This window comes from Lachnospira eligens, assembly GCF_009680455.1.
GTDB lineage: Bacteria > Bacillota > Clostridia > Lachnospirales > Lachnospiraceae > Lachnospira > Lachnospira eligens_A.
Map to the genome: position 1 here is coordinate 230687 of NZ_WKRD01000005.1, position 48181 is coordinate 278867.

At 37.1% G+C, this 48181-nt stretch carries 51 protein-coding genes and 3 pseudogenes (1 of these 54 only partly in view); 5 read left to right on the plus strand and 49 right to left on the minus strand.

All coding sequences use genetic code 11. The features are described 5' to 3' along the window. The 17 genes in view from GKE48_RS08275 to GKE48_RS08355 are tightly spaced (at most 57 nt apart) and all read right to left on the minus strand, a layout consistent with a single transcriptional unit that may run on beyond the window. Positions 1–687: the 5' portion of a TlyA family RNA methyltransferase gene (locus GKE48_RS08275; protein ID WP_022098643.1), read on the minus strand. Its footprint begins 117 nt before the window's first position; only the first 687 of its 804 coding nucleotides appear in the window; it begins with the start codon at positions 685–687; the stop codon falls past the left edge of the window. Beyond that, positions 680–2569 carry a 1-deoxy-D-xylulose-5-phosphate synthase gene (gene dxs, locus GKE48_RS08280; RefSeq protein ID WP_055285647.1) on the minus strand — a complete coding sequence of 630 codons (1890 nt, stop codon included), beginning with the start codon at positions 2567–2569 and terminating at the stop codon, positions 680–682. The genes GKE48_RS08275 and dxs overlap by 8 nt, the downstream gene beginning before the upstream one ends. Positions 2570–2581: 12 nt before the next feature. After that, entirely contained in the window at positions 2582–3475 is an 894-nt protein-coding gene (locus tag GKE48_RS08285; protein WP_154300839.1) for a polyprenyl synthetase family protein, read from the minus strand. Further along, positions 3468–3668: an exodeoxyribonuclease VII small subunit gene (xseB, locus tag GKE48_RS08290; protein ID WP_022098646.1), complete on the minus strand. Its 201-nt coding sequence runs from the start codon at positions 3666–3668 to the stop codon at positions 3468–3470. Before xseB ends, GKE48_RS08285 begins: the two co-directional genes overlap by 8 nt. Next, the gene (gene xseA / locus GKE48_RS08295) at positions 3653–4864 is read right to left on the minus strand and encodes an exodeoxyribonuclease VII large subunit (RefSeq protein WP_154300840.1); all 1212 of its coding nucleotides are present in this window, start codon (positions 4862–4864) and stop codon (positions 3653–3655) included. The genes xseB and xseA overlap by 16 nt, the downstream gene beginning before the upstream one ends. A gap of 30 nt (positions 4865–4894) precedes the next feature. Next, the gene (nusB, locus tag GKE48_RS08300) at positions 4895–5317 is read right to left on the minus strand and encodes a transcription antitermination factor NusB (protein ID WP_022098648.1); all 423 of its coding nucleotides are present in this window, start codon (positions 5315–5317) and stop codon (positions 4895–4897) included. A gap of 16 nt (positions 5318–5333) precedes the next feature. Beyond that, positions 5334–5720, minus strand: a complete 387-nt coding sequence (locus GKE48_RS08305; RefSeq protein WP_041688098.1) for an Asp23/Gls24 family envelope stress response protein — start codon at positions 5718–5720, stop codon at positions 5334–5336. A gap of 57 nt (positions 5721–5777) precedes the next feature. Next, entirely contained in the window at positions 5778–6365 is a 588-nt protein-coding gene (locus GKE48_RS08310) for a SpoIIIAH-like family protein (RefSeq protein WP_022098650.1), read from the minus strand. Positions 6366–6382: 17 nt separating this feature from the next. Beyond that, positions 6383–6790 carry a hypothetical protein gene (locus GKE48_RS08315; protein WP_022098651.1) on the minus strand — a complete coding sequence of 136 codons (408 nt, stop codon included), beginning with the start codon at positions 6788–6790 and terminating at the stop codon, positions 6383–6385. Continuing rightward, on the minus strand, positions 6783–7292 hold the full coding sequence (locus tag GKE48_RS08320) for a stage III sporulation protein AF (RefSeq protein ID WP_055215012.1): 510 nt from the start codon (positions 7290–7292) through the stop codon (positions 6783–6785). The genes GKE48_RS08315 and GKE48_RS08320 overlap by 8 nt, the downstream gene beginning before the upstream one ends. A gap of 15 nt (positions 7293–7307) precedes the next feature. Continuing rightward, the gene (locus GKE48_RS08325) at positions 7308–8405 is read right to left on the minus strand and encodes a stage III sporulation protein AE (RefSeq protein ID WP_022098653.1); all 1098 of its coding nucleotides are present in this window, start codon (positions 8403–8405) and stop codon (positions 7308–7310) included. 20 nt (positions 8406–8425) lie between these two features. Then, complete coding sequence (locus GKE48_RS15015) at positions 8426–8815, minus strand: SpoIIIAC/SpoIIIAD family protein (RefSeq protein ID WP_147345962.1); 390 nt, start codon at positions 8813–8815, stop codon at positions 8426–8428. A 6-nt stretch (positions 8816–8821) separates the two neighbouring features. Continuing rightward, a complete protein-coding gene (spoIIIAC, locus tag GKE48_RS08335) occupies positions 8822–9016 on the minus strand; it encodes a stage III sporulation protein AC (RefSeq protein WP_012739330.1) in 195 nt (64 codons plus the stop codon). A 14-nt stretch (positions 9017–9030) separates the two neighbouring features. Then, positions 9031–9549 (minus strand): stage III sporulation protein AB, encoded by a 519-nt coding sequence (locus GKE48_RS08340; protein WP_012739331.1) that lies wholly within the window; start codon positions 9547–9549, stop codon positions 9031–9033. Next, positions 9534–10388 (minus strand): stage III sporulation protein AA, encoded by an 855-nt coding sequence (locus tag GKE48_RS08345; protein WP_154300841.1) that lies wholly within the window; start codon positions 10386–10388, stop codon positions 9534–9536. The genes GKE48_RS08340 and GKE48_RS08345 overlap by 16 nt, the downstream gene beginning before the upstream one ends. Before the next feature lie 51 nt (positions 10389–10439). After that, positions 10440–13145, minus strand: a complete 2706-nt coding sequence (locus GKE48_RS08350) for an ABC transporter permease (protein WP_154300842.1) — start codon at positions 13143–13145, stop codon at positions 10440–10442. A 21-nt stretch (positions 13146–13166) separates the two neighbouring features. Then, positions 13167–13868: an ABC transporter ATP-binding protein gene (locus GKE48_RS08355; protein ID WP_154300843.1), complete on the minus strand. Its 702-nt coding sequence runs from the start codon at positions 13866–13868 to the stop codon at positions 13167–13169. A gap of 126 nt (positions 13869–13994) precedes the next feature. On the opposite strand from GKE48_RS08355, the gene GKE48_RS08360 reads away from it, so the two are divergent. Further along, positions 13995–15239, plus strand: coding sequence for a D-alanyl-D-alanine carboxypeptidase family protein (locus tag GKE48_RS08360; protein ID WP_154300844.1), 1245 nt, complete (start codon positions 13995–13997; stop codon positions 15237–15239). A gap of 123 nt (positions 15240–15362) precedes the next feature. Then, positions 15363–16232, plus strand: a complete 870-nt coding sequence (locus GKE48_RS08365; protein ID WP_022098659.1) for a polysaccharide deacetylase family protein — start codon at positions 15363–15365, stop codon at positions 16230–16232. A gap of 49 nt (positions 16233–16281) precedes the next feature. Here the strand turns inward: GKE48_RS08365 and GKE48_RS08370 are convergent, their stop codons facing one another. Continuing rightward, positions 16282–17529 carry an ABC transporter permease gene (locus tag GKE48_RS08370; protein ID WP_022098660.1) on the minus strand — a complete coding sequence of 416 codons (1248 nt, stop codon included), beginning with the start codon at positions 17527–17529 and terminating at the stop codon, positions 16282–16284. Beyond that, positions 17529–18446 (minus strand): ABC transporter ATP-binding protein, encoded by a 918-nt coding sequence (locus tag GKE48_RS08375; RefSeq protein WP_154300846.1) that lies wholly within the window; start codon positions 18444–18446, stop codon positions 17529–17531. Before GKE48_RS08375 ends, GKE48_RS08370 begins: the two co-directional genes overlap by 1 nt. Positions 18447–18620: 174 nt before the next feature. Here GKE48_RS08375 and GKE48_RS08380 point away from each other — a divergent pair, with 174 nt between their 5' ends. Then, positions 18621–19235, plus strand: a complete 615-nt coding sequence (locus GKE48_RS08380; RefSeq protein ID WP_055285662.1) for a peptidylprolyl isomerase — start codon at positions 18621–18623, stop codon at positions 19233–19235. A 50-nt stretch (positions 19236–19285) separates the two neighbouring features. On the opposite strand, the gene GKE48_RS08385 is transcribed toward GKE48_RS08380, so the two are convergent. The 6 genes from GKE48_RS08385 to GKE48_RS08410 all read right to left on the minus strand — a co-directional run bounded on the left by GKE48_RS08385 (position 19286) and on the right by GKE48_RS08410 (position 25144). Then, positions 19286–19714, minus strand: a complete 429-nt coding sequence (locus GKE48_RS08385) for a hypothetical protein (RefSeq protein WP_055285664.1) — start codon at positions 19712–19714, stop codon at positions 19286–19288. 103 nt (positions 19715–19817) lie between these two features. Continuing rightward, positions 19818–20066: a hypothetical protein gene (locus GKE48_RS08390; RefSeq protein ID WP_041688101.1), complete on the minus strand. Its 249-nt coding sequence runs from the start codon at positions 20064–20066 to the stop codon at positions 19818–19820. A gap of 777 nt (positions 20067–20843) precedes the next feature. Continuing rightward, positions 20844–21641 (minus strand): gluconate 5-dehydrogenase, encoded by a 798-nt coding sequence (locus GKE48_RS08395; protein WP_012739345.1) that lies wholly within the window; start codon positions 21639–21641, stop codon positions 20844–20846. An 82-nt stretch (positions 21642–21723) separates the two neighbouring features. After that, positions 21724–22566: a 5-dehydro-4-deoxy-D-glucuronate isomerase gene (gene kduI / locus GKE48_RS08400; protein WP_012739346.1), complete on the minus strand. Its 843-nt coding sequence runs from the start codon at positions 22564–22566 to the stop codon at positions 21724–21726. Between the two features lie 85 nt (positions 22567–22651). Continuing rightward, complete coding sequence (locus GKE48_RS08405) at positions 22652–23956, minus strand: pyrimidine-nucleoside phosphorylase (protein ID WP_154300847.1); 1305 nt, start codon at positions 23954–23956, stop codon at positions 22652–22654. A gap of 12 nt (positions 23957–23968) precedes the next feature. Then, positions 23969–25144: a phosphopentomutase gene (locus GKE48_RS08410; RefSeq protein WP_022098667.1), complete on the minus strand. Its 1176-nt coding sequence runs from the start codon at positions 25142–25144 to the stop codon at positions 23969–23971. A gap of 158 nt (positions 25145–25302) precedes the next feature. Here GKE48_RS08410 and GKE48_RS08415 point away from each other — a divergent pair, with 158 nt between their 5' ends. Continuing rightward, positions 25303–26331, plus strand: coding sequence for a 3-deoxy-7-phosphoheptulonate synthase (locus tag GKE48_RS08415; protein ID WP_022098668.1), 1029 nt, complete (start codon positions 25303–25305; stop codon positions 26329–26331). Here GKE48_RS08415 and GKE48_RS08420 read toward each other — a convergent pair. From GKE48_RS08420 to rimO, 10 genes are all read right to left on the minus strand, one after another. Further along, entirely contained in the window at positions 26305–26856 is a 552-nt protein-coding gene (locus GKE48_RS08420; RefSeq protein WP_022098669.1) for a stage II sporulation protein M, read from the minus strand. The genes GKE48_RS08415 and GKE48_RS08420 overlap by 27 nt on opposite strands. Before the next feature lie 47 nt (positions 26857–26903). Beyond that, a complete protein-coding gene (locus GKE48_RS08425) occupies positions 26904–27455 on the minus strand; it encodes an NUDIX hydrolase (protein WP_022098670.1) in 552 nt (183 codons plus the stop codon). Between the two features lie 24 nt (positions 27456–27479). Next, complete coding sequence (gene proC / locus GKE48_RS08430; RefSeq protein WP_022098671.1) at positions 27480–28277, minus strand: pyrroline-5-carboxylate reductase; 798 nt, start codon at positions 28275–28277, stop codon at positions 27480–27482. Between the two features lie 111 nt (positions 28278–28388). Next, the gene (locus tag GKE48_RS08435) at positions 28389–29675 is read right to left on the minus strand and encodes an aspartate aminotransferase type Ic (protein ID WP_334296467.1); all 1287 of its coding nucleotides are present in this window, start codon (positions 29673–29675) and stop codon (positions 28389–28391) included. A 193-nt stretch (positions 29676–29868) separates the two neighbouring features. After that, complete coding sequence (gene rny, locus GKE48_RS08440; RefSeq protein ID WP_416388735.1) at positions 29869–31377, minus strand: ribonuclease Y; 1509 nt, start codon at positions 31375–31377, stop codon at positions 29869–29871. A gap of 101 nt (positions 31378–31478) precedes the next feature. Further along, positions 31479–32132, minus strand: a complete 654-nt coding sequence (locus GKE48_RS08445; protein WP_022098674.1) for a regulatory protein RecX — start codon at positions 32130–32132, stop codon at positions 31479–31481. A 14-nt stretch (positions 32133–32146) separates the two neighbouring features. Next, positions 32147–33217 carry a recombinase RecA gene (recA, locus tag GKE48_RS08450; protein ID WP_012739356.1) on the minus strand — a complete coding sequence of 357 codons (1071 nt, stop codon included), beginning with the start codon at positions 33215–33217 and terminating at the stop codon, positions 32147–32149. 622 nt (positions 33218–33839) lie between these two features. Further along, positions 33840–34328, minus strand: a complete 489-nt coding sequence (locus GKE48_RS08455) for a CinA family protein (RefSeq protein WP_055285676.1) — start codon at positions 34326–34328, stop codon at positions 33840–33842. A gap of 2 nt (positions 34329–34330) precedes the next feature. After that, positions 34331–34873, minus strand: coding sequence for a CDP-diacylglycerol--glycerol-3-phosphate 3-phosphatidyltransferase (gene pgsA / locus GKE48_RS08460; protein WP_022098676.1), 543 nt, complete (start codon positions 34871–34873; stop codon positions 34331–34333). Continuing rightward, the gene (rimO, locus tag GKE48_RS08465) at positions 34874–36205 is read right to left on the minus strand and encodes a 30S ribosomal protein S12 methylthiotransferase RimO (RefSeq protein WP_055215364.1); all 1332 of its coding nucleotides are present in this window, start codon (positions 36203–36205) and stop codon (positions 34874–34876) included. It lies immediately after the preceding gene. A gap of 173 nt (positions 36206–36378) precedes the next feature. Between rimO and GKE48_RS08470 the strand changes: the two genes are divergently transcribed. Then, on the plus strand, positions 36379–37146 hold the full coding sequence (locus tag GKE48_RS08470; protein WP_154300849.1) for an ECF transporter S component: 768 nt from the start codon (positions 36379–36381) through the stop codon (positions 37144–37146). Between the two features lie 42 nt (positions 37147–37188). Here GKE48_RS08470 and GKE48_RS08475 read toward each other — a convergent pair whose 3' ends face one another. The 14 genes and pseudogenes from GKE48_RS08475 to GKE48_RS08535 form a co-directional block, all read right to left on the minus strand. Beyond that, positions 37189–38571: a sensor histidine kinase gene (locus GKE48_RS08475; protein WP_154300850.1), complete on the minus strand. Its 1383-nt coding sequence runs from the start codon at positions 38569–38571 to the stop codon at positions 37189–37191. Positions 38572–38574: 3 nt separating this feature from the next. Beyond that, positions 38575–39282 (minus strand): LytR/AlgR family response regulator transcription factor, encoded by a 708-nt coding sequence (locus GKE48_RS08480; protein WP_119212329.1) that lies wholly within the window; start codon positions 39280–39282, stop codon positions 38575–38577. A gap of 51 nt (positions 39283–39333) precedes the next feature. Beyond that, on the minus strand, positions 39334–39933 hold the full coding sequence (locus tag GKE48_RS08485) for a hypothetical protein (protein ID WP_187356173.1): 600 nt from the start codon (positions 39931–39933) through the stop codon (positions 39334–39336). A gap of 35 nt (positions 39934–39968) precedes the next feature. Further along, a complete protein-coding gene (locus tag GKE48_RS08490; protein WP_119212328.1) occupies positions 39969–40667 on the minus strand; it encodes a hypothetical protein in 699 nt (232 codons plus the stop codon). Between the two features lie 12 nt (positions 40668–40679). Beyond that, on the minus strand, positions 40680–41426 hold the full coding sequence (locus GKE48_RS08495; protein WP_119212327.1) for a FlxA-like family protein: 747 nt from the start codon (positions 41424–41426) through the stop codon (positions 40680–40682). Positions 41427–41727: 301 nt separating this feature from the next. Next, a complete protein-coding gene (locus tag GKE48_RS08500; protein ID WP_243138470.1) occupies positions 41728–42123 on the minus strand; it encodes a hypothetical protein in 396 nt (131 codons plus the stop codon). Beyond that, positions 42080–42718 carry a hypothetical protein gene (locus tag GKE48_RS08505; RefSeq protein ID WP_243138479.1) on the minus strand — a complete coding sequence of 213 codons (639 nt, stop codon included), beginning with the start codon at positions 42716–42718 and terminating at the stop codon, positions 42080–42082. Before GKE48_RS08505 ends, GKE48_RS08500 begins: the two co-directional genes overlap by 44 nt. 99 nt (positions 42719–42817) lie before the next feature. Beyond that, positions 42818–42907, minus strand: a pseudogene (locus tag GKE48_RS15100) (hypothetical protein); the annotation flags it as partial. Next, complete coding sequence (locus GKE48_RS15105; RefSeq protein WP_330583108.1) at positions 42891–43412, minus strand: DUF3991 domain-containing protein; 522 nt, start codon at positions 43410–43412, stop codon at positions 42891–42893. The gene GKE48_RS15105 and the pseudogene GKE48_RS15100, both read right to left, overlap by 17 nt. 341 nt (positions 43413–43753) lie before the next feature. Next, positions 43754–45061 (minus strand): hypothetical protein, encoded by a 1308-nt coding sequence (locus GKE48_RS08515; protein ID WP_154300851.1) that lies wholly within the window; start codon positions 45059–45061, stop codon positions 43754–43756. A 61-nt stretch (positions 45062–45122) separates the two neighbouring features. After that, positions 45123–46061: a HEPN domain-containing protein gene (locus GKE48_RS08520; RefSeq protein WP_154300852.1), complete on the minus strand. Its 939-nt coding sequence runs from the start codon at positions 46059–46061 to the stop codon at positions 45123–45125. Between the two features lie 151 nt (positions 46062–46212). After that, complete coding sequence (locus tag GKE48_RS08525) at positions 46213–46560, minus strand: DUF6664 family protein (RefSeq protein ID WP_154300853.1); 348 nt, start codon at positions 46558–46560, stop codon at positions 46213–46215. 59 nt (positions 46561–46619) lie between these two features. Next, positions 46620–47744 (minus strand): annotated as a pseudogene (locus GKE48_RS08530) (hypothetical protein); the annotation flags it as partial. After that, a pseudogene (locus tag GKE48_RS08535) lies at positions 47734–48075 on the minus strand (ParA family protein); the annotation flags it as partial. The pseudogenes GKE48_RS08530 and GKE48_RS08535, both read right to left, overlap by 11 nt. Between the last annotated feature and the right edge of the window lie 106 nt (positions 48076–48181).

Genomic DNA, 48181 nt, shown 5'->3' on the forward strand with positions numbered 1-48181 from the left:
CTTAACAGGACTGAACTCAAGATTAAGGATTTCAAATCCTATTGACATTGCATAATCAATAACCTTATTGATTACTTCTATATGCACATCTTTATCTCTTACAACGCCATGCTTTCCTACCTTCTCACGTCCTGCCTCAAACTGTGGCTTGATAAGACACACTATCTGGCCATCATCTGTAAGAAGATTTCTTACTGGAGTAAGTACCTTAGTAAGTGAGATAAATGATACATCTATACTTGAAAACTGTATTCTGTCCGCAACATCATCAGGGGTTACATAACGGATATTAGTTTTCTCCATGCATACAACTCTCTCATCATTTCGTAACTTCCAGTCAAGCTGTCCATGTCCTACATCGACAGCATAAACTTTAATTGCGCCGTTCTGAAGCATGCAATCAGTGAATCCACCCGTTGATGAACCTACATCCATACATATCTTGCCTTCAAGCGTCACATCAAAATTCTGCATAGCTTTCTCAAGCTTAAGACCACCACGGCTAACATACTTAAGAGTTGTTCCGCGAACCTCTATCACTGCAGTGTCAGGAAATGACTGACCTGCCTTGTCTTCCTTCTGCCCGTCAACATATACATTGCCAGACATAATAATAGCTTTTGCCTTCTCTCTTGAAGTCGCAAGCCCTTTATTAACTAATAAAACATCTAATCTTTCTTTACTCATTTCTCTTATCCTTATTCAATACATTTGCCCATCTGTTAAGCACCTTCGCAATAATACTGTCTCTGTCAACACCTGATTCCCGTCGCAGAATATCAACATTGCCATGTTCAACATAATCATCTGGCAGAGCAATATTAAGTACATCTATATCATTACATGTATCATCATAATATTGACAGACCGCTTCACCAAAGCCACCTGACAAAACATTTTCTTCCATAGTAACTATAAGTCTGTGAGACTCTGATAATCTGTCCAACATATCGGTATCAACCGGCTTAATAAAACGCTCATTGACAATTGTTATATTATAACCCTTTTCTTTAAGCTTTTCTCTGACTGCCTGTGCCGTAATAAGCATATTGCCTGCTGCAACAAGTGCAATGTCAGACTCTTCAATAATCATCTCGGCTTTTCCGTACCGGATTGGTGCATTATACTCTTCAAGACCATCATACGCCTGACCTCTTGGATATCTTATTGCAACCGGAGAATTAAAGTTAAGCAGAGCGAATTCAAGCATTGCTGAAAGTTCACTGCCATTCTTAGGTGCCATAACAGTCATGTTTGGAATTGAAGTCAGAAATGAAAGGTCGAATATACCCTGATGTGTCTCACCATCACTTCCAACAAGCCCTGCCCTGTCAATTGCAAATACCACATGAAGATGCTGGATACATACATCGTGAAGTATCTGGTCATATGCTCTCTGTAAAAATGAAGAATACACAGCAAATACAGGTTTAAGACCACCTGCTGCCATTCCAGCCGAAAACGTAACAGCATGCTCTTCTGCGATTCCGACATCAAAAAATCTGTCAGGAAACCACTTGGAGAATTTATTAAGTCCTGTTCCATCAGGCATTGCTGCAGTAACTGCAACAATTGACTTATCCTTTTTGGCAAGCTGGCATATTTTTTCCGAAAATACATCAGAATAAGTCGGCTTATCAGATGATTTCAATTCTTTTCCTGTTACAATATCAAATGGTCCTATTCCATGAAACTTAGCCGGATTACGCTCTGCAGGCTTATATCCATGTCCTTTATGTGTTACAACATGGATGATAACTGCACCGTTAATTCGTTTAGCAACATGAAACACCTTAATAAGCTTCTCAATATCATGTCCATTAACCGGGCCAAGATAAGATATTCCCATACATTCAAACATTTGTCCTGGAAGTATTATCTGCTTAAGATTACTCTTGGTTTTCTTGATTCTTTCTACAATATGGTCTCCACCCGGAAGCTTATACAGAGTATTAGTCACATTTTCCTTAAGGTCATAATATGAATCTGATGACCTTATATTACTAAGCATATGTGGTACACCGCCAACATTCTTGGCTATTGACATAGTATTATCATTTAACACAATAATAAAATTAGTCTTAAGTGAAGAAGCATTATTAAGTGCCTCATAGGCCATTCCACCTGTAAGTGCACCATCACCTATAACAGATACGACACTGTAATGTTCATTCTTTAAATCCCTTGCTTTAACAAGTCCTAATCCCGCGGATATTGATGTTGAGCTGTGTCCTGTATCAAATGCATCAAAATGGCTTTCATTTCTTTTAGGGAAACCACTCATTCCGCCAAACTTTCTTAACTGGTCAAACTGATTCTTTCTTCCGGTAAGAATCTTATGCGTATAAGACTGATGTCCTACATCCCATATCAGCTTATCCTGTGGAAGATTAAAAGCCAGATGGAGTGCCATCGTAAGCTCTACAACGCCAAGATTAGATGCAAGATGTCCACCTGTCTTACTAATCTTTTCTATAAGAAATCTCCGGATTTCATCTGCAAGCTGATTATATTCAATTGGAGATAATTGTTTTATATCATTTGGTTTATTTATCTTTTCAAGAATCATAACACACCTGCTTTATTTGTTTCTGTGTATAAGGTTAAGAACAATTTCCTCTAAAAATTCATTCTTTCCCACGCTCTTAATTATATCTAAAGCTTCATCAGACATAGATTGTACATCTGCCTCAGCTTTTTCCATTCCGTATAAAGTAACATATGTTGTTTTATTATTCTTTTCATCAGAAAATACAGGTTTACCAAGTTCCTGAAGCGAACTTGTCACATCAAGTATATCATCCCTTATCTGGAATGCAAATCCTATAAGTGATGCTGCCCTGCATAACCTGTCAACCGATTTCTCATCACAGCCTGCAAGGTATGCTCCTGCAAGAAATGCAGCTTCAATCAATGCTCCCGTCTTTAATCTGAATATAAAATCAAGCTGTTCATCAGATAATGCCTTTCCAGTAAGTTCAACATCAACAGCCTGTCCACCGACCATTCCTTTTATTCCGGCTTTTCTTGCAATAACTTCCATTGCTTTAGCTTTCGCCGTCATATCTCCTTCACCTGATATAAGTGCTTCAGCCATAATCTCATATGCCAGATTAAGAAGTCCGTCTCCTGCAAGTATTCCGAAATCTTCACCAAATACTTTATGTGTTGTAAGTCTTCCTCTTCTGTAATCATCGTTATCCATTGCCGGAAGATCATCATGTACAAGAGAATATGAATGAATACATTCCAAAGCAGCCATAAATGGATAGACAACCTGACAGTCATCACCTCCACACAGCTTATACACCTCAAGCATAAGCATTGGTCTTACTCTTTTGCCACCTGCATTGACGCTGTAATTCATAGCTTCTCTTATTTTTTTATCAAGTCCTGTCTCATCAGGAAGATATCTTGATATTAAATCATTAATAAATTCTACTTCCTGTTCCAATTCATTCTTAAAATCACTCATCGTCCTGTTCTCCATCATCATTCAAAACTATGATTTGTTTCTCAACCTTGTCAAGCTGGTTATTACAGCTTTCGACAAGCTTCATCCCCTCCTGATACATTTTAAATGATGCATCAAGTGTTGTGTCTGATTTTTCCATCTGTGCAATTATTTCTTCAAGTCTTTCAAATGACTGTTCTAATGTTTTTGCCATGCTTCCCCTACCTCAATAACCTTAGATCTGATGCTTCCATCTTTAAGATAAACTGTAATCTCGTCATCTGACGACACCTGACCTGCTGATACAATTCTGTTACCTTCAGAATTCTCAATATAGCCATAGCCCATATCAAGCTTTTTCAAAGGACTTAACCCCTCAAGTTTCGAAGCATACAGACGAAGTCTGTTTCTATTTTCAGCCGCACATCTTTTTATTAACATGTTCAGCTTATCTTCTATATTCATAAGCCGCTGTCTTTTATCATATATCTGATTGACAGGGTTAAGATATTCCATCTGTAGCTTTAATCTTTCCAGATAGTCTCTTTTTGCAGACAACGAATACATCATCTGCTGCTTTAACCGTCTTTCATATTCATATATCTTGTTTTCAACAGCCGCTACCTCTGTAACAGCAAGCTCTGCCGCAGCAGAAGGTGTAGGTGCTCTCATATCAGCTACAAAATCAGTGAGTGTAAAATCTGTCTCATGTCCTACTGCTGATATTACTGGTGTTGAAGCGTTAAACACAGTCTCTACAACCTCAGGTTCATTAAAAGCCCATAAATCTTCTATTGAACCGCCGCCTCGTCCTACTATAATACAATCAAGCCCCATCTTATCAAGTCTGGTAATTCCGCTTACAATTGACTGTTTTGCATGTTCTCCCTGAACATATGCAGGATAAAGTACAATCTGGATATAAGGGTTACGCCTTTTGGAAATGTTCATAATATCCTGAACTGCTGCACCTGTCTTAGATGTAACAACACCTAATTTTTTCGTAAATGCAGGAAGTGGTCTTTTATATTCTTTAGCAAAATATCCCATATCTTCATAATATTGTTTTAGCTGTTCAAACTTCTGGTACAGTTCTCCAATACCTTCCTGCTGCACAGTATTAGCATATAACTGGTATTTACCCGCTGCATCAAACACATCAACTCTTCCTGATACAACAACTGACATTCCATCCTTTAACTTAAATGCAAGCTTTGCTGCCTGACTTGCAAACATAATGACAGAAAGTGCCGCATCAGCGTCCTTTAAAGTAAAATAAATATGACCGGAGGTATGATACTTGCAATTAGATATCTCCCCCTTAACAGAAACCGAGTTAAGCAGAAAATCCTGCTTAAACATATTCTTAATATAGGAATTCACCTGCTTTACAGTATATACTCCAGCCATATATCCTCACTTTACATGCAAAAAAATGCATTACTCTTTAATTAACTTGCCTAATACACCATTAACAAAAGCTGCTGTGCTGTCAGCCGAGCCATACTTCTTGGCAAGCTCAACAGCTTCATTGAGTGCTACATTAGTAGGAATATCCTCATCATAAAGCATCTCATACACAGCAAGTCTCATAATAGAAAGCTCTGTCTTTCCTAGACGGCTTGTTGGCCATCCCTCAGATACAGAATCGATTTTCTCATCAAGCTCAGGTATAAGCTCTGCTATTGCTAATGTCTTATCCTTGATATAATTATATTCTTCTTCCTTAAGATGTGAAGCATCTACCATATCTGCATCTGCAAAATACAGATTAATCTGCTCTTCATACTCATCTTTGTTATCGATAAAAGGAGCTCTGAATAATAACTTAAAAATATGCTCCCTCATTGTAGATCTTGTCATCTTTTAACTCCTGAATTTAATTTTCTACATTAACACTGGCAACCTTAATGTTGACCTCTGTAACTGAAAGTCCTGTCATTGTCTCTATTGCAGACTTAACCTTATCCTGAACCTTAGCTGAAACAGCTGGTATCTGTGTTCCATACTTAAGATTAAGTGTTATATCTACAAGGACACTTGACTCTTCAACTGTTACCTTAACACCCTTAGAAAGATTCTTCATTCCAAGCTTGCTTACGATTTCATTAGTGATATTACCGCCAAGGCTGTCAACACCTTCAACCTCTGTAGCAGCAAGACCAGCAATAATAGCTACAACTTCATCAGCCACCTTAACTTCGCCAATATTAACATTCTCATGTATAGAATAAGTTGTACCTCTATCTTCAAACTCTTTTGTCATAACCGTCCTCCATATATTCATATTTAACTCAAAGTTAAAAAGATTATAACATAAACACTAATTATTGCAAATATTTATTGTTATCTTATCCGCAGCAAAGCCAGTTTTTCTTTTAATTATATCTTCAATCTGTGCTTTATCTGTATCTGAAAGCTCTGATACATTAATAACAGCATCCACATTGGTATCAGATACTGTAACTACCGATGAATCAAAGCCTTTAGCTGATAACAAAAGTTCTATTGCCGTTTCTTTATCAGCATTGTTCTCAAGCTTTGCAAGCTGTTCAACTGCTGCTTTCTTAGCATCCTCAGCAATACCTGCATCATCAGCTATGCTTTTCAGATTCTCTATGCTTGAAGCTCTGACCTGTTCCCTGTTTAACTTAGCAGCTGCAACAGCCTCTGACTTAACTCCTGCTGATGTAAGTATAACAGTTCCCGGCTCATCTGTAAAATCTGTGTCAGCAGCCTCAGCCTCATTACTATCTGTTGACACATTGTCAGCTACAACCGCAGCTGCCTTTTCTTTATCTTTAACTTTAATTATATTATCAAGGTCACCCGCATAATTAATATACCCGGCAGCAGCTATCATTATAGCAAGTGCCGTAATTATAATATGATTCTTTTTTACTCTTTTCAAAACTGCCTCCAAAAAAATTATTCCGACATTTTCATCACTTTAATTTTATGTACAGGAACACCTAAAAGGCCATTTATCGCATCTGTGATATAAGCAACCAGATTTTTATCATCACCTCCCTCACACACTACTAATACACCTGTAACCTCTTTTGTATCATTTGTTTTTACCAAGACCTTTACTTTGCCTACTCCATCTGTATTTTCAAGCATCTGCTGTAGTTCTTCGCCAAGATTTTTCTCATAATCTTCTGACCCTGTGGATATAACCGGACCTGTTGTATAACTTTTTGCAGATGAACTTTTAGTTGGCATTGCAATCACCATCATAAGTATCCCTGCCAGTATTACTATAAATATTTTGTCTTTCCTTGTTTTATTCAGTAATCCTGTAAAAAATGCTTCATTTTTACCACCATTATCCACTTTCGCCTGCCTCCCTGATATCTATCTGTTCTACAGATATTTCATATCTGCCAGCTATATCTGTTCTTAATCTGTCAATATTATCATTGCCTGCAATATTGTTTTCTTTAACATATACATTTATCATACTGACCGCCGTCATGTCTGATGTGAAGCTGCATTTTACAGAAACAGTTTCCAGACCGTAAGAAGCTGCAGTGCTATTGATATCTTCACTTATAATTTTTTCAGCCATTTTCTTGTCTGAAGTATTATATAAAGCCTGTGAGACATTATCGTTCTCCTTAGAATATGTTTTAAATCCATTACTTATACCATCCGTAATCTCACTTATATCTGCATTCTTAATATTAAGCAGCGGAATTATTATCGCCATTACAAGTATCAGTTTCATTACAAATGCTATGAATTCCTTATACTTTGGTGGCACAAGCTTTAATGCAATCTCTCCTGTAATTTCAAGAATAAATATTGTTTTAAACCAGTTAATAATACCTGTCATTGCACATTACCACATTTAAACATATAGATTAATATTAGTTGCAAAGCATATAATTGCCATTGTTAGGCACATAAGAACAACTGTGACAGCAATCATATATATCATATTTTCAAGACTTCCTGACAGAACAAGAACAGCTTTGACTATACGGCTGTCTGCCACAGGTTCTAATACTGCTCCAAGAATCTGATATAACAATGCCATGACAACAAGCTTAAGAAGAGGAATTCCTATTATTACAGCCATAACAATAACCGCAGCCACACCAATAGAATTCTTGACAAGCACAGCAGACCCTGCAATTGTCTTAGATACAGTCTGTGCACTGTTTCCAATGCCAGGAATCATAGAAACAGCTTTGAATAAAACGGACATTTTAAGTGAATCGCTTAATGGAAGTATCAGACTTTTTATTCCGTTAAGTCCCAGAAAAAACATAAGCATTCCTTTTACTGACAATTTTATAATCTTTGTTATAAGCTGGCACATTTTGTTAAACTTATCTTTTTCACTGAATGTATCAAACATGCCTAATATCATATATACATAATTGCATCTCATAAGAACATTTTTCACAAGGACATTAACTATGTACATAAGAAAAAGAATTATCTCATAATATGCTGCAGCACTTGATGCCCCACACGAATATGCAACTGCCGGAAAAAACACCGGGCAGAGTGCCTTATATATATCAACCGACATCTGAACACATTCATAGCCTGTCCTTGCTGCATTAATAAACACCGCAACTATCAGCGTCATAAGAATGAATGATATAAAAAGCATCGCTGAATCAGATGCATTTTTATCAAGCACAGTAAGAAACATTGCGCATATAGATAAAAGTAATATCTGTATCAGAACTGTTCTGTTAGAAATAATTGCCTCGGTAACTGTTTCGGTAAAGTTAAAGCCTATATCCGTATCCGAACTGGCAACCGACCTGACAAGTTCTTTAAAAGATGTCCCCTTCCAGCCATAATCATCAAGCGTACTGTCTATGCCACTGTAATCAGCTTCATCTATCAGTGAATCATAATTAACTGTATCCTCATCCTGTGCATATATATATGTTTTCTGTATGATGAGCGCCGCCAGAAACGCTATCATAAAGGCAATTATTTTCTTAGTCAGACAATCCCCTCTGAAACCATTTCAAAAAGAGTTACTATAACCGGTATGCATAAACCCGCAACAGAAATCCTGGCGTATATTTCCATAGCTGACGCAAGTGCTGCAAATCCATTTTCTTTACATATATTTGATGATATTTCTGTTACATACGATATACCTATAACTTTGACTATCAGCTTTATATATTCCTGATTAATACCGGCAGTAAACATATTGATTCTTGTGTACACGGATATAAGCCCATTAAATACAAGCATTGCTGTTCCTACACACAGAACAACTGACACAAAAGTCCCCATTGAAGAGCCTGTACTTTTCAAAACCAGAGCAAGAATCACACCTGTAACTGCACACACCGAAAGCGACAACACATTAATATGTACCACCCCCTATCACAATTCAAAAAGCTTTTTCATGGTAGTAAACAATTCAAGTATATAAGGTAATATCCAGTATATGACAATAAGAAGCCCTGCCAGTGCAGTAAGCGCTGCCTGGTCATCTCTTCCATTATGCTTTAATATCTGGTTAAGTATTGAAACAACTATGCCTACCGCTGCAATTTTGAATATTATGCTTACCTCCATACTTCACCTCCGATTCATATAAGTACAATCACAAGTATAAGTCCTGCTGATATTCCTGTAACGATATAAGCCTTCATCTTTCCTGCTGCATTAGTCTTAACCACATCAAGTTCCTCATTAAGTTCACACACAACAGATTGTATGTGTTTTAACTGACTGTCCTTGTCAATAAATGTGCTTATAGAGCCTGCCTCTTTTATAATCTCCAGCTGTCTTTTGCCAAGTATTCCTGCAAATGCTTTATCAGCAGCCTCATTCCATATCAATGCAAATGTGTCAATGTCCGATTTATTCAATGCTTCATATATGTATCCGGTGAAATTCCTGACATATGAACACATGTCAAAATCTCCAAGGCGTTCAAATATCTGCGTCATATCTATAAGTGAATATCCAATATGATTATTCATAACGGAAAGCATTCTTACCATGTCTTTTAATATTATTATCCTGTTCTTTAATCTCTGGCTGTATGAAAGACCATACATAAAACAGCCTGAAAGTATTAATATCCCGCCTATATATCCAGACATTTTCCTGCCTCCCCACATTTTTCCAATATTACAGCTCTCTTAAATCCATTTTTTCCGAAAAGACCTGCAAGTCTTTCATCTGTATCATATATACCGCTTCCATGTGCAGTTCCTATTACAGCGCAGCCACTTTTAATGCAGTATTTTACAGCTTTAATATCATCTTCCCCACCAATCTCATCCATTGCTACAACCTGAGGACTAAGCGAGCGAACAGCCATATATACTCCCGTAAGTTTATTACAACCATCTAAAACATCTGTCCTGCAGCCAATATCATTACATGGAACTCCGTTTACACATGCCGCTATTTCACATCGTTCGTCAATTAAAACCACATTTTTTCTATATATATCAGATAACTGTCTTATAATGTCTCTAAGCAGTGTTGTTTTTCCAAAGCCAGGCGGTGATATTATAATAGTATGCTTTAACCCGTCTTTTAAAAGCTCATCCATTATATTATCAGCGCAGCCCTCCATCTGTTTAGCAATTCTTATACACATGAATGTCACATGTAAGAAATTCTTTACCTTACCATTCTCCCATATAACCTGTCCGCCAAGTCCTATTCTGTGTCCGCCTTTGATTGTCAGAAATCCATTTGCCATACAGGATTCATATGCATAAGATGAATAATTAGTTGCTATTGACAGTATCCTTGTTATCGTATGTTCATCTACAAGACTGGTTCCCATATGTTCTCCATTATCACATATGGCAGCAGGCAGTCTTCCTGTACGCAGACGGATTTCCCTGACATGCTGAAATCCTGCATATATTCCAATGTCTTTAATTAATTCATCCGGAAGAATTTTATAGAGTGATTCGTCATACAAAAAAAGCCCCTTCACTATTGTTTTTCACAATATATGAAAGGGCTGTCCGTTTTATTCTACTGACTTTAAAGATTCGACCATAGGAAGCTTCTTTAACTTTCCATACATGGCCAGATTAACTACAACTGAGAAAATCAATGTGATAAGATATGAATATATATATGTTGTCGGTTTAATAGCATATCCAAACATTATTGCATCCATCTCTACAGTAAGCATTATGTATATATGAAGAAGTCTTCCTAATAATAGTCCAAACACACCACCGATTAGTGTAAGGAATATATTCTCACGGTACACATACATACCTACCTCCGGGTCAAAGAAACCAAGTACCTTAATAGTTGCAATTTCTCTTCTTCTCTCCGATATATTAACATTTGTAAGATTATATAACACAACGAATGCAAGCAGCCCCGCTGATATTATAAGTACCCATGTTACCAGGTCAAGTGACTGTATCATATTTTCAAATCGTGTGACATTAGCATTAAGGAAACTCACACCCTTAATATAATCTCTTGTAAGGTATTCATCTCCCATATAACTTTCAGTTTCGCTTACATCTCCGTTAATCTTTATAAGTACCCTGTTGTTATCAGGAACATTTCCAAAAAGTTCATTATAATATTCTGTACTTATATATACATAATGATTAACATACATTTCTGTAATACCTGATACAACAGCCTCTGTCTGCTTTCCAGTGGATGATGTTACTGTAATCTTATCACCTTTCTTTACCCCTAAATCTTTTGATAACTTTTCAGTGATAACAACGCCTGAATCCCCAAGAGCCACATCATTATGTTTTCTTCTAGTTCTTAATGTCACATAATCTTTAAATGCATTCTTATCATCAACTATGACATATTCTGCTGTCTGTGTATCTTCACTGCTCTTAACATCATCAGAATAACCACAGTTTAATAGAAAATCATCAATGTGTACGTCCGCTGACATGTCACTTTCAAGTGTATCCATATCCTCCTGTGTAATCCCATCTGTAAATGTGGCAACACTGTCATAATGTATAAGTTCACCGTACTGGTTATGAATAAGACATTCTATACTGTTCTTAATACCAAAGCCTGCTGTCATAAGTGCCGTACAGCCTGCAATCCCTACAACAGTCATAAGAAATCTCTTCTTATACAGGAACAGATTACGCATAGTAACCTTCATTGTGAATGACATGTGTTTCCATATAAATGTAATATGCTCAAGAAGGATTTTCTTACCGCTCTTAGGTGCTTTCGGACGCATAAGCTCTGATGGAACCTCTTCTAACTCACTGTAGCATGAAAAAAGAGCTGCTATAACTGTTACTAAAACCATGGTTGTAATGGCTATAATTGAAAGAAATATGTGGCTGTCGTACACTATTGGCGGAAGCTGGTATATTATATTCCAAGAATTATATATTACAAGCGGAAACAGTTTAAGACCTATGATACAGCCTGCTATTCCTCCAGTAACCGAAGCAATTAATGCATATGCTATATATTTGAATGCAATCACCTTTTTGCTGTATCCTAGTGCTTTATATGTTCCTATAAGTCCCCTTTCTTCTGCTACCATTCTTGTCATTGTTGTAAGACAGACAAGGGCAGATACAACTATAAAGAATATTGGAAATACCGTGGCAATGGCTTTCATCCTGTCTGCACTGGATTCATAATCTTTAAAAGAATACTGTTCCTGTCTTGTAAGCTCATACCATTTCCAGTCATCGCTGTCACCATATTTAGATTCAAAATCTTCCTTAGCCTGCGTCTCAATGCTGCTAAAATCATAATCAGCAAGTGCTTTCTCATATGCCGGCTGGATATATGGCTCAATAATAGCTGAAACATCCATTCCTACAAAATAATTACTGTACTGTTCTGTAAGTGATTCTACAACATGGTCGTATATAGCCGCTTTGGCAGCCTCTTTTGCCTCATTTACTGAATCTTCATATACATCCTGTATGTCATCTTTTCTTACATTAATTCTGCTCTGTGAAATATTATCTATTCTGTCAGCCGTTTCTTTAACGAGATCTTTATATTCAGTTCCATATGTATCCAATTCCTTTGCTCCATCAACTGTCGCAAATACTTCATTGAAATAATCGGACATGAATTCATCTTCCGTAATATACATAAGATAATTAATCCTGCCGCTTCCAACATTAGTAGTTCCAAGGTCATAAGAAACATAATATGGTGTATATACTGTTCCTACAACCGTATACTCTGAATCTTTAAGACTGTCATTAATATCATCCTGTGTTCCGGATGAAAGCTTGATTGTATCTCCTATAGAAAAATTATCCTTGGTATCTTCATATCTTACAACACATTCACCGCTATTTTCAGGAAGCCGTCCTTCCTTGATTCGTAACTGGTTAATGTAATTCTCATTATTCCTGTCTGTATTATCAGGTACTGACATTATATGTACAGCGGTCTCTATGCTGTCTTTCCTGATAACTGCATCCTGTGAATATGCAGGATACACTCCCTTAACACCATCAACTGCTCTTATAGCTTTAATATCATCTTCATTAAAACCTATTGATGATAAAAGTCTTAAATCACTCATATTATAATCATCATAATAGTTATCCGTTGAATTCTTCATATCATTAGAAGATGCTGTTACTCCTGCAAAAAATGCTACTCCAATAGCAACAATTGCAAATATAGCTATAAATCTTCCAAATGTTCTCTTAATCTCACGAAAGAGATCTTTCCACACTGATTTTCCCATATTGTACAAGCCTCCATAGTATTACCAGTCTATCTCGTCTACTGAAACAGGATTGTCATTAATAACAACACTGTCAACGATACCATTCTTTATCTTAATAACTTTATCTCCCATTGCTGAAATTGCCTGATTATGTGTTATAACAACAACAGTAATTCCATTCTTCTTACACATATCACTTAAAAGCTTAAGAATGGTTTTTCCTGTATTAATATCAAGCGCTCCTGTAGGTTCATCGCATAAAAGCATCTTAGGATTCTTTGCAAGTGCTCTTGCAATGGCAACTCTCTGCTGTTCACCACCTGATAACTGTGACGGAAAATTTCCTATTCTGTCAGATAATCCCACAGCTTCTATTGTCTTAACAATATCAAGAGGCTTTTTACATATCTGCGTTGCCAGTTCAACATTTTCTTTGACAGTAAGATTCTGTACAAGATTATAGAACTGGAATACGAATCCGATATCATATCTTCTGTATGCTGTAAGCTGTCTCGAACTATACTTGTCAATTCTTTTACCATCAACAGTTATTTCCCCGGTAGTACATGTATCCATTCCTCCAAGGATGTTAAGAATAGTACTCTTTCCTGCACCACTAGGTCCTAATACAACAGCAAATTCGCCTTTATCAATCTTAAAATCCACTCCATTCAATGCTCTTATCTTTACATCACCCATTTTGTATATTTTCTTTACATTTTTAAATTCTATATATGCCATAGTTTCTCCTTTTTTATTCCAGACAGTATTAAATCACATATTAATCTATATATAATAATACCTTATAGCACTCATAAATTCAAATCATTTTAATATAATCATAGAAAGACATTTTATTAAATTTCTATGAAATCATTTAAGAATTTTTCAATTATTATACTCGTATTATCGTTGTTGGTTTGTTGCATATTCTGTCCTGTAACAACTCAGGCAGCAGGACTATATTCAAAATACTCTGTTCTTATTGATTCTGATTCAGGCAGGATACTTTCTGGCAGCAATGAAACAACGGCTGTAAGCATGGCAAGCACAACTAAAATTATGACTCTTATTATTGCTTTGGAAAACTGTGACAAGAATTTTGTCGTAACAACTTCCGCCTACGCAGCTTCCATGCCTGATGTACAGCTTAACGCCGTAACTGGTGAGCAATTCATAATTAACGACCTATACTACTCACTTATGCTTGAATCACATAATGATTCCGCTGTAATAATTGCTGAAAATGCTGCTTATTACTTACTATGTAAAAATCCTTCTTTAAGGTCTGAAACTCCGTTTATCAATAATTATAATTACGATTCCTCATTTCTTTCTGAGATTAACCATGAACAAAGTGAAATACTTGTTCATATATTTACCGGCCTTATGAATGAAAAAGCGGATGATATTCTCTTATCAGACACATATTACATAACACCTAATGGTCTTGATGCCGAGGATAACTATAGTTTTCATCATACAACAGCATATGACCTTGCAAAAACCATGGCATATTGTATTAATAATGAGGATTTTTTATATATAACACAGACTGTTTCTAAAACAATTTCAGACACAACAGGCAGATACCATTACCAGCTAAATAACAAAAACAGGCTTTTAAATCCTGATGAAGGAATTATCTCTGGAAAAACAGGTTTCACTAACAAAGCCGGATACTGCTATGTATGTGCATACAAAGACAAAAACCGGACACTGTGCATCGCCCTGCTTGCATGTGGCTGGCCACCAAATAAGAATTATAAATGGAGTGATGCCCGTTATCTTATAGCCCTTGGAAAACAATACAGCCGACAGAAATATTTTAATAATGAATACACATTTTACATTCCTGTATCCAAAGGAAAAAATAGTTTCTGTGAACTTATACCTGACTGTTCAATTGAATTTCTTGCCTGTGAAGATGATTCAGTAACTATACAGGCAGATATTCCTGAAATGCTTTCTGCACCTGTCAATTCAGCACAAATTTATGGAACAATTAATATATATGTAAACAATGAACCAATCCGCAGCATCAGTCTTAAAGCAAAGCAGAGTATTCCCAAAAAAGTTCATGCACTCGACATAATCCGTAAAATATTTTAATAAACATTTTAATCATTCTGATTTATTCTAATTAATTATAAAAAAAGAATGACATAAAAATAATTGTGTTATATAATATGAACATTGATTTTAAACTAGTTATATAATATGGAGACAACAACTATGAATAAAGTATATAAAGTATTCCCCGGCGGCAAATTCAAAGTTCTTACTTTCAGTTATGACGATGGTAAAATTGAGGACAGACGTCTTGTAAAGCTTTTTAACAAGTTTAATCTTAAAGCAACCTTTAACCTTAATACAGGTATTATTGACCCTGCCATAAGAATTCCTCAGGAGGAATGGCCTGAGCTTTATAAAGGACATGATATTGCTGTCCATACATTTACACATCCTACAATGATCAGACTTAACGATTATAATGCCCTTAGAGAAATTCTCGATGATAAGGATAATCTTGAAAAAATATTTAAACGTCCTATATATGGTCTTGCATATCCTAATGGTTCTTACGATAACCGTATAGTTGATATTGCTAAATCAGTTGGCATCAAATATGCAAGAGTTACTAATGATAAATACGCTGCCACTAAAGCTGCAGAAGCCTATGCTGCTAATGCCGATGGTCCTATGCTTATAGGGGATGAGAATGGTTTTTCTATGCCTGAAGACTATATGTGCTGGGTTCCAACCTGTCATCACAATCATAATCTTATTGATTTTGGCAAGAAGTTCATGGCACTTACTAAAAAACAGTATCTTTACATGATGTATGTCTGGGGACACAGCTTTGAATTTGAAAGAAACAATAATTGGGAAATCATTGAGGAATTCTGTGAAATGATTGCTAACCGTGATGATATCTGGTATGCAACCAATTCTGATATTGTTGAATACAACGAATTGTTTGACAGACTTGAGTTCTTTGCTGATAACAAATATGTTCATAACCCTTCTGTTAAGTCAGTATGGCTTGCAGTAAATAATAGTACTATTGTTGAAGTAAAAGGCGGCGAAACAGTTAAATTATAATAATGCATTATTAAAGGCGGCTTACCATTACAGGTTAGCCGCCCTCTTTTTATTCATGCTTAAGATTCTTAAATGCATTTCTTAATGTAATTGGATTACCATATCTTAACGTTCCCATTCTGTATATCTTAGAGCCTAATATACCAACTGCTATTGTGCTTACAATAAGAATAACAAACGATACAGTTATCTCAGCAAAACTTACATTTCCAAGTGCCACTCTTGCAAACATCGCACTGTATGAGCTTATCGGCAGGAATGAAAGAACCTTCATAAGAATTCCATCTACATTATTAAGCTGGGATAATCCTATAAAATATACAATCATAATAACAAACTGTACACTTCCGGCACTTTTGTTAATATCCTCTGTCTTAGACACAAGCGCTCCCATTGCACCATATATGAATACATAGAACAGCAGCCCTCCAAATCCAAAGAACGCAAATGTTATAAGCACATCTGAAGGAATATTAAATATTTTATCAAATAATCCACCCCATGAGTCTCTGTTAATCTTATAGCTTCCAAGTATTACTGCAAATATAATTCCAACCTGTAAAAGTGCTGCAGATGTACCTGCCAGTACCTTTCCAAAGAAAAGGCTGTTAGTATCAGCACTGGTTACAAGAAGTTCCATTGTTCTGTTTGATTTCTCCTGTGTTACAGAAGTTGCTACCATTACTCCATACAGAATGATAACCATGAACACAATAATTATAAGTGCATAACAATACCAGTAATTACTCATCATGTCTTTTCCAAGTACAGTTGTCTCGGAATTGATAACCGGATTAAAAGCATTTTCAATCTCTGCCATATCCAGATTATTCTCCTTACAATAGTTATACTGGCTTAGCAGCTGCATTGCATATGTAAATCTCTGCGTCATATCATCAAACATATCACTATTATTAACGACATATTCAAAATCTGTTGCATTCTTTACAACAAAACCAGCAATGACATTTTCATCATTTTCAATCTTATCTACAAGTGCATCTCTTGACGAAACAGTTTCAATCTTCACATCATTTAATACACCTTCTACAATTCCTGTTCCCGCAAATATGTCTTTTTCATCACAGATTATGATAACATCAGTAATCTCCGTATTATCAGCGGTATCATCAGTATCATCTTTATTAATTCCAAGAATTCCTGACATATCAAATACACTTGGAAGAAACAGTATCACTGCAGCAAGAACAGCTATAACAATTGTAGAAATCATAAAGCTTTTATTCTTGATATAATTCATAATCTCATACTGGAATATTACTCCGAACTTCTTCATTATCTGTCACCCCCTACAGCTTTTACAAATATATCATTAAGTGATGGTCTGTAGCTGTCAAATGATGCTATCTCTATATCAGCATTCATAATTTCTTTAATAAGTGCATTTCTAGAAAGCTCATGGATATTCTTTACTATAACACCATCTTTATGTATTCCTGTTACAGATAATGTATCTTCGCAGCTGGTCTTTAACTTTTCTGCCAGTTCTTCTGCTCCCATTCCAACAGCCGATATTATAAGCTGATTCTTTCCATATTCAGCCTTAATATCTGCAATATCACCTGATAATGCAATCTCTCCGTTATTAATTATTGCTATATCCTCACAGAACTCCTCCACATAGCTCATCTGATGACTTGAGAATATAACTATTCTTCCTTCTTCTATCAATTCTGTTACAACATCCTGTAATATCTTAGAATTAACCGGGTCAAGTCCACTGAATGGCTCATCTAATATAACAATCTCAGGCTCACAGACAAGTGTTGATGCAAGCTGGACCTTCTGCTGGTTACCTTTGCTGAGTGTCTCTAACTTCACATCTGTATACTGTGATACCTGCAGTCTTTTAAGCCATTTATCAGTATTCTTCTTAGCTTCAGCCTTAGATAAGCCTCTTAACCTGCCAAGATACACAAGCTGTTCTGATACTTTTTTCTTAGGATATAATCCTCTCTCTTCCGGCAGATATCCTATAAGATGCTCCTTTGGATTAAATTTTTTACCATCAAGAAATATTTCTCCTGAATTGGCATGAAATACATCCATAATAATTCTTATAGTTGTAGTCTTTCCTGCGCCATTACGTCCAAGAAGACCTAATGCCTTGCCGCCTTCCACATCAAATGAAATGCCGTGAAGGACTTCTTTCTCACCAAATGACTTGGTAAGATTTTTCACTTCAAGTTTCATTAAATTAATCTCCCCTCATATATTGTGAAATCTTTGATAATTGTATCACATGTATATAAATTTTGATAGTCAAATTTATATACATTTTAATTGTTTATATACACATTAGATGTTTAACATACCGCCTGATAGTGTTATACTTGATTCACTAATTCTAGAAAGGAATATTTTAAAATGATGAAAAAACATTTATTAAGCATAATTTTATTATGCCTTTTATTCAGCCTGACTGCATGTAACAGACAGACTTCTGGTAATTCATCAACTTCTGATGGAAACACTCAGTTATCCGGCAAGCACCATGTTGCCATTGAAGTAAACAATTATGGAACGATTGAGGTAGAACTTGATGCAGATACTGCCCCGATTACTGTTACTAATTTTATTAATCTTGCCAATTCAGGATTTTATAACGGTCTGACTTTTCATCGCGTAATTGATGGATTTATGATTCAGGGCGGTGACCCTAATGGTGACGGAACTGGTGGCTCTTCAGAGAAAATCAATGGTGAATTCAAGTCAAATGGCGTCCAAAATAATATAAGCCATGTAAGAGGTACTATATCTATGGCACGCTCTTCTGCAAATAATTCTGCAAGTTCTCAGTTTTTCATTATGCAAAAAGACACTCCTAGCCTTGATGGACAATACGCAGCTTTCGGAACTGTCACAAGCGGTATGGACATTGTCGATAAGATATGTAAAGACTGCACTGACACTAACCAAAATGGGGTGATTACTGACAAGAGTAAACAGCCTGTGATTAGTACTATAAGGGTTGTGGATTAACGAATAACCGCACCATCAAACGCGGTGCGGTTATTATATTAAAACATATTCTATTTATCAAAATCATAACTATTCTCATATATATCTAAAACCTGAGTCACAAAAGCAGCCTGTTTCTTGCTTTCTTCTGTGCCAGTATTAACCTGCCAGCCATATGTCATATAATCATAAAAATTTCTTGGAGTGATTGGTCCAAGCTTGTACTCATCCCTAATCAGATTAATACCATCTGAATAATCCCTTACTAACGCCTCAAATGCTTTCTGCGGGTCTTTAAATACCGCTTTTCCATTTTCATCTGCCCCAATTGCAAATTCTTCTCCATGATCAAGAAAATCCTGTACTTTTACATTGCCATGCTCTCTGCCAGCCACATACTCCTGCACATATGGATGTGCAACCTTTGGCGGCTTTGTCTTACAACCTGCCATAGAAGCAAAACACATCAATGTAAACCCAATTAAAAATACTTTTTTCATAGTACCCCTCCATTCACAAGTCAGGTTATGGTTGTATCTACATATTTAATATAACATACGTATCTATATCTTGACAATATATTATTATTTTTTTCAATACTTTTTAATATTTCACATTCAGTCTGTGACTGTAGCCTTCCATTCTCTTTGCAAATACATCAAGCTGTCCTTTATATTTACCATACGCTTTCTCATCAATCAAAGACTCATTATGATACCGTTCAACTAGCTCTGATGAGTCTTTGAAAGCCTTAATTGCTAAATCCTTGTAATTATTCTCAAGATTAATCTGGATTTCATTGAGTGATGTTTCTATCTCTTTCTTGGTTGTGTTCTTCTTAAATATTGACATGTGCATATCCCCCCTTTTACTTGATTTTATCATTGATTAGCTTAATTACAAGTATTGTTTTATAAATGTTTCAGGTTGTTTATCAGGCTGATTACTAAATATGTTGTTTATAAATAATTTAAGCATGTTCTACACATATAAATGAATCTTTTCCTATAAATTATATTTTTTAATATACTTTATAGGTGTTTTTTGACGGATTTAGGGTGATTTTTGGTGATTAATATCAGATTAGATGGGCATATACCTATAAGATACAATTTTAAAATAGTTTTATAGGTTTATTATATAATTATAAATATAGACACTTGTGTTTTCTACCTATAAGGTTGCATTTTATACGACTACCTATAGGTATCATGTTAAAAGACAGGATATTGGACAACCTATCAGGCTGATTATAACTTCACATATACAATAGAATTCCTCTGTGCCGAAACGGACGCTGCAACTCGCTTCGCTCTTGCGGCTGGGAATTGGTGGACGGGACAGGTGCGTCCCACTACTGCGCAGTGCCGTGTCCTGACCTGCGGTCAGTCCACACGCGCTGTCGCGCTCTATGCGAATAACAAAAGAACCAGAGTTACAAGTAAACTTGCACTCTGGTTCTTCTATCATTCGCGCACTGCGCTTGTAGTCCGCGGTGTATGTACAAATTGGTTTTCAACCAATTTGTACGCGCATTCCATGCGCTATAGATAACAAAAAGGACTTGATGACAAGTAAACTTGTCTCAAGCCCTTTATTGTTATCTGCACCGCTAATCTATGTTCACGATTACTGTGGCTGCTTGCCGATGTATGCGAGGATACCACCATCTACATAGAGGATGTGTCCGTTAACTGCATCTGATGCTTCTGAAGCAAGGAATACAGCTGGACCAGCTAATTCTTCTGGCTTTAACCATCTCTCTGCTGGTGTCTTTGCAACGATGAATGAGTCGAATGGATGTCTTGATCCATCTGGCTGTCTCTCTCTTAATGGAGCTGTCTGAGGTGTCTCGATGTAACCAGGTCCAATACCATTACACTGGATATTGTACTTACCATACTCAGAACAAATATTTCTTGTAAGCATCTTAAGGCCACCCTTAGCAGCAGCGTAAGCTGATACTGTCTCACGACCTAATTCTGACATCATTGAGCAGATGTTGATAATCTTACCATGTCCTCTTTCGATCATTGAAGGAATTACTGCCTTTGATACGATGAATGGTGCGTTAAGATCTACATCGATAACCTGTCTGAACTCAGCAGCTGTCATCTCGCACATAGGAATTCTCTTAATGATACCAGCGTTGTTTACAAGGATATCGATTGGTCCAACTTCCTTTGTAATCTTCTCTACAGTAGCGTTAACAGCTTCTTCGTTAGTAACGTCGCAAACATATCCGTGAGCGTCGATACCAGCTTCCTTATAAGCTGCTAATCCCTTATCTACTAATTCCTGCTTAATATCGTTGAAAACGATTTTTGCACCAGCCTTAGCCATACCACTAGCGATAGCGAAGCCGATACCATATGATGCACCAGTTACAAATGCAATCTTACCTTCAAGTGAAAAATTAACTGACATTTTAATTCTCCTTTTCCTAATAATAATTTATAAATGAAACCCTCTACAGGTTACATTCCTTAGTAAAATATGTACTGACGGATTACTTTAAATCCTTCATGTCTACCCAGTCCATATCATCGAAATCCTGGTTTTCTCCAGCCATTCCCCAGATAAATGCATATGCATGTGTAGCTGATGCTGAATGAATTGACCAGCTTGGTGAAATAACTGCTTCTTCACTTCTCATGATGATATGACGAGTTTCTGTTGGCTCACCCATGTAGTGAACAACGATATCTTCTTCTGGAATCTCGAAGTAGAAATAAACTTCCATTCGTCTGTCATGTGTATGACATGGCATTGTATTCCATACGCTTCCTGGCTCAAGAGTTGTGATACCCATCTCTAACTGGCATGTCTCAACCTGACCTGGTAAAATATACTTTCTGTTAAGACGCTTATTACATCCTTCAACAGAACCAAGCTGAAGCTTGAACTCATCCTTGATATCCTTTTCTGGATCAATGAATACTGTAGGATATGTCTTATGTGCTGGTGTTGAGTTAAAGTAGAACTTAGCTGGCTTAGAAGAATCCTCGCTCTTGAACTTAATCTCCTTAGAACCCATACCAATATAAAGACCATCTCTATATTTAAACTTATATTCAGTACCATCAACGATAACTGAACCGTTGCCACCTACATTAAAGATACCCATCTCACGTCTCTCAAGGAAATATGCTGCCTTAAGCTCAGAACCTGCCTCAAGTGTAAGTTCCTTATTAACCGGCATACATCCGCCTACGATAATACGATCAATCTGGCTGTAAACAAGCTTGAAATCATCAGCTGGGAAAAGATTCTGGATAAGAAAATCATTTCTCAGTCTTTCTGTATCATAACCCTTTACATCTCTTGCGTTAGCACCCTGTCTTACTTCCATCGTAACTCTCCTTTTCAATTCACAAACCTAGGGCAAAGCCCCGTTTGGTGTTTATAATACCACAAAATCCAATTATTTACAACTATTAACCAACTATTCCCTTTATAAGTACATTTTTTTCGACAAATTCCTGCGAAAATGTATACGCATCCTTAATCATTGTTTCTGCTTCTTTAGTCTTTTCTGCATTATCACAGTAAATTCTTGCAATCACATCACCTTTGCTGACTTTGTCGCCTATTTTCTTAGAAAGCACAACTCCAACTGATAAATCAATCACATCGTCCTTGGCTGCCCTTCCGCCTCCAAGAATCATTGAAGATTTTCCTATCAGCTCAGACTGGATTGACTGGATGTATCCATCGCTATCTGCACACACCTCTGTTATTGTATCAGATATCTTTAACTTATCTGTGTTATATACTGCGTCAGGATCTCCACCCTGGGCTTTAACGAACTCTGCCATCTTGTCCAACGCACTTCCGTCACTTATTACTCTCTCCAATTCTTTTCTTACAGTTTCTTTATCAAGATCATCTCTTGCAGCAAGCACCATATATGTTCCAAGATTAAGGACAAGCATAGTTAAATCCTCTGGTCCTTCACCTTTTAAAGTATTGATAGCCTCGATAACTTCAAGTGCATTTCCAACTGCATATCCTAACGGCTGGTCCATATCAGTAATAAGTGCTGTTACATTTCTTCCAGCTCCCTTTCCAATACGAACCATCTCCTTAGCAAGACTTACGGCATCAGCCTCATTTTTCATAAATGCGCCACTTCCGGTCTTGACATCAAGAACAATCGCATCAGCACCAGAAGCCAGTTTCTTACTCATAATACTGCTTGCAATAAGCGAAATATTCTCGACCGTTGCCGTAACATCCCTTAGCGCATATATCTTCTTATCTGCAGGTGCAAGATTACCTGTCTGCCCTGTTATTGCAATTCCTATATCATTAACCTGCTTAACAAATGCTTCCTCAGACAGAGAAGTGTTAAATCCCGGAATACTTTCCAGTTTATCAATCGTGCCTCCTGTATGTCCAAGTCCTCTTCCACTCATCTTTGCAACTTTGCCGCCAAGTGCTGCAACCATAGGTGCAAGAACAAGTGAAGTCTTATCTCCAACGCCACCTGTACTGTGCTTGTCTACTTTAATTCCATTAATCCCCGACAAATCCAGCTTGTCTCCGCTGTTTTCCATTGCAAGCGTCAGGTTAAGAGTCTCATCATAATCCATATTTCTGAAATATATTGCCATAAGAAGGGCAGAAGCCTGATAATCAGGTATATCCCCCCTGACATAGCCATTAACAAAGAACTCTATCTCTTCTTTAGTAAGCTTTCCACCATCTCTTTTCTTCTCTATAATATCAACCATTCTCATAATGCAGACCTCCTACATAATCTTATTAAGAAAACTCTTTCCTATCTTAACCGGTTCTGTGCCAAAAATCTCAGCCAGTGTCTGTGCAATATCAGCATAAGTGTCACCTGTTCCAAGATTAACGCCATGTTTTAAACATTTGCCATATACAAGCAACGGAACATACTCCCTTGTATGGTCAGTTCCCTTATAGGTTGGGTCACAACCGTGGTCAGCCGTAATAACAAGCATATCTGTGTCTTTCATAGTGTCTAACACCTGTGCGAGTCTATCATCAAATTCTTCAAGACCCCTTGCATAACCTTTATAATCTCTTCTGTGTCCCCATGTTGAATCGAACTCAACCAGATTAGTATATATAATTCCTTTATTATCCTGCTTCATATAATCAAGTGTTACATCCATTCCATCCTGATTGTCATTAGTGTGCTTAGACTCTGTAAGTCCCACACCAGCAAATATATCATGAATCTTACCGACTCCGATTACATCAAGCCCTTTATCACGGACTCTGCACAATATATTATCCTCACTTGGCTTTAGTGAGAAATCCCTTCTGTTAGGTGTTCTCTTATAATTGCCATTCTCCCCGACAAAAGGTCGTGCAATAACTCTTGCTACAGCATTCTTTCCTGTAAGGATATGTCTTGCCGTCTCACACATTTCATAAAGGCTTTCTACCGGCACAACATCTTCATGACATGCAATCTGGAAAACTGAATCTCCTGATGTATATACAATTGGTTTTCCTGTCGCAACATGTTCATCACCAAGTTCAGCAATTATCTGTGTTCCTGAAGCCGGCTTATTGCAAAGTATTCCTGGAATTCCTGTCTTTTTAATGAATTCATCAATAATACAGTCTGGAAATCCATCAGGATACACAGGAAACGGATCAGGAGAATATATTCCTGCCATCTCCCAGTGTCCAATTGTCGTGTCTTTTCCTGCAGACACTTCTGCCAGTTTTCCAAAACACCCGATGGGATTATCACAACTTTCAAGGTTATGTGCACCGTCTATATTGCCTATTCCAAGCTTTACCATATTAGGAATATCAAGACCTCCATTAGCCTCTGCAGTATGTCCCAATGTATCTGCACCTTCATCTCCAAACTTAGCTGCATCCCTGGCCTCACCAATTCCAACACTATCTAAAACTATCCATATAATTCTGTTAATATTCATAGCCACGCCTCCCGACAATCTTTAATATATTGTACCACAAAGAATACTTTCTGTATTATTATTTTGCATTTTTGAAAACAAATGTTATAATCACATATACATTGTGTTTTTTATGCAAATGTAATTAATTGAATATACATTTTTAAGGAGAAAATTATATGAGTTTCGAGTTCGTCACAAAGCTTCCTACGCCTACTGAAATCAAAGAACAGTACCCTGTACCAGAAGAAATAAAAACATTAAAAGCTGAAAGAGATGCTGAAATTGCTGATGTTATAACCGGCAAATCAGACAAACTTCTTGTTATTATCGGACCTTGCTCAGCAGATAATGAAACTGCTGTCCTTGATTACACATCAAGACTTGTTAAGGTTCAGGAGAAGATTAAAGACAAAGTTATTATTATTCCAAGAGTTTACACTAACAAACCAAGAACGACAGGCGTAGGTTACAAAGGAATGCTTCACCAGCCAGACCCTGAAAAGAAGCCTGATCTTCTTGCCGGTCTTGTTGCAATCAGAAAAATGCATATTGATGTAATGAAAGAGACACATCTTAGTCCTGCTGATGAAATGCTTTACCCTGAAAACTACTGGTATCTTTCAGATGTTCTTTCATATGTTGCCGTTGGTGCAAGATCAGTTGAAAACCAGCAGCACAGACTTGTATGTTCAGGAATTGATGTTCCAGCCGGAATGAAGAATCCTACAAGTGGAGATTTTTCAGTTATGTTAAATTCTGTAGTTGCTGCCCAGTCTAAGCAGACATTTATATACAGAAACTGGGAAGTTAATACACCTGGAAATCCTCTTACACACACAATATTAAGAGGTGCCGTAAATAAACACGGCCAGACTATTCCTAACTATCACTATGAGGATTTAATAAGACTTTATAACATGTATGCTGCAAGAGATCTTGAGAATCCTGCTGTTATTGTAGATGCTAACCACAGCAATTCAGGTAAGCAGTATCTTGAGCAGATCCGTATCGTCAAGGAAGTTCTTCACAGCTGCCATCACTCTGCTGATGTTAAGAAGCTTGTTAAGGGTGTTATGATTGAAAGTTATATTGAGCCGGGTAACCAGAAGGTTGGCGACGGTGTTTATGGAAAATCAATCACAGACGCATGCCTCGGATGGGCTGAATCTGAAAAGCTTTTATACGATATTGCAGACCTTATTTAAAAACATTTTCATTATGTCGGGATTAATGTAGCTTTCTGCAAATGTTCCGATTAATGTAAGTAACAATGACATACTCACAATAATGACCGTTCTTCTTAAAATGTCAATTCTGTTTAGAAAATAATGACACATAAGGAGAACGGTCATTATATATAACAGATAATGTGGAAACAGCCATACCAAAACCATAACTACTCCCCCTGCACCGTGATACATAACAGCCTTTGTCATACATATTCCAAGGCAGAATCCATTGTATAGACACAGCCAGTATACATACAATTTTCTGAATGGGGTAATCATGAATACTACCAATGTTATGAACTTCCTTAATCTGTAAGATAGCACCTCCTGCCATACATTTGCATATGCAGCATTAGAATTAATGTATACAATCAGATATTCAGTTGAAAACACATCACCATAGTGCCACATTTTTATAAAGCATGTACCAAGTATAATTCCCGCAATAATTAATGCAACAAATCTTACATTCTTAATTACCCACAATAAAAAAGCCTTCATATATATCCATCAAAATGTACTTTGAATCAATATATGAAGACTTTGTCTTAATTATTCTTTTTACGGTTAAGTAAGGCATCATAAGCAAGAACTGCTGAAATTGTCTTGGAATCCTGTATCGTTCCTGCAAATATCATGTCTTTAAGTTCATCCATTGTGTATTTTTCTACATCTATGAATTCATCTTCATCAAGATGCTGACTTGTTTTTACAAGACCTGTTGCAAGATATACATCTACCACTTCATTGCAGAACGCAACCGCAGTAACAACTGATACAAGCTTGGTAAGATTATCTGACCTGTATCCGGTCTCTTCTTCAAGTTCTCTTGCCGCCGCATTAATTGTCGGCTCATCCCAGCCATTAAGACCACCTGCAGGAATCTCAATCGTCTCTCTGTCAAGTGCGTCTCTGTACTGTCTTACCATGAGGAGACGTCCATCATCTAACACAGGAACAACAGCTGCTGCTCCTCTGTGGTCAATATAATCCCATTCTGCCCTATGTCCGTCGGGAGTCTCTATAACATCTGTATATATATCAAGTATTGAACCCTTATATTTAAGAATTCTATCCACTCTTTTAATATGTTCTTTCATATTCAGCCTTTCTATATAAAAATGTTACTTAATGCTTGTACATTTGTCATAGCAGGCGTCAGTTGCTTTGATAAGTGCATTTCTGAAACCATTCTCTTCAAGTGCAGAAACAGCCTGAATTGTTGTTCCACCAGGAGAACACACTTTATCTTTAAGTACTGCCGGGTGTTCCCCTGACTCAAGTACCATCTTTGCCGAACCAAGGACAGTCTGGGCAACCATCTTATATGCATCATCTCTCTTAATGCCATACTTTACAACACTATCAGCAAGGGCTTCAATGAACATATATACATAAGCAGGTGAACTGCCACTTGCACATACTACTCCATCCATAAGCTTTTCATCAACGTAAACAACCTTACCAAATGAAGTAAAGAATTTATCTATAACATCTCTTTCATCAAATGAATAATCAGATGCATTATATGCTACTCCTGTCATTCCTTCCCCGATAAGTGCAGGTGTATTAGGCATTGCTCTTACAACTCTTATATTGCTTCCAAGAGCATTCTTTATAGACGCAATGGTAATTCCCGGTGCTATTGATATAATAACGCTTTCTTCTGTTACCACATTTACAATATTCTTAAGTACTGTTGGATACATCTGTGGTTTTACTGCAAGCACAATATACTTGGCATTGTTGCCACATTCAGCATTACTTTCTGCAAATCTTACACCTGTCTCAGATGATATTTTTTCGCATTTTTCTCTGTTAGGTGATGAAAATATAATATCTGATGGTGAAAATGCTGCCAAAGCACCTTTAAGCATTGCATATCCCATGTTACCCATTCCAATAAAACCAATCTTAGCCATATGTATATCCTCCCAACTATATCATGATATATAACATCTGATTATTATATACCCGATTATTAAATAAGCTTGCTTATAAAAAGCAAGCTTATATTAATTATATTCATTTAATTATTTGTTTTCAAGTAACTTTTCTACACTTACAAGCTTTACGCAGAGTACAAAAAGATCAGCAGCCTGCTTCATCTCTTCTGGAGTTGGGAATGATGGGGCAATTCTTATATTAGAGTCCTTAGGGTCCTTTCCATAAGGGAATGTTGCGCCTGCACCTGTAAGTTTAACACCTGCTTCTTTACATTTTGCAACTATTGCCTTGGCACATCCATCCAGAGCTTCAAATGATATAAAATATCCACCCTTAGGCTCTGTCCATGAACCAATTCCAAGTCCGCCAAGTTCTTCTTCAAGAACACTTTCAACAGCCTCAAACTTAGGTCTCATAAACTCAGCATGCTTTCTCATATGTTCCTTAAGTCCATTGATATCCTTAAAGAATCTCACATGTCTTAACTGATTAAGCTTATCATGTCCAATTGTCTGGATTGTAAGCTGCTTCTTGATATCTGCAATATTATTAGCAGATGAAGCAAGTGCTGCAATACCTGAACCTGGGAAGCTCACCTTAGAAGTTGAAGCAAACTCAAATACCATATCAGGGTTACCAGCTTTCTCACATTCACTGATGATATCAGCTATCTCATCCTTATTGTCATCATATAAATCATGGATAACATAAGCGTTATCCCAGAAAATTCTGAAATCTTCAGCAGCTGGCTTAAGTGCAGCCATTCTCTTAACTGTTTCTTCAGAATATGTATATCCCTGAGGATTAGAATACTTTGGAACGCACCAGATACCCTTTACAGAAGCATCCTTGCTTACATACTCTTCTACCATACCCATATCTGGACCAGACTCTGACATTGGAATGTTAATCATCTCAATTCCAAATCTTTCTGTGATTGCAAAATGTCTGTCATATCCAGGAACTGGACATAAGAACTTAACCTTATCAAGCTTGCACCATGGAGTATTACCAAGAATACCATGTGTGTATGCTCTTGAAATCTGGTCATACATAATATTAAGACTTGCGTTTCCATACACAATAACATGATCTGGTGTTGTTCCCATCATATCTGCCATAAGCTTCTTTGCTTCTGGAATACCATCTAAAACACCATAGTTTCTGCAATCTGTTCCATCTAAAGCCTTAAGGTCTGATGAACTATTGATTGTATCAAGAAGTCCTAATGAAACATCAAGCTGCTTAGCTGAGGGCTTACCTCTTGACATATCTAACGCAAGCCCCTTTGCCTTAGCTTCTGCATACTCTTTGTTCAAGCTTTCCTTTAAAGCTAAAAGCTCTTCTTTACTCATATCATTGTACTGCATAATCTTCCTCCTAATCAGCATATAATCAACATGCTCTATTCTACAATGTATAATTCATAATTGCAAATATTTTTAAAAATAACTTAATATTTTAAAACATCTCTTTAAAATGCTTAATTAAATTAAGTGTGTTAAAATCAAAAAAGGCTGTCACATAACGAATTAACATTATGTAACAGCCTTGGTTTATGTTAGTTTACTTTGCGTAATCTACAGCTCTTGATTCTCTGACAATACTAACCTTGATCTGACCAGGATATTCCATCTGATCCTCAATCTGCTTAGAAATGTCACGAGCCATGATTACCATATCTGAATCACTAACGACTTCAGGAACTACCATAACACGAACCTCTCTACCTGCTTGAATGGCAAAGGATTTCTCAACTCCCTTGAATGAGTTGGTAATATCTTCTAATTGTTTCAGTCTGTTTGTATAAGTTTCTAACGTTTCTCTTCTTGCACCAGGTCTTGCAGCTGAAATTGTATCAGCAGCCTGTACAAGACAAGCAATTAAGCTTTCTGGCTCAACGTCTCCATGATGTGCTTCTACTGCATTAATAACAAGAGCTGATTCTTTATATCTTCTACAAAGATCAACACCTAACTGAATATGTGAGCCTTCCATCTCGTGGTCAACAGCTTTACCAATATCATGTAATAAACCAGCACGCTTAGCCATCTTAACATCAAGTCCTAACTCTCCAGCTAAGAGACCTGTAAGCTGTGCTACTTCAATAGAATGCTTTAAAACATTCTGTCCATAACTTGTTCTGAATCTTAACTTACCTAAGAGTCTTACAAGCTCTGGATGGATACCATGTACACCAACCTCAAGGGTTGCAGCTTCACCTTCTTCTTTAATTAATGTCTCGACTTCTTTCTGGGCTTTCTCAACCATCTCCTCAATTCTTGCCGGATGAATTCTTCCATCAAGTATGAGCTTCTCAAGAGCGATTCTTGCAACCTCTCTTCTTACCGGATCAAAGCCCGACAAAACTACAGCCTCAGGTGTATCATCAATGATAAGTTCAACACCTGTAAGTGTTTCAAGAGTTCTGATATTTCTACCCTCTCTACCAATAATACGGCCTTTCATTTCGTCATTAGGAAGCTGAACTACTGATATTGTTGTCTCAGCCACATGGTCTGCGGCGCATCTCTGAATTGCATTAACAACAATTTCCTTAGCCTTCTTGTCTGCTTCCTCTTTCGCTCTGCTTTCTAATGTCTTAATCATTACAGCAGTATCATGTTTAACTTCGTCTTCAACAGTCTTTAATAGATATTCTTTTGCCTGTTCGGAGGTCAATCCTGAGATTCGTTCAAGTTCCTGCTGTCTCTTCTTCTCAAGTTCTTCAACCTTTTGCTTCTGTTTACCAAGTTCTTCTTCTTTCCTGGTAATGTTAGAGTCGCGTTTCTCTACAGCCTCAATCTTTCTGTCAAGTGTCTCTTCTTTTGAAAGAACTCTCTTTTCATACTTGCTTATCTCAGCTCGTCTTTCCTTAGTTTCCTTCTCAAGTTCGTTCTTAGTCTTTAAAGACTCTTCCTTGACTTCCAAAAGAGCTTCCTTTTTCTTGGTTTCAGCTGTCTTAAGAGCTTCATCTATTATCTCTCTTGCTTTCTCATTGGCATTACCGATTGTTGCATCGTTACGCTTGTTGATTGCATTAGACGAGATAAGCCAAGTAATAGGAGCGACTATCACTAAAGTAGCAATAATTGCGATTACTATTGGAATCAACGCAGGAGCACCTCCTTATTTAGTTTTCATTGTACAAAAAATACAACAATCTAATATTATACTCAATTGTCGATTATGTCAAGGAAAAGCCCCTTAGAATCCAATGTTTTATTAATAATATCCATACTGAATCCTCTGCGATATAATGCAGCTTTGACCTTCTGAAGCTCTTTATAATCAGCGTTCTCTATATCTATATGTTTCTTTTCAACAAATGCCTTTGCCTGTTCTAATTCTATATCACTATTATCTTCATAGAATTCATCACAAACCCTGCTGATAATATCTGCATCAACGCCTTTCTGCTTTAACTTAAGTTCAATCTGTCTTCTTGGCTTATTACCTGCCTTAAAATTAACATAATTCTCTGCAAAGCGCTCATCATTAATATATCCAAACCTGGTTACATACTCTAATGCATAATCTATACACATATCAGGATAATATCCATCTCTAAGCTTGTCCTCTAAACCTTTTCTTGTATAATCCTTATTCTTAAGCAATGCCATCGCTCTTACCGTTGCACGCTTAGATAACACATCATCTATCAGAGAATCATATGCTTCTTTCCTGACAGACTCTCCATCCTTAATTCCAAACTTTCTTAATTCTGCTGCATATAAAGCAAATGCAGGCTCATAATTAATATATACAAGCCTGCGTTTCTTAGTAAGTTCTTTAATGGATGTGACAATAAGTTCAATATTATCTTCCATAACCCACCTTAATATTACTCTTCTGTATCTGCTTTCTTCTTAGCCTTAGTCTGCTTAGCATCATCAGATGCTTCTGCTTCCTTAACACCGTCCACAATTCCGTAGTGTTCTCTTACTCTTCTGTCAACCTCTTCTCTTATCTCTGGATTATCAAGAAGGAACTGCTTAGCGTTCTCTCGTCCCTGTCCAATCTTATTGCCCTCATATGAGAACCATGCTCCACTCTTCTGGATAATACCTGCATTAGAAGCAAGATCAACAAGATCTCCTTCTGTAGATATACCTTTTCCAAAAAGAATATCAAACTCTGCTTCTCTGAATGGAGGGGCAACCTTATTCTTAACAATCTTGACTCTGGTTCTGTTACCAATAACCTCACCATTCTGCTTAAGTGTCTCAATCTTTCTTACATCAAGTCTTACAGAAGAATAGAACTTAAGTGCACGACCACCTGTAGTTGTCTCCGGATTTCCAAACATAACACCAACCTTTTCACGAAGCTGGTTGATAAATATAACAACGCAGTTATTCTTGCTTACAACAGGTGTAAGCTTTCTTAATGCCTGTGACATAAGTCTTGCCTGAAGACCTACATGTGAATCGCCCATATCACCATCAATCTCTGCTTTAGGAACAAGAGCTGCAACTGAATCGACAATTACAATATCGACTGCACCAGATCTTACCATAGTCTCTGTAATCTCAAGCGCCTGCTCGCCGCTGTCAGGCTGCGAAATATATAAATTATCAATATCAACCCCAATATTCTTAGCATATACAGGATCCAGAGCATGCTCTGCATCAATAAAACCTGCAATACCGCCTCTCTTCTGTACTTCAGCAACCATATGAAGTGCAACTGTTGTCTTACCACTTGATTCAGGTCCATATATCTCTACAACTCTTCCTTTAGGAACTCCACCGATTCCCAAAGCGATATCTAGACTTAAAGAACCTGTAGGAATACATTCAACATTAAGATTAGCTGTTGATTCCCCAAGCTTCATTACAGAGCCCTTACCAAACTGTTTCTCAATATTAGAAATTGCCGCATCAAGGGCTTTCATCTTATCTTCATTAACCATACCTTAAACTCTCCTTTTGAACATGTGTTCGTTTTCTAAATAATATCTTATTATGTCTGCATTGTCAAGAACCTTTCGAACATTTATTCGTTATGTTTGTTTGTATACTGGAATAGTAAGAATATATCATATTATATATATTTTGTAAACGCCTATTTTATATTATTGTATCTTAATATAATATTTTATGCATAAATTTAACAAAATCTTTTTTACTTGCACAACCTCTCGAATGATACCTGTATCAATTCATTGTAATATTGAATCCGATGTCGTTATAAAACTCACTAAAAGCAATATTCTCTTTGTTTTGTAGGTCTTTTTTTACATTTTAAACAATGTGTCTATGCTTGATGACCCACTAAATCTTTGGAATTGCATGATGTAGTAGGTCTTTTTTTATATTTCTGCTTGGTAAAAGATAATTCTGAAGGATAAAGACCTACTCAACACTCACATCTCACTCACTTAGTAGGTCTTCACATTCCAGCTCGCTCCAGCCCACTCTAATCCCAGCAAAAAAGACCTACTCAAGCCATCTTTCAAGCTTAATAGTAGGTCTTCAACGCCATAGCAAATAATATAGTAAATAATATAATAAAACTAATAATTACAATAATCTCTACCTGTTAGTCTTAATTATATCAAGAACAAACTTAAGTGCTTCCTTCGTAGACTGACACCTTATCGTGTGCCTGTCGCCTGACAAATCACATTCTTTAACATGTGTCTCACCTTTATAGCAACATCCGATATACACAAGCCCTACAGGCTTATCATCCTCTCTTGAAGGACCTGCTACACCTGTTACAGAAACACTGACATCTGCTTTGGATATTCTTAATGCGCCCTCTGCCATCTCTGCAGCAGTTTCAGCACTCACAGCCTTATATTCTTCAAGAGTTGCATGTTTAACTCCAAGAATACGCTCTTTGGCTTCATTACTGTATGTAATATATCCTTCTTTAAAAATGTCTGAAGCACCGCTTATATTAACTATAGACGAAGCAACCATGCCGCCTGTGCATGACTCAGCTGTAGTTATAGTCAGGGATTTGTTCTTTAATGTCTCAACAAGAGCCTTATCAAGACAGCTGAGATAATCAACCATTATTATTTACCCGAACCTTCCAGAAAAACTTTATAATTCTTTGCAATATAATCAATAAGAGAAATCACTGTCAATCCTAATGATATATATATGAGAACAGTATTAATAATATTCATAAATGGTACATTAAGATTAAGAACAAGCATAATAATTGTAATCATCTGAAATGCTGTCTTGAACTTTCCCCAATAGCTTGCAGCTATAACAACACCATTATCTGATGCAACAAGTCTGAATCCGCTAATAATAAATTCTCTTGCAATTATAATAATAACAATCCATGCTGCAATTCTGTTAAGGTCAACAAGTGCAATAAGTGCAGAGCATACTAAAAGCTTATCTGCAAGTGGATCCATAAATTTTCCGAAGTTAGTAACAAGATTATACTTTCTTGCAATCTTACCATCTAAAAGGTCTGTTAAGCTTGCAAGAATAAATATTCCTACTGCAATATATTTGCCACATCCAATGTTAAGATACAGACATATCAGAAACAAAGGAATCATAATAACTCTTGCAATTGTAAGTTTGTTAGGTAAATTCATTTAAACATTTTCCTCCATTATTCCCATTAAATCATATTCAGTTGAACCGGTAATCTTTACAGATACGAAATCTCCTGACATAAGTTCCCTGTCACATTCAAAGAACACCATTCCATCAACATTAGGTGCATCCTTGTACGAACGTCCGACATAAGTATTGTCCTCTGCAATATAGCCTTCAACCATAACATCAATAGTCTTTCCAACCATTTGTGCTGACTTGTCAATAGATATTTCCTGCTGCAGAGCCATAAGCTCGTCTCTCCACGTATCCATTATATCCTGGTCAATCTGGTCCGGCATTGTTGCAGCCGGGGTATCCTCTTCCCTTGAATAAGTAAATACACCAAGTCTGTCGAACTCAACTTCATCAATAAATTCCATAACCTCTTCATGGTCAGCCTGTGTCTCTCCCGGGAAGCCGGCAATAAGAGTTGTTCTTAATGCAATGTCCGGAATCTCTTTTCTCAGCTTCGCAACAATATCAAGAAGCTCCTGCTTATCTGTCTTTCTTCCCATGCGCTTTAATACATTATCACTTGCATGCTGGATTGGCATGTCAAGATAATGACAGACTTTAGGCTCATTCTTAATAGCCTCGATAAGCTCATCATTAATCTCTTCCGGATAACAGTACTGAATTCTTATCCATTTGAGGTCTTCAATCTTGGCAAGCTCATGTATAAGCATTGGAAGTGATTTCTTTCCGTAAAGGTCTGTTCCATAAAGAGTTGTCTCCTGTGCTACAAGTATAAGCTCTTTTGCTCCATTGTGTACAAGGTGCTTTGCCTGCTCCACAAGATACTCAACAGGATAACTTCTGAAATTACCACGAACCTTAGGAATTATGCAGTATGTACAATGCTTATCGCATCCTTCCGCTATCTTAAGGTACTCAAAATATCCTGGCGTAGTAATAATTCTCTTTTCTTTAACAATAGGAAGTCTGTTGGCATCATCAACGACATTAAAACCCTTACCTTCAAGCACTGAAGTAACAACCTCCGCAATCTTGTCATAAGAAGTTGTTCCTAAAAATGCATCAACCTCCGGAATCTCTTTGATAATCTCATCCTTATATCTGTGAGCAAGGCATCCTGTAACAATAAGCGCCTTACACACAGCATCTTCCTTGTGCTGTGCCATCTCAAGTATCGTGTTGATACTCTCCTGCTTGGCATCACCAATAAAACAGCATGTATTGACAACAATAACATCTGCCTGTGTTTCATCATCTGTAAACTCAAAGCCCTTATCGTTAAGGATTCCAAGCATATTCTCTGTATCTACAAGGTTTTTATCACAACCTAAAGATGCAAACATAATCTTCATATACTGCATTACCTCCTGCATAGTACTCCTCATTGTAACACATTTTTTGCAAATGTAAACATATCCCTTACATAATCTGACCATATAAAACATTATCAAACTGGCACTTTTAATAAGCCCTGAATTGTACTATTCTTTGCTGAAAATATGAATCAAAGGAGAAAAAGATAATTATGAAAGACAAAAAAACAGGTTTAATCCAGACATTAATTGGTGCTATTATTCTTGTTATCGGTATTGTGTTATGTGTCAACACATACATAGTAAAAGGTAATAAAGCATACGCATTTTCACTTCTTGTAACAATCCTTGGCATTGTTATTCTTATTGCCGGATTATACAGAACATTTTCAAAGAAAGAGAGAAAGCCTGTAGACGCAAAGGTTATTGCACAGGCTGCTTTGTGTGCCGCACTCTGCTATGTTGGTGCAACATTTATAAAGATAGACATTCCTGTTGGAACAGAAAGAACCATGTTCCACTTTGGTAATGTATTCTGCGTTCTTGCAGCTTTACTTATCGGTGGCGAATGGGGTGGTCTTTCCGGAGCAATCGGCATGACAATAAGTGATTTGTCAACAGCCTATGTAACAAGCGCTCCTAAGACATTTATTCTTAAGTTATGTATCGGTCTTATCGTTGGTTTTGTAGCACATAAGCTCTTCAACCTTTCAAAAGAACATTCTGCAAAATATGTTACTGTTGCTACTGTTGTATCAAGCATATGCGGTATGGCATTCAATATTGTTGCTGACCCTGTAGTCGGATATTTCTACAAGACATACCTTCTTGGTGTGCCTCAGGACCTTGCCAAAACACTTGCTAAAATAGGTGCGATAACCACATCTGTTAATGCAGTTATCGCCGTTATAGTTGCTTCAATCATATATCTTGCATTAAGACCGGCTATGAAAAAGCTGAATATGTTGAGAGATTTATAAAAATGTTTTTCGCCGCTTTGTCATCATGCAGGGCGGCGGTTTTTATTCCAGCATCATCATTATATTCAGTTTAAATGTATCATCAGCCGGCTCAATATTTATTCCGCCGTAATATTTTTCAGCAATACGTTTTATGTTCTTAAGCCCATATCCATGTGCCTGTGCATTATCCTTATCCGTTGCCGGAAGTTTTCCCGGCTCAACAGTTATCCTGCCCGCACATGAATTAGTAATCTCTATAATATAGGCATTCTTTTTTCTAAAAGCCTTAAGGCTTACATATCCATGCGGAGTTTTCTGTGCTGCTTCACAGGCATTCTGCAAGGCATTAAATAAAACTATGCTCATATCAAATGCGTCAACAACACCTTTTTCAGGATAATGAAAATCATAAGTAAAATCTATTCCGGTTTTGATACATTTGTCCTTATATTCTCCTATAACAATATCAGTTACAGGATTACCGCTCTTAACATCAGACTGTGTCTGAATAATCATTTCATTAAGCTTTGATGAATATTCCTCTGCAGCCTCATTTCTGCCACTCTCAATAAGTTCATTAAGCACCATCAGATGATTAGCCATATCGTGGCGCATAGCCCTTATTTCCGCATATGATTTCATTGCAGTATCAATATGATTCTTAAGGTTACCAATCTGTGCCTCAAGAATCTCCTGCTCCTTATTATTCTCCTGCATTTTCTTAAGTTCCTGATACAGCATAAGAAATACAAGAATAGCACCATATGATATCAGATAAAATGCAAGAAGTGTGTAGTTAAACTCATAAACCGGTTCGATTACTCCCGCCTTCATCGCCTTATCATATAAATCATAATAATTAATCACGCTCTGATAGCCTACAACCTGCGCCAGCATCGGCAGTACAAGCATTATAAATTCTTTGACAGTCAGTTCTTCACAGGCATTTTTATAGACTTTAAGAAACATTTTTACTGAAAATCCTATAAAAAGCATGCACAGAACTACCTCAAGAATCTCTGTTGCAACAAACATTGCAATTATTGCAGGAATGTTTGTCATAAATATCTCTATATTATTCATTAATGTAGTCGTCATCTGGTTAATCAGCATCATAAGCTGTGACACGCTTCCTACTGCAAGCCATCTTAATGCAAAAAATGTTATGCACAGAAATGCCTTCAGCCTTATTTTCTTAAAATCTCCCACAATAAGAACAATATAAACCGCTGCCATTGCGATTACATATGCAGCCAGATTAGGCAGTATCTGTGGAATATAATAAAGCACCGTAAGCACTGCCAGATACAGTACTGCCGATGCAAATGCTCTTTTTTTATTAACAAAATCACTTAAAAGTCTGTACAGGAAAAATGCAGCTGCAAGCCTTACACCATTAATCATGCACTGTGAGACTATTTCATAAAATAAATCTATTTTCATTATCTACTCTCCGATTCCCCTCATCGAATATTTCATGTAACTTTCGACAAAACATTTGTAATTCTGCTTTGCCATAGTTACCTGTCCCTTTTCAAGATAAATGTGTGAAGAATCATATCGTTCCACATATTTCATATTGATAAGATATGCCCTGTGGGGACGGAAAAAGCTTTCTCCAGCCATATCCTGCAATTCAGACATTTTGCCATAGTATTCAATGTCATCTGTAGTCGTATGAATAACGATTTTGCGGTTAAATACCTCAGCATATACGATATCATCAAGGTACACTCTTGTATGTACTTTCCCATTGGTAACAGTAATGCTTGCCCGTCCGGCGTTGTCTGCTTGAAGTTCCTGGATTCTTTCTTCCGCTTTTCTTAACACAGCTTCCAGTTTTTCATCATCAACCGGCTTTACAAGATAATTAAGCGCATCTACATCAAATGCGTCATAAACATATTCCTCTGCCCCAGTCACGAATATTATCTGGACTTGAGAATCATTTTTTCTTAACTGCCTTGCCGCCTGCATGCCGTCCATGCCCGGCATCTGGATATCAAGGAGTAAAATATCCAGACGCATCGAACACAGAAGAAGGTTGTCACAGCTTGAAAATTTAACAATTCTTGCCTGTGGCATTAACCTTCTTACTTTGTTTTCAAGGATATCCCGAATTCTGCTCTCATCATCGCATATACCTACAATCATTTTCCTGCTCCCATAACTATTTCTAAATATATCGGCATAACCCTGAAGTAATTAAATGAGCATATTAAAATGTTTATAGTTCTGCTCATTTTCTATATCAGTATCTGTCAAACTCTGCTTAACGGAATTGATATCCCCGCCTGCCTGAATTGTGTCAGACATTTCATCAGCAGACTCCGCTGTCTTTTCAGCAGATTCTGCCATCTTTTCTGCAGACTCGTCAGTCTTTTCACTAAGATCATCCATAATCTCAGACAGTTCACCCTTATCTTCATCTTTTCCTGCTGCCTCATCAAGCGCATCTTTTCTTCTCTCTTCCGGAGTCTTTGGCTTGTTCTTCTCTGCAGCCTTGGCAATCTTTTCTGCTCTCTCCTGTGCCTCATCTAATACATGAAGCATTTGTGAGCTGTTGTATTCCTGCTTGGCAGCTTTAATCTCATCCTCATAAGAATGAAACATTTCCAGCTTCTTGGCAATTTCTTCAACAGTCTGTGCCTCTGTATTCTTGAGATTCTGCTTCTGTTTCTCATAGAATTCGATTTTACCGTCACGCTGTGCCTGTCTGTCCAACCGGTCTTTTGTACTCTTTAGCATTCCCTGATTTTGCAAGCCAAACATCGTTTTCCCTAATAAACTTAACGAATAATTCATGTCAAATCTCCTTCCTGGCTATACATACATGTCAATCAAACTTCTTTATCAATCTTGCCTGAGGCGATTGACGCTGCTGTCTTTGAGTAATATGTACCTTTACTTGTGTATGAACTTCCTGCTCCGTTTGAAGCATTTGATATAGCTGACGCCTTCCTTGATACATTTCCTGCAAATGAATTGTACCCGTTAAATATTGATTTTAATGTGCTTTTATCAGCCTTTTTTAATGTGTCTTCATCTAATTCCAGCTTATTACCTTTTGCGATTGTAATGCCTGCCTTAGATAACAGTTTTGCATTTTTGCCAGTCATTCCTGTAAGCCATGCGGCATTTCTTAATACAGATTTATTATTAGATTCTCCTGATTCACTCACAACATCATTGTAACTTTCGATAAATGATTTAACAGCTTTAACAATTGTGTCATCATCTTTATCAAAAAGCTCCGAATCATTAAGCTTATCTGCTGCCACCTTTAATGAATCCGCACTTGAACCCATAAGAGTTGATTTCTGTACAGTATCCTGTTTTGTAGTTGACTTTTCAGTATCCTGCTTTGCATAATATGCCTTCATCAGTTTCTTATAGCTTCCATTTCTGATTGAAGCATAATCTGATAAATAATTAGCTGTTCCCACTGATGAATTAGATGCTGTTCCAAATAACGCTGAATAATCAATATTACTATTATATTTACTTGAATAATCACTAAAACTATTAATTCCTGACATAAATTTATCCCCCTATAATCTTATATCAATCTTTTTATAAATGTTCTGGCTATCAGGTTCACTACTGTCCTGTGTGCCGTCTTCTTTTACTTTTTCACTGTCATGTTCAGTCTTTTTGCCGTCTGCGGACCTGTCTGTTTCATTATCAGACTCTCCTGCTTTGCTGATTGATTCCTTTGCATCTGCAAGTGAAGACATCTGTGCCTGTGCTGCCTGCTGTGCCTTTCCCTGTAAATCAGCAAGTTCCTGTTCTTTCTTCTCAGTACTTGAGCCTCTTCCTTTGTCCATTGCTATTTCTGACTCAAGAACTCCGGCTTTTCCATTTATCTGTGTGGCAACACTTCCCTGCACCTGTGCCTGTTTCATTGCTGAATCTGCTGAAATCATAGCAGACATTTTGCCCTGTGATATTCCACCCACCTGTCGCTTTGAGCCCTTATTTTTTTCTGTATCATCATAATCAGCGCCAGTCAGCTCATCAACAGAATTACTGCTCTTATTCTGCTGTTGTTTTCTAAGTTCAATCTGATGCTGTCTTAACTGCTGTGTCAGGCTGCTGATTTCCTGCTGAATCTCCTGCCTTTTCTTCATCTTCTCTTCTAATGAAAGTTCCTGATTAGAAGATAGTTCCTGTAATTTTTTCTGTGCATTTGCAATCTGATTCTTTAAATTTCTGCTAATAGAATCCATCTGCATATTTCCACCAATACTGTCCGACCTTTTGCAATCCGTTGCATTTCCGACACCATTAACTGTCATAGTCATTATCCTCCTTGATATATTTTCTTTATAAAAATGTCGGAATAATACTTTTTCTTATATATTCAGATGTTGTGAATTGACCTTTTTTCGTTGTGAAGCGACTGAGAAAATCAAAATGCCCTGCTGCTGGTTTTTGCCAGTTGCAGAGCACTTTTATTTCACCATATTTCAATTTTATCTTTATTTTCTAATATTGACTTTCATTAACAGCTATAGTATTATCCTTTCATAAAGGAAATGGGTTTTTGTCTGGTAAGCGATTAATCGCCGAGAGAGTTGCTCGTTTCTTTTTTTATGTCTATAACATCATATAGATACATCCTCCATCATTTGAATGCCTTATTAGCACAGAGGTATGAAATATATTATACCTTTCCACTTTACCATTATCATCATATACAGGAAGAGCAAATTTTGAATCATATCTATACCAACCATTTTTGCCATCTCTTCTATGTTTATCTTCATTATTCTCTCTAAAATGCTTTCCCACAGCAATTTCAATAAGTTCAGGAATACCTGTTGCAGCATTTGCCTTTGCTTTAGCATTTGTTCCTTTAATACTATTTGTATATTTTGAGCCAGTATATTCTTTAGGTAAGTCTGAACCAATATAAACCACATCACCGGTTGATACAATAGTATATATTTCACCAACATATTTCTTTATCTGGCAGCAAAAGTAATCTATCAATTACCGGATGAATAATTGCGGTTTCTGTAATCTGATTAATTGCACATAGCTTCTTCCCTGCATCTTTACTGGATGCTCCGCAGTGATAAACCAATTCTGTCTTCTCACCATAATCAAGTACAATTAACCTGTCATGACAATCGGGATTAGGCTTGATTCGAAGCGATGGATATTGATTTTGAAAATCTGTCACTAAAGATTTTGTAAGAAATCCTTTTCCACCTTTTCCATTTTCTGTGAACAAAACAGCCTCCACACCATCAGCCTTTTGAGAAAGATGTTGTAATGACTTTGCATTCATATAATCATCCACAACATAGATTGATTTCTTTGCTTGTTGATAGATTTCTATGTAAGCAATATCAGCCTCGAACTTCTGACCTTTATAAATCACAAAATTCTTCTTGTCTTTATCAGTAATAAAATTATCTGCTAAGATAGCCACATCTTTTTGAATTGAATCCATCTTATTCTCCATTCGATTCTGCCTCTCCGTTATCGTTCCAACCTTCGCTGTTAAAAGATTCATTTCATTTCTAGTAACAAACTGCTGATTCTGCCTAATATAGTGACGCATCTCCCTAAAAGTACGCATAATAAATATGCTCTGTTGTTCCGCTAATTTTCCACGAAGAACTGTTGCAAGCATATAAATTCCTTGCTCTGTAAATGCGTACGGTAAATATCTGCGTCCGCCTTCCTGACCAGCAAAAAAATTCTTTTTCCGTGAGGTCACAATTTGTGACCTCACGGAATCAATTTCACTATTAGATAGTTGAAACATAAAATCTTCCGGAAATCTTTCTATATTTCTTTTCTTTCTTTGGCTGATACACGCCCGAAAGAGAAAGCAGACTTTCCGATTTGTAGTCCTTGCCCTCGCATTTCAGATAAGTGGCATAGGACAGTAAATCAATGGCGGCTTCAAATAAATGCACGGTATCCGTCGGCTCTCTTGCCAGAAGTCGGAACGAATACCGCTTGTCGCTGCCCGATGCGTCCTGCTTGAAAGTGCTGCCGAGAGTGCTTCGCAGGGCGGCATATTTCGGTGTTCCGCTTTCGTCTTTGCCGATAAAAACAGCATTGTGATAATCGGCACTCTCATAGAGCGTACCGTCTGAAATACACTCCTGTATGAGTTGATAGTCAATACCACGCCAGAAAAGATACTGTATCACTCTGTTACAATCCTTATTTTTTGGCGGCAGGAGCAGGACTTTCGGTTCATCTTTCTTGGGAGCAGGGGGCGGCTTCCAGTCCGCCATCGCCTGCCCCATGAGAATTTCCACTGCTTCTACGAAGTCATATTCCTTGACCTTGATGAGATAATCGAGGGCAGAATAGCCGCCCCCCCCCCCTCGACCACCAATACCATTTGCCGTTGGAAATCTTTAAACTGTCGTGTTCTGCGGTACAGTACACATTACTTGTGCCTTTGACCTTAACGAGATTGCTCGGCTCAAACTCACGCAGATAGGATAACAGGTCAATCTGGCGTACCCGTTCAAGCACATCAGGGTCAATCTGCACATAGGGTCGGTTAGTTCTCAATGGATAAAATCACCTCCAGAAATAGAAAAAGCCAAGGGGCTTTTGCTAAATGAAAACCTCTCGGCTATGTAAAAACATTCTATTTTGTCAACTTCATTTCATTCTCATATATCTCATTAAATACATGTATTCCGTTCCATATATATTCAGACAACTTATTTTCTTTATCCATTACCACTAAAGATTTTATAAATTCCATTTTATCTTCCTGTGTTCTTGCTATGGTATCGCTATTTAAATTTAAGATTATAGGCAAATTTTGATTAAATGATTTCGTCACATCATATTTGTCTTTATTTAATTGCAACTGGCTAATTATTTCAATCGTAGTAACAATGTTATTTTCTTCAAATCCCAACAGCCGAGCTACATCTATTATTCCTGCATCATACTTCTTCAACTTAGAAGAAAGTTCATCTACTTCTCTTTTCAAAGTATGTACCGACAAAACCATAGTTGACATTATTCTTTCTATTCGCTTTACAAATGACCTCCATATATCAATCGTAACATTTTGCGGTTGAATTGTGTTGAATTTGGGTTTTGTACTGCTGTCAATAGAAAAAGCCCCAAACGCTGTCTGGGTTTTGCTACCGTCTATATGATACAAATATAGTTCAAATAGCAAAGAACGAACATCGTGAAAACACTCATTAGGAGATTTGCAAATTCTTACTCTATACGAAATCGTCTTCCAGAAATCAAACACAACATACCTATATCCGTCAACATCATCATACTGAAAAAAAGCATTTGTTCCTATTTCAGATAATTTATCCATTACAAAATAATAATTCCCATCAATTATGACATCAACAAAATCCCCGTCTTTATTGCCTAAGATATAATCTACTATTTCACAGTATTCTTCCTTAAATTCCTCTATGTTATTAACATAGCAATACCACTCGTATGCCATTTTTGCCATACTATGAATTGCATAAAAACCCAAAAAACTATCTGCTTCAATGGTTTTATGCACAATAACATCACTTATATCAACTGTTGATGCTTTCCCTTTGCTTATTTTCTCTATTCTTTCCATTGGAGCCATTAAAATTTTGTTTCCATTATCATCAGTTCCTGCAACAACATCTTTAGGTGCATACAAAGACTCTCTATTACTGATTTTTACATTATGTAGCTCTGTTCCATCAACTGATATATCTGCCTTATACTGAATTGGTTTTCCATCACGAGTCGTAAGACCTAAATGATTTCTGAAAAAATCCAAATCAGCTACAAATTTTTTCTCATAATTATCATTTGTAAATGCATTATGTGTTTTACAAACAAATGATTTGGTTAGCTTTGCTCCTGTAATTGCATAAGTTATAATGTCAGATGATGTTAGTTCTGCTTCTGAATTACAATAAATACATTTCATCGTTTATTTTCTCCATTCATCATTTTATCTCACATTGTCCTTATAAGGCTCACATCAAGCTTTATTTAGATAACTTTATCAAAAAATTATCCAAAGTATCATTCCATTTATCCAATCTTGAAACGCACTTTTTTAAGTTATCTCTGTAATTCACTTCATCTATACCTAATACTTCAAACATTATTCTTCGATATAATAAGCTCATTTTCAAAGCATATAAAACCGATTCCGCCCCATTAAAATACACACCCTTCTGTTCACGCTTAATATGCATTATTCGAACTCTACTATTGACTAACGCTGATAAAAACTTTTCATAGTCATTTGACAATTCCCTTTCGAAAATATCTACACCATATTTCGTAATCAATGCATCCAAACAGTTTTTAAGAGATGTCCCACGAGCCCCTGGTGTTAATGAAGCATAAAAATTAGTATGCTTTTTTACGATTTCAACAAGTGGCTCTGCTAATTCAATCAAAAATGCACACTTAATATCTACCGTCATTCCACTATTACTTAAAGAATAGAGATACATTTGATGCACCACATCTAATTCATCAAGCAAATTTTCCCATTTACAATACAAATCCGCTGTAATGATAGAGTCAAATCCAAGCATTTTCTCTATACTGTAGTTACAAAAATCAGCAGACATGAAATAAGATAAACGCCCCTTCATAAAATGTTCTTCACATGAATGTAAAATCTTTTCATCAACAGTATCAGACTTAGATAATTGAATTTCTGATAAAGAAATAAAAGCCCCATCAAACAGCATTAACAATCTTTCAATGCGTGAAAATAATGCATATAAATCAAATACAGAAACATCCACATCTGAAGTTATTGAAATTTTTCTGATTCCACATTGTTCTACATCAATATGAAAAGCCTTGTCTTTTTCTATATCAAAGCCAACCGCATGTGGACCATCTAACATTTTTTTATCATCTCTGAAAATAGCTACTAAAGATTTACATTTTGCAACTTGCTCCATAATATTTCTCCCTCGTACTTTGATTTACTACTTTGATTATACCATTCCATTATTAAAAAAGCTATTATGGCAAACTATATCATGCCCCTATACCTTTATTTATTTTATGTAAAAGCGGCATCAGCTCAACGCCAATGCTGCCCATTCTCGGTTATAAAATTCCTGCCTTTTTGAGATACCCAATGCTGTCATAGCACCCTCTGAAATAGATTGCTTCCTGCTGCATATCGCTGAGTTTGTTCCGAAGCTCCAAAACTTCTATCAAAGCCTTACACTCCTGCTCGGATAAATCGCTCGGTTTCTCCGTATCCAGAGCCTCCATCACTTTTGGATACTCCTTGTAGAGTTCCTCTATCCTTTCCTCTGTGGAACGGTATTCTGGATTTTCTTTGGGCAGCTTTGCGATAACGGAGCTTAGATATTCAGCAAAGATGTTGCTATTCACATCAACAAAGGTTTCAAATCTGAAATTATCAAGCACACCTTTCACCTCCGACATTTACTAATCTACACCTATTATACTTCCCAGAAATCAGCAATACAAATATGCAAACCACATTATCTCTCCCGACTTGCACATTTTCTTTCGGGCTGTTCTTCTGCCTGCTCTGGCTCGGTATCCATAACGGAAGTATCTTTTTCATTCAGATTCAGCTCAATGTTAAGAGCGTTCAGCCGTTCTGTTTTTTCTTTCAGCTCATCTTCAAAGGCAAAAGGCTTCTTGATTTCCTCCTTTGCGATTTCAAGCTGTGCAATAGTTTCCGCCTTTTTGGTCTTGGCAGCTTCCAGTCTGGCAGGGAGCTTTGACAGCTCATTTTCAATTCAAGTCAGATTTCCGAGAGCATCGGAGCCTAAATCCACCTTATGCTTTGCCTTTCCACAAAGGTTCATACAATAATGGGCGTTGACGGTATCATAATAAATCTCTATTCGGAAACCTCGATAGCTGCCGATTTCGGTAGCTGCGGACATCGGATAGTCCTTGCAGATTGCAAGGAGCATTTCGCCTGCAGCTGCCTTTTCGGTATAGGTCACGCCTTTTAGGGTCATCGGGCAAAACTTATCCTCACCCTGCGGCTTGTGCTGCTCGGCAAGAGCTGCATCATTTTCATAGCCCGCAATGCGTTTCTCATACTCCTTAATGGTCTGGGGATAGTATTTCAGCACTCTGTCCTCAAGGTAGTAATGCTCGGAAAGGTAACTCTGCTTTAACACTCGGAGCTTGGAAACCTGTATATCCAAATCCATCTTTTCCTTAAAACGGGCATCGCCTGTGGCAAGCATTTTAACCTCCGCAAAGGACAGGGCAACCTCGTCCACATCTTCGGCAGAACGGACAGGGCTTTTGCTCGTCATTATCTGGCTGATAAATTTCTGTTTGCTCTCCACCAACTGATAGAGGTAGGCATCAAAAGTCTGCTCGGTCACATAGCGGTAAACCTCCACCTCTGGGAACATGTTGCCCTGCCGTTCAATACGTCCATGCCTTTGTTCAAGGTCGGAAGGACGCCACGGACAATCAAGGTTATGGATTGCTATGAGCCTGTCCTGCACATAGGCAATGAGCTTTGCAATGCTGCTGACCGTTGGTACATTGTTTCTCTTTGCCGTAATGCGGACAGAACCACTGATAGCTACAGTGGAGCTGATTGTCAGCTTATTTCCAGACTTTGACACGCTCACGGCTCATTGCATTGATTAGCCTTACCTCAAAGCCCGACAGCTCAATGTTTGACGGAAGCAGGTCAACGCCCTCTCTGTGGTGGATAATCCCCTGTGAAACATCAAGCGTTTTATCGTCTATGATATTCTGCATCACAGTAGAGAGCGTTATGGGAATATCGTCTGGTCTGTTATAACCTAGAGCCATCGTGAGATTTGCCTGTGCATCAGCGTCAATCAGCAGGACTTTTTTACCCTGCTGCACCAGACTTACGCCCAGATTGACCGCTGTGGTTGTTTTTCCGACACCGCCTTTCTGGTTAGTCAGAGCAATCACTTTGCAATTTAACATAGATGTGTCCTCCTTTCACATAGATTTAGCCACTTTGTCAAGGTGGCTATGTAAACAGTACCAGAGAACGCAAAAAAGCCGCCTACTCTTAAAATCAATAAGAATA

What these genes read in the sequence shown, in the direction of transcription:
- GKE48_RS08490 (WP_119212328.1), bottom strand. Translation starts at nt 40,667, where the DNA reads ATGTCAGGAATTAATAGTTTTAGTGATTATTCAAGTAAATATAATAGT.
- kduI (WP_012739346.1), bottom strand. Translation starts at nt 22,566, where the DNA reads ATGGAAGTAAGACAGGGTGCTAACGCAAGAGATGTAAAGGGTTATGAT.
- xseB (WP_022098646.1), bottom strand. Translation starts at nt 3,668, where the DNA reads ATGGCAAAAACATTAGAACAGTCATTTGAAAGACTTGAAGAAATAATT.
- GKE48_RS08410 (WP_022098667.1), bottom strand. Translation starts at nt 25,144, where the DNA reads ATGAATATTAACAGAATTATATGGATAGTTTTAGATAGTGTTGGAATT.
- GKE48_RS08495 (WP_119212327.1), bottom strand. Translation starts at nt 41,426, where the DNA reads ATGACAGTTAATGGTGTCGGAAATGCAACGGATTGCAAAAGGTCGGAC.
- GKE48_RS08380 (WP_055285662.1), top strand. Translation starts at nt 18,621, where the DNA reads ATGATGAAAAAACATTTATTAAGCATAATTTTATTATGCCTTTTATTC.
- GKE48_RS08355 (WP_154300843.1), bottom strand. Translation starts at nt 13,868, where the DNA reads ATGGCATATATAGAATTTAAAAATGTAAAGAAAATATACAAAATGGGT.
- GKE48_RS08425 (WP_022098670.1), bottom strand. Translation starts at nt 27,455, where the DNA reads ATGAAAGAACATATTAAAAGAGTGGATAGAATTCTTAAATATAAGGGT.
- GKE48_RS08285 (WP_154300839.1), bottom strand. Translation starts at nt 3,475, where the DNA reads ATGAGTGATTTTAAGAATGAATTGGAACAGGAAGTAGAATTTATTAAT.
- dxs (WP_055285647.1), bottom strand. Translation starts at nt 2,569, where the DNA reads ATGATTCTTGAAAAGATAAATAAACCAAATGATATAAAACAATTATCT.
- GKE48_RS08305 (WP_041688098.1), bottom strand. Translation starts at nt 5,720, where the DNA reads ATGACAAAAGAGTTTGAAGATAGAGGTACAACTTATTCTATACATGAG.
- GKE48_RS08445 (WP_022098674.1), bottom strand. Translation starts at nt 32,132, where the DNA reads ATGGAAGATAATATTGAACTTATTGTCACATCCATTAAAGAACTTACT.
- GKE48_RS08370 (WP_022098660.1), bottom strand. Translation starts at nt 17,529, where the DNA reads ATGAAGAAGTTCGGAGTAATATTCCAGTATGAGATTATGAATTATATC.
- nusB (WP_022098648.1), bottom strand. Translation starts at nt 5,317, where the DNA reads ATGACAAGATCTACAATGAGGGAGCATATTTTTAAGTTATTATTCAGA.
- rimO (WP_055215364.1), bottom strand. Translation starts at nt 36,205, where the DNA reads ATGAAGATTATGTTTGCATCTTTAGGTTGTGATAAAAACCTTGTAGAT.
- GKE48_RS08520 (WP_154300852.1), bottom strand. Translation starts at nt 46,061, where the DNA reads ATGGAGCAAGTTGCAAAATGTAAATCTTTAGTAGCTATTTTCAGAGAT.
- GKE48_RS08455 (WP_055285676.1), bottom strand. Translation starts at nt 34,328, where the DNA reads ATGGTTGATTATCTCAGCTGTCTTGATAAGGCTCTTGTTGAGACATTA.
- pgsA (WP_022098676.1), bottom strand. Translation starts at nt 34,873, where the DNA reads ATGAATTTACCTAACAAACTTACAATTGCAAGAGTTATTATGATTCCT.
- GKE48_RS08515 (WP_154300851.1), bottom strand. Translation starts at nt 45,061, where the DNA reads ATGAAATGTATTTATTGTAATTCAGAAGCAGAACTAACATCATCTGAC.
- xseA (WP_154300840.1), bottom strand. Translation starts at nt 4,864, where the DNA reads ATGGCTGGAGTATATACTGTAAAGCAGGTGAATTCCTATATTAAGAAT.
- GKE48_RS08325 (WP_022098653.1), bottom strand. Translation starts at nt 8,405, where the DNA reads ATGATAGCGTTTCTGGCGGCGCTCATCATACAGAAAACATATATATAT.
- GKE48_RS08365 (WP_022098659.1), top strand. Translation starts at nt 15,363, where the DNA reads ATGAATAAAGTATATAAAGTATTCCCCGGCGGCAAATTCAAAGTTCTT.
- GKE48_RS08385 (WP_055285664.1), bottom strand. Translation starts at nt 19,714, where the DNA reads ATGAAAAAAGTATTTTTAATTGGGTTTACATTGATGTGTTTTGCTTCT.
- GKE48_RS08480 (WP_119212329.1), bottom strand. Translation starts at nt 39,282, where the DNA reads ATGATTGTAGGTATATGCGATGATGAGAGCAGAATTCGGGATATCCTT.
- GKE48_RS08340 (WP_012739331.1), bottom strand. Translation starts at nt 9,549, where the DNA reads ATGTCTGGATATATAGGCGGGATATTAATACTTTCAGGCTGTTTTATG.
- GKE48_RS08525 (WP_154300853.1), bottom strand. Translation starts at nt 46,560, where the DNA reads ATGTCGGAGGTGAAAGGTGTGCTTGATAATTTCAGATTTGAAACCTTT.
- GKE48_RS08375 (WP_154300846.1), bottom strand. Translation starts at nt 18,446, where the DNA reads ATGAAACTTGAAGTGAAAAATCTTACCAAGTCATTTGGTGAGAAAGAA.
- GKE48_RS08350 (WP_154300842.1), bottom strand. Translation starts at nt 13,145, where the DNA reads ATGGGAAAATCAGTGTGGAAAGATCTCTTTCGTGAGATTAAGAGAACA.
- GKE48_RS08360 (WP_154300844.1), top strand. Translation starts at nt 13,995, where the DNA reads ATGAAATCATTTAAGAATTTTTCAATTATTATACTCGTATTATCGTTG.
- GKE48_RS08405 (WP_154300847.1), bottom strand. Translation starts at nt 23,956, where the DNA reads ATGAGAATGGTTGATATTATAGAGAAGAAAAGAGATGGTGGAAAGCTT.
- GKE48_RS08505 (WP_243138479.1), bottom strand. Translation starts at nt 42,718, where the DNA reads ATGCGTACTTTTAGGGAGATGCGTCACTATATTAGGCAGAATCAGCAG.
- GKE48_RS08395 (WP_012739345.1), bottom strand. Translation starts at nt 21,641, where the DNA reads ATGTCAGTTAATTTTTCACTTGAAGGTAAGATTGCATTTGTAACTGGT.
- GKE48_RS08390 (WP_041688101.1), bottom strand. Translation starts at nt 20,066, where the DNA reads ATGTCAATATTTAAGAAGAACACAACCAAGAAAGAGATAGAAACATCA.
- spoIIIAC (WP_012739330.1), bottom strand. Translation starts at nt 9,016, where the DNA reads ATGGAGGTAAGCATAATATTCAAAATTGCAGCGGTAGGCATAGTTGTT.
- GKE48_RS08475 (WP_154300850.1), bottom strand. Translation starts at nt 38,571, where the DNA reads ATGAAAATAGATTTATTTTATGAAATAGTCTCACAGTGCATGATTAAT.
- GKE48_RS08415 (WP_022098668.1), top strand. Translation starts at nt 25,303, where the DNA reads ATGAGTTTCGAGTTCGTCACAAAGCTTCCTACGCCTACTGAAATCAAA.
- recA (WP_012739356.1), bottom strand. Translation starts at nt 33,217, where the DNA reads ATGGTTAATGAAGATAAGATGAAAGCCCTTGATGCGGCAATTTCTAAT.
- GKE48_RS08420 (WP_022098669.1), bottom strand. Translation starts at nt 26,856, where the DNA reads ATGAAGGCTTTTTTATTGTGGGTAATTAAGAATGTAAGATTTGTTGCA.
- proC (WP_022098671.1), bottom strand. Translation starts at nt 28,277, where the DNA reads ATGGCTAAGATTGGTTTTATTGGAATGGGTAACATGGGATATGCAATG.
- GKE48_RS08470 (WP_154300849.1), top strand. Translation starts at nt 36,379, where the DNA reads ATGAAAGACAAAAAAACAGGTTTAATCCAGACATTAATTGGTGCTATT.
- GKE48_RS08320 (WP_055215012.1), bottom strand. Translation starts at nt 7,292, where the DNA reads ATGACAGGTATTATTAACTGGTTTAAAACAATATTTATTCTTGAAATT.
- GKE48_RS08485 (WP_187356173.1), bottom strand. Translation starts at nt 39,933, where the DNA reads ATGAATTATTCGTTAAGTTTATTAGGGAAAACGATGTTTGGCTTGCAA.